The sequence below is a fragment of the Paraburkholderia sediminicola genome, assembly GCF_046027825.1.
GTDB classification, from domain to species: domain Bacteria; phylum Pseudomonadota; class Gammaproteobacteria; order Burkholderiales; family Burkholderiaceae; genus Paraburkholderia; species Paraburkholderia sediminicola_D.
In genome coordinates this window covers 1-57671 of record NZ_JAQQDU010000030.1, presented here as the reverse complement: position 1 = coordinate 57671, position 57671 = coordinate 1, and the positions used below count along the sequence as shown (strand labels likewise).

The 57671-nt window shown below is 62.7% G+C and carries 48 protein-coding genes and 1 pseudogene; 31 read left to right on the top strand and 18 right to left on the bottom strand.

Translation table 11 applies throughout. The annotated features are described in order from the left end of the window. Positions 1-34 precede the first annotated feature (34 nt). Positions 35-373 carry a BON domain-containing protein gene (locus PQQ96_RS18100; RefSeq protein ID WP_408294457.1) on the bottom strand — a complete coding sequence of 113 codons (339 nt, stop codon included), beginning with the start codon at positions 371-373 and terminating at the stop codon, positions 35-37. A gap of 389 nt (positions 374-762) precedes the next feature. Here PQQ96_RS18100 and PQQ96_RS18095 point away from each other — a divergent pair, with 389 nt between their 5' ends. From PQQ96_RS18095 to PQQ96_RS18040, 12 genes are all read left to right on the top strand, one after another. Continuing rightward, positions 763-2241: an RNA polymerase factor sigma-54 gene (locus PQQ96_RS18095; protein ID WP_408294456.1), complete on the top strand. Its 1479-nt coding sequence runs from the start codon at positions 763-765 to the stop codon at positions 2239-2241. Positions 2242-2379: 138 nt separating this feature from the next. Continuing rightward, a complete protein-coding gene (locus PQQ96_RS18090; protein WP_408294454.1) occupies positions 2380-3567 on the top strand; it encodes a pyridoxal phosphate-dependent aminotransferase in 1188 nt (395 codons plus the stop codon). A gap of 258 nt (positions 3568-3825) precedes the next feature. Then, entirely contained in the window at positions 3826-5622 is a 1797-nt protein-coding gene (locus PQQ96_RS18085; RefSeq protein WP_408294451.1) for a S10 family peptidase, read from the top strand. A gap of 171 nt (positions 5623-5793) precedes the next feature. Beyond that, positions 5794-6540 carry a FadR/GntR family transcriptional regulator gene (locus PQQ96_RS18080; protein WP_408294450.1) on the top strand — a complete coding sequence of 249 codons (747 nt, stop codon included), beginning with the start codon at positions 5794-5796 and terminating at the stop codon, positions 6538-6540. A 324-nt stretch (positions 6541-6864) separates the two neighbouring features. Continuing rightward, positions 6865-7608, top strand: a complete 744-nt coding sequence (locus PQQ96_RS18075; RefSeq protein WP_408294448.1) for a (Fe-S)-binding protein — start codon at positions 6865-6867, stop codon at positions 7606-7608. Then, on the top strand, positions 7605-8996 hold the full coding sequence (locus PQQ96_RS18070; RefSeq protein WP_408294445.1) for a lactate utilization protein B: 1392 nt from the start codon (positions 7605-7607) through the stop codon (positions 8994-8996). Before PQQ96_RS18075 ends, PQQ96_RS18070 begins: the two co-directional genes overlap by 4 nt. Beyond that, on the top strand, positions 8983-9579 hold the full coding sequence (locus tag PQQ96_RS18065; RefSeq protein WP_408294443.1) for a LutC/YkgG family protein: 597 nt from the start codon (positions 8983-8985) through the stop codon (positions 9577-9579). Before PQQ96_RS18070 ends, PQQ96_RS18065 begins: the two co-directional genes overlap by 14 nt. A gap of 145 nt (positions 9580-9724) precedes the next feature. Continuing rightward, positions 9725-10150 carry a type IV toxin-antitoxin system AbiEi family antitoxin domain-containing protein gene (locus PQQ96_RS18060; RefSeq protein WP_074287349.1) on the top strand — a complete coding sequence of 142 codons (426 nt, stop codon included), beginning with the start codon at positions 9725-9727 and terminating at the stop codon, positions 10148-10150. Next, a complete protein-coding gene (locus PQQ96_RS18055) occupies positions 10113-11069 on the top strand; it encodes a nucleotidyl transferase AbiEii/AbiGii toxin family protein (RefSeq protein WP_408294440.1) in 957 nt (318 codons plus the stop codon). Before PQQ96_RS18060 ends, PQQ96_RS18055 begins: the two co-directional genes overlap by 38 nt. A gap of 105 nt (positions 11070-11174) precedes the next feature. Further along, positions 11175-13052, top strand: coding sequence for a VRR-NUC domain-containing protein (locus PQQ96_RS18050; RefSeq protein ID WP_408294437.1), 1878 nt, complete (start codon positions 11175-11177; stop codon positions 13050-13052). Further along, the gene (locus PQQ96_RS18045) at positions 13049-15325 is read left to right on the top strand and encodes an ATP-dependent DNA helicase (protein ID WP_408294435.1); all 2277 of its coding nucleotides are present in this window, start codon (positions 13049-13051) and stop codon (positions 15323-15325) included. The genes PQQ96_RS18050 and PQQ96_RS18045 overlap by 4 nt, the downstream gene beginning before the upstream one ends. A 171-nt stretch (positions 15326-15496) precedes the next feature. Then, positions 15497-16348, top strand: a complete 852-nt coding sequence (locus PQQ96_RS18040; RefSeq protein WP_408294432.1) for an alpha/beta fold hydrolase — start codon at positions 15497-15499, stop codon at positions 16346-16348. Here PQQ96_RS18040 and PQQ96_RS18035 read toward each other — a convergent pair. The 4 genes from PQQ96_RS18035 to PQQ96_RS18020 form a co-directional block, all read right to left on the bottom strand. After that, a complete protein-coding gene (locus PQQ96_RS18035; protein WP_408294430.1) occupies positions 16287-18842 on the bottom strand; it encodes a mechanosensitive ion channel family protein in 2556 nt (851 codons plus the stop codon). The two genes, PQQ96_RS18040 and PQQ96_RS18035, sit on opposite strands and share 62 nt — an antisense overlap. Before the next feature lie 217 nt (positions 18843-19059). Then, a complete protein-coding gene (locus PQQ96_RS18030) occupies positions 19060-19410 on the bottom strand; it encodes an NIPSNAP family protein (RefSeq protein WP_408294427.1) in 351 nt (116 codons plus the stop codon). Positions 19411-19524: 114 nt separating this feature from the next. Next, complete coding sequence (locus tag PQQ96_RS18025; protein ID WP_408294425.1) at positions 19525-21186, bottom strand: MFS transporter; 1662 nt, start codon at positions 21184-21186, stop codon at positions 19525-19527. 144 nt (positions 21187-21330) lie between these two features. Then, positions 21331-22764, bottom strand: coding sequence for a sigma 54-interacting transcriptional regulator (locus PQQ96_RS18020; protein WP_408294422.1), 1434 nt, complete (start codon positions 22762-22764; stop codon positions 21331-21333). 1240 nt (positions 22765-24004) lie between these two features. Between PQQ96_RS18020 and PQQ96_RS18015 the strand changes: the two genes are divergently transcribed. The 4 genes from PQQ96_RS18015 (at position 24005) to PQQ96_RS18000 (ending at position 27996) form a co-directional block, all read left to right on the top strand. After that, positions 24005-24292 (top strand): hypothetical protein, encoded by a 288-nt coding sequence (locus tag PQQ96_RS18015; protein ID WP_408294419.1) that lies wholly within the window; start codon positions 24005-24007, stop codon positions 24290-24292. A gap of 66 nt (positions 24293-24358) precedes the next feature. Then, positions 24359-25561, top strand: coding sequence for a CpaE/TadZ family protein (locus tag PQQ96_RS18010; protein WP_408294417.1), 1203 nt, complete (start codon positions 24359-24361; stop codon positions 25559-25561). Positions 25562-25832: 271 nt separating this feature from the next. Beyond that, positions 25833-26459: a methyltransferase family protein gene (locus PQQ96_RS18005; protein WP_408294532.1), complete on the top strand. Its 627-nt coding sequence runs from the start codon at positions 25833-25835 to the stop codon at positions 26457-26459. 94 nt (positions 26460-26553) lie between these two features. Then, positions 26554-27996 carry a nicotinate phosphoribosyltransferase gene (locus tag PQQ96_RS18000; RefSeq protein ID WP_408294415.1) on the top strand — a complete coding sequence of 481 codons (1443 nt, stop codon included), beginning with the start codon at positions 26554-26556 and terminating at the stop codon, positions 27994-27996. Positions 27997-28065: 69 nt separating this feature from the next. On the opposite strand, the gene PQQ96_RS17995 is transcribed toward PQQ96_RS18000, so the two are convergent. The 3 genes from PQQ96_RS17995 to PQQ96_RS17985 form a co-directional block, all read right to left on the bottom strand. Next, complete coding sequence (locus PQQ96_RS17995) at positions 28066-29919, bottom strand: ABC transporter ATP-binding protein/permease (protein WP_408294412.1); 1854 nt, start codon at positions 29917-29919, stop codon at positions 28066-28068. Position 29920: 1 nt separating this feature from the next. Further along, positions 29921-30796, bottom strand: coding sequence for an extracellular solute-binding protein (locus PQQ96_RS17990; RefSeq protein WP_408294409.1), 876 nt, complete (start codon positions 30794-30796; stop codon positions 29921-29923). Positions 30797-30879: 83 nt separating this feature from the next. Continuing rightward, the gene (locus PQQ96_RS17985) at positions 30880-31842 is read right to left on the bottom strand and encodes a hypothetical protein (RefSeq protein ID WP_408294406.1); all 963 of its coding nucleotides are present in this window, start codon (positions 31840-31842) and stop codon (positions 30880-30882) included. A gap of 226 nt (positions 31843-32068) precedes the next feature. On the opposite strand from PQQ96_RS17985, the gene PQQ96_RS17980 reads away from it, so the two are divergent. The 3 genes from PQQ96_RS17980 (at position 32069) to PQQ96_RS17970 (ending at position 33732) form a co-directional block, all read left to right on the top strand. Continuing rightward, the gene (locus PQQ96_RS17980) at positions 32069-32557 is read left to right on the top strand and encodes a molybdopterin-dependent oxidoreductase (protein WP_408294403.1); all 489 of its coding nucleotides are present in this window, start codon (positions 32069-32071) and stop codon (positions 32555-32557) included. A 63-nt stretch (positions 32558-32620) separates the two neighbouring features. Further along, positions 32621-33268, top strand: a complete 648-nt coding sequence (locus PQQ96_RS17975; RefSeq protein ID WP_408294400.1) for a nitrogen fixation protein NifQ — start codon at positions 32621-32623, stop codon at positions 33266-33268. Between the two features lie 53 nt (positions 33269-33321). Next, positions 33322-33732: a winged helix-turn-helix domain-containing protein gene (locus PQQ96_RS17970; RefSeq protein WP_408294397.1), complete on the top strand. Its 411-nt coding sequence runs from the start codon at positions 33322-33324 to the stop codon at positions 33730-33732. 140 nt (positions 33733-33872) lie between these two features. Here PQQ96_RS17970 and PQQ96_RS17965 read toward each other — a convergent pair whose 3' ends face one another. The 3 genes from PQQ96_RS17965 to PQQ96_RS17955 all read right to left on the bottom strand — a co-directional run bounded on the left by PQQ96_RS17965 (position 33873) and on the right by PQQ96_RS17955 (position 36844). Next, positions 33873-35222, bottom strand: coding sequence for a DUF2325 domain-containing protein (locus PQQ96_RS17965; protein WP_408294394.1), 1350 nt, complete (start codon positions 35220-35222; stop codon positions 33873-33875). A 120-nt stretch (positions 35223-35342) separates the two neighbouring features. After that, complete coding sequence (locus PQQ96_RS17960) at positions 35343-35795, bottom strand: hypothetical protein (protein ID WP_408294392.1); 453 nt, start codon at positions 35793-35795, stop codon at positions 35343-35345. A 173-nt stretch (positions 35796-35968) separates the two neighbouring features. Continuing rightward, a complete protein-coding gene (locus tag PQQ96_RS17955; RefSeq protein WP_408294389.1) occupies positions 35969-36844 on the bottom strand; it encodes a LysR family transcriptional regulator in 876 nt (291 codons plus the stop codon). Positions 36845-36953: 109 nt separating this feature from the next. On the opposite strand from PQQ96_RS17955, the gene PQQ96_RS17950 reads away from it, so the two are divergent. From PQQ96_RS17950 to PQQ96_RS17940, 3 genes are all read left to right on the top strand, one after another. Then, positions 36954-38549 (top strand): MFS transporter, encoded by a 1596-nt coding sequence (locus tag PQQ96_RS17950; protein WP_408294387.1) that lies wholly within the window; start codon positions 36954-36956, stop codon positions 38547-38549. A gap of 243 nt (positions 38550-38792) precedes the next feature. Beyond that, positions 38793-39272 (top strand): nuclear transport factor 2 family protein, encoded by a 480-nt coding sequence (locus PQQ96_RS17945; protein WP_408294384.1) that lies wholly within the window; start codon positions 38793-38795, stop codon positions 39270-39272. A gap of 87 nt (positions 39273-39359) precedes the next feature. Continuing rightward, a complete protein-coding gene (locus PQQ96_RS17940; RefSeq protein WP_408294530.1) occupies positions 39360-40238 on the top strand; it encodes a 2OG-Fe(II) oxygenase in 879 nt (292 codons plus the stop codon). A gap of 8 nt (positions 40239-40246) precedes the next feature. Here the strand turns inward: PQQ96_RS17940 and PQQ96_RS17935 are convergent, their stop codons facing one another. Continuing rightward, the gene (locus tag PQQ96_RS17935; RefSeq protein WP_408294382.1) at positions 40247-40891 is read right to left on the bottom strand and encodes a cation diffusion facilitator family transporter; all 645 of its coding nucleotides are present in this window, start codon (positions 40889-40891) and stop codon (positions 40247-40249) included. 368 nt (positions 40892-41259) lie between these two features. Here PQQ96_RS17935 and PQQ96_RS17930 point away from each other — a divergent pair, with 368 nt between their 5' ends. After that, positions 41260-42129, top strand: coding sequence for a 2OG-Fe(II) oxygenase (locus PQQ96_RS17930; protein WP_408294379.1), 870 nt, complete (start codon positions 41260-41262; stop codon positions 42127-42129). A 64-nt stretch (positions 42130-42193) separates the two neighbouring features. On the opposite strand, the pseudogene PQQ96_RS17925 reads toward PQQ96_RS17930, so the two are convergent. The 3 genes and pseudogenes from PQQ96_RS17925 to PQQ96_RS17915 form a co-directional block, all read right to left on the bottom strand. Beyond that, positions 42194-42675 (bottom strand): annotated as a pseudogene (locus tag PQQ96_RS17925) (GNAT family N-acetyltransferase). A gap of 94 nt (positions 42676-42769) precedes the next feature. Then, positions 42770-44206, bottom strand: a complete 1437-nt coding sequence (locus PQQ96_RS17920) for an MFS transporter (RefSeq protein ID WP_408294376.1) — start codon at positions 44204-44206, stop codon at positions 42770-42772. A gap of 269 nt (positions 44207-44475) precedes the next feature. Then, positions 44476-45357 carry an isocitrate lyase/PEP mutase family protein gene (locus PQQ96_RS17915; RefSeq protein ID WP_408294373.1) on the bottom strand — a complete coding sequence of 294 codons (882 nt, stop codon included), beginning with the start codon at positions 45355-45357 and terminating at the stop codon, positions 44476-44478. A 209-nt stretch (positions 45358-45566) separates the two neighbouring features. Between PQQ96_RS17915 and prpR the strand changes: the two genes are divergently transcribed. From prpR to PQQ96_RS17895, 4 genes are all read left to right on the top strand, one after another. Continuing rightward, entirely contained in the window at positions 45567-47531 is a 1965-nt protein-coding gene (prpR, locus tag PQQ96_RS17910) for a propionate catabolism operon regulatory protein PrpR (protein ID WP_408294370.1), read from the top strand. Positions 47532-47679: 148 nt separating this feature from the next. Beyond that, positions 47680-48243 (top strand): alkyl hydroperoxide reductase subunit C, encoded by a 564-nt coding sequence (ahpC, locus tag PQQ96_RS17905; protein ID WP_063499251.1) that lies wholly within the window; start codon positions 47680-47682, stop codon positions 48241-48243. Between the two features lie 151 nt (positions 48244-48394). Then, the gene (ahpF, locus tag PQQ96_RS17900; protein ID WP_408294367.1) at positions 48395-49987 is read left to right on the top strand and encodes an alkyl hydroperoxide reductase subunit F; all 1593 of its coding nucleotides are present in this window, start codon (positions 48395-48397) and stop codon (positions 49985-49987) included. Between the two features lie 536 nt (positions 49988-50523). Next, positions 50524-51678: an alkane 1-monooxygenase gene (locus PQQ96_RS17895; RefSeq protein ID WP_408294364.1), complete on the top strand. Its 1155-nt coding sequence runs from the start codon at positions 50524-50526 to the stop codon at positions 51676-51678. 87 nt (positions 51679-51765) lie between these two features. Here the strand turns inward: PQQ96_RS17895 and PQQ96_RS17890 are convergent, their stop codons facing one another. Then, positions 51766-52179 (bottom strand): DoxX family protein, encoded by a 414-nt coding sequence (locus tag PQQ96_RS17890; protein ID WP_408294361.1) that lies wholly within the window; start codon positions 52177-52179, stop codon positions 51766-51768. A gap of 96 nt (positions 52180-52275) precedes the next feature. Further along, on the bottom strand, positions 52276-53001 hold the full coding sequence (locus tag PQQ96_RS17885) for a pirin family protein (protein ID WP_408294358.1): 726 nt from the start codon (positions 52999-53001) through the stop codon (positions 52276-52278). A 140-nt stretch (positions 53002-53141) separates the two neighbouring features. Here PQQ96_RS17885 and PQQ96_RS17880 point away from each other — a divergent pair, with 140 nt between their 5' ends. Further along, on the top strand, positions 53142-54032 hold the full coding sequence (locus tag PQQ96_RS17880; protein WP_408294355.1) for a LysR family transcriptional regulator: 891 nt from the start codon (positions 53142-53144) through the stop codon (positions 54030-54032). A gap of 501 nt (positions 54033-54533) precedes the next feature. Here PQQ96_RS17880 and PQQ96_RS17875 read toward each other — a convergent pair. Then, complete coding sequence (locus tag PQQ96_RS17875) at positions 54534-55550, bottom strand: 1-aminocyclopropane-1-carboxylate deaminase (RefSeq protein ID WP_408294352.1); 1017 nt, start codon at positions 55548-55550, stop codon at positions 54534-54536. A 160-nt stretch (positions 55551-55710) separates the two neighbouring features. Between PQQ96_RS17875 and PQQ96_RS17870 the strand changes: the two genes are divergently transcribed. The 3 genes from PQQ96_RS17870 to msrA all read left to right on the top strand — a co-directional run bounded on the left by PQQ96_RS17870 (position 55711) and on the right by msrA (position 57664). Beyond that, positions 55711-56253, top strand: a complete 543-nt coding sequence (locus PQQ96_RS17870) for an Lrp/AsnC family transcriptional regulator (protein ID WP_408294349.1) — start codon at positions 55711-55713, stop codon at positions 56251-56253. A gap of 135 nt (positions 56254-56388) precedes the next feature. Further along, a complete protein-coding gene (gene msrB / locus PQQ96_RS17865) occupies positions 56389-56901 on the top strand; it encodes a peptide-methionine (R)-S-oxide reductase MsrB (protein ID WP_408294346.1) in 513 nt (170 codons plus the stop codon). 19 nt (positions 56902-56920) lie between these two features. Continuing rightward, entirely contained in the window at positions 56921-57664 is a 744-nt protein-coding gene (msrA, locus tag PQQ96_RS17860; protein ID WP_408294343.1) for a peptide-methionine (S)-S-oxide reductase MsrA, read from the top strand. Positions 57665-57671 lie beyond the last annotated feature (7 nt).

Here is a 57671-nt window from a genome sequence, read left to right as displayed (position 1 = left end):
GGAAGCCGGCTCCCCTCTGTTGGATCGCCCGAACTTATTCGGCCACGATCTTCAAATGGTTTCTCACGCTCGAGACGCCATCGATGCCTTTCACGACTTCTCCCGCTGCAGCCTTGTCGTCAGCCGACGGCACCGAACCCGTGAGCCACACCACACCCTTGCGGGTCTTCACGTGAATGTGGGTCGACTTGACGTTCTTCGCGCTAAGCAGTTCGGCCTTGGCCTTGGTGGTGATGGTGCCGTCGTCGACGTGCTGGCCCATGCTTTCGGATGCCGCCGGCGGAGCAGAAGCGCTGGTCTGCGCCGTAGCGTTCAATGCGAATGCGACACAAGCGATGCCGCCTGCGGTCTTCAAAAGTTGGATGGTCTTCATAGTTTCTCCTTCGGATGTTGATGAAGATGCGGTCTTGTTGTCTGCGACCAATTCGCGTGAAAAGACCCACGTCAGTCCACATCGTGTTCATCCGCAAGGTATGTGCCCGGCCCCGGCACAGGTACTCGGTGCCGGAGAATGCCCGTACGGCACAGGCATTCAGGCTGAGGAGTGGCGGGAAAGGCATGTTCGGCGCGCTTGTCCGGCAACCCGAAAGGCCCGCGACCGGAAATTGCCGGGTTCTTGTAAAAATGGCGCTCACCTGCTGCGCAATCGGCGGACCTGAAAAGGCGAAACTGAGAAAAAACAGTATGTTGGGCGAACTGGTATGACAGTTGCTCTATTGAGGCCACGTACCATTTTTCTGCGACTAACGGGACCTCACTACAATGCCTTCTATCGAACTACGCACAAGGCAGTCTCTCGCACTCACGCCGCGTCTCCAGCAGTCCGTGCGGCTGTTGCAGTTGTCGTCGCTGGAGTTCCAGCAGGAGTTGCGCACCGCGCTCGACACCAATCCGTTCCTCGAGTACGACGCGACAGACACGGAAGACGTCGCGCTCGCCGCTGCAACGCCAGGCGATGACGACGGCGCGCCCACCACGGAGCCCGTCACCGCTGCCGAACCTGAATCGTTGCCGGCTGAACCCAACGGCAGCGACTCGATGGAGAGCGCGGGGCCGGATGACGTGCCCGGCGACTTTTCAGGCGACTACAGTAGCCGCAGTTCGACGCGCCAGAACGGCGACGCCGAGCGTAGCGATCCCGCCGAATGGGCGCGTTCCCAACCCACCTTGCGCGAGCAGTTGCACGACTCGCTGCGCCTCTTTCGACTCGATGACCGCGACCGCGCGGTGGCGCGCTTCATCATCGAGGCGCTCGACGATGACGGCTATCTGCGTCAGTCGCTCGCCGATCTTGCGGCTAGTGTCGACCTCCAGCCTGAACTGACCGAAGAAGAATTGCTGGTGGCGTTGCGCCTCGTGCAATCGCTCGATCGTCCCGGTCTCGGCGCGCGCTCGCTGTCCGAATGCCTGTCGCTGCAATTGAACGCGTTGCCCGCGGATACCCCGGGACGCGATGTCGCGTGCCTGGTCGTCGAACAGCATCTTGAACGCCTCGCGCGCCGCGAACAGGCGGAACTGCAAAAGCAGATCGGCTGCAGCGCCGAGGAACTGCGGGTGGCCTGCGCGCTGGTGCGTAAGCTTGACCCGAAGCCGGGCAATTGCTACGGCTGCACCGAAGACAACTACGTGGTGCCGGACGTGATCGTGCGTCAGGTGCGCAATAAATGGGTCGTGTCGATCAATCCGGCCGTGCAGCCGCGAGCACGCATTCATCGCATGTATGCCGAGTTGTTCGCGCAGTCGGCCGGTGCAAGCCGCTCGCCGCTCGCGCAGCAATTGCAGGAAGCACGCTGGCTGATCCGCAATGCGCAGCAACGCTTCGATACGATTCAGCGCGTGGCCGAATGCATCGTCGCGTATCAGAAGGCGTTCTTCCAATACGGGGAAATCGCGCTCAAGCCGATGGTGCTGCGCGATGTGGCTGAAGAACTCGGTCTGCATGAGTCCACCATTTCGCGTGCGACCGGCAACAAATATATGGCGACGCCACGCGGCATTTTCGAGTTCAAGCACTTCTTCCCGCGTGAACTCGGTACGGAAAGCGGTGGCACCTGTTCGGCCGCGGCGGTGCGCGCGTTGCTCAAGGAAATGATCGCCGCGGAGAACACGCACGATCCGCTGTCGGATGTGACGCTCGCGAGGATGCTGGCCGATCAGGGGGTGCTGGTGGCACGGCGCACAGTGGCGAAGTATCGCCATATGATGAAAGTGCCGCCGGCGGAACTGCGCCGGCAGGTTTAAGCGTACTTCGCCTCCGTTAAAGCGGGGCTTCATTGAACGGTCACGCGAGACAGAGTGCTCGCGTGACTCTTTTTCGTATCTGGACGTTTCGCACGCGCCCCATTACATTGGCGGCTCAAGTCGAAACGGGGTGAGTCAATGAAGTACTCGAATCTGGTCGAGCGATTGCAGGGCCGGCGCACGTCGGCGTGGGAGATCCACCGCGTCGCCCAACAGGCGCTGGCCAATGGCGAAGACGTCATCGTGCTGAGTGTTGGCGACCCTGACTTCGCGACACCCGCGCCGATCGTCGAGCGTGCAATCGAGGCATTGCGCGACGGCGATACGCACTACAGCGCCGTGTCCGGGCGTGAGCCGCTGCGTGCGGTGATTGCCGAAGAACACGCGCGCACCACTGGTTGCGCCGTGAGCGCGGCCAACGTGATCCTGACCGCAGGTGCGCAGAACGGTGTGTTCGCTGCCTCACTGTGCCTGCTGGAAGCGGGCGACGAAGTGATCGTTCCCGAGCCGATGTATCTCACGTACGAGGCCTGCGTGCGCGCCGCGGGCGCCACGCTCGTGCCGGTGCCGGTCGATGCCGCGCGGGCATTTCACCTTGACTGTGACGCGCTCGAAGCGGCTATCACGCCGCGCACTCAGGCCATTTTCTTTGCCACCCCGTGCAACCCGACGGGCGTGGTGATGCCGCGTGCCGATCTCGAGCGCATTGCGCGGCTCGCCAGCGAGCATGACCTATGGGTGCTGTCCGACGAGGTCTACGCGGATCTCACCTTCGAGCGGGAGCATGTGAGCATTGCTGCATTGCCCGGCATGGCGGAACGTACGGTGACGCTCGGCAGTCTGTCGAAATCGCATGCCATGGCGGGTTGGCGTGTGGGCTGGGCGATCGGGCCTGCCACGCTGATCGAGCATATGGGGCGGCTCGCGCTGGCTATGCTCTATGGTTTGCCTGGCTTCATCCAGCAGGCCGCGTTGACGGCCCTGCGGAACAAGGCGTCGATCGTCGCCAAAATGCGCGAGGTTTACCGGCGCCGCCGCGATGTCGTCTTCGAGCGCCTGCATCGCGTGGCGGGCTTGCGTTGCCTGCTGCCCGAAGCCGGTATGTTCATGATGGTCGACGTCAGCGGCACGGGCCTCGACACGGTTGATTTCACCTGGCAGCTGTTTCGCGCACAAGGCGTGTCTCTGCTCGACGCCAGCGCCTTTGGCGAAACCGCGAACGGCTTCGTGCGGTTGGGTTTCGTGGTCGACGAAGCGAGTCTGATCGACGCGTGCGAACGGATTGCGGCGTTCGTCGGCGGATTGCCGGTACGCGCTCGGGCGTAGGCCGGGGTACAGGAAGGCTGCCTCAACCTTGAATGCCAGGCGATGTTCTGGCGGCGTCGCGATAGGGGGCGCAGCTTTCTTAAGTATTTCGAATTGCTTTCGTTTCCCCCGGTGAAACGATGCGGCTTGGGAGACGCGCGTGTTAGAGCGAGTTTTCGATTGACGTCTTTATTGCTTGCGTCAAGAATCGTTCGCCCAGTTCGTCTTAACCTAGACAACCGGGACATCGACGCATATCGACTCGCAGCCGGAAACCCCATGGCCCTTCGCTTCTATCTCTCGTTGCGCCGCTCACTGCTGGCAGGGTCCGTGGCGGCCGCTCTGGTGGCGATGGCGCTGGTTCTCGCCATCCTCGCCGTGTTTAGTCAGATGTGCGTGGCGGCCGAACTGGATGACTCATCCGCTGCCACTGCCAGCCCTGAAACAGCCACGTCGCCGGCCAGCTCAGCGGGCGTGCCCAGCGTGCCCAGCGCTCAGGCAGAGACGTCGGGGCAAACCGTCGATGCGAACGGGCAGCTAGTCAAGGCGCCACGCGCCAATCCATCGCGTACCGGCCGTCCACCGCAGGCGTCCGCGGCCACCCGGAACGATACGCAAGACAACTCGCAGCACAACGCCAAACCCGAGGCCACGGCGATTCCCGTCCCGCCGGAGAGCACCACGGTGACGCAGCATTCGATCCGGCTCGACGGCCGCAAGATCGACTACACGGCGACCGCAGGCAACCTGCTGCTGCGCGACAAAACCGGGCAGGCCAATGCGAGCATTTTCTATGTCGCGTACACGGTCGGCACCAAAGCGCCCTCGACGCGCCCCGTCACGTTCCTCTTCAACGGTGGACCGGGGGCGGGCAGTGTGTTCCTGATGATCGGCTCGTTCGGGCCGAAGCGGGTGCGCACGGCGAGTCCCGCGATCACGCCGCCCGCGCCGTATGTGCTGGATGACAACCCCGATAGCCTGCTCGACAGCACGGATCTGGTCTTTATCGATGCCGTGGGCGCGGGCTTGTCGAGGACCGTTGGGCATGGCACCGGGAAGGATTTCTGGGGCGTCGATCAGGACCTCGACGCGTTTTCGCAGTTCATCGACCGCTATCTGACGGTGAACCAGCGCTGGAATTCGCCGAAGTACCTGCTTGGCGAATCGTACGGTACCGCGCGTGCCGCGATGCTCGCGTATCAGCTGGGGCAAAACAATATCGCGCTCAACGGCGTGATCCTGATGTCTTCGGTGCTCGATTCCGCGGCGTTTTCACCCGGCTCCGATTTCCAGAGCGAAAGCTATTTGCCGAGCTTCGCGGCGATCGCCTGGTACCACAACAAGATCGTGCCGAAACCGGCCAGTTTGCCGGCCTTTCTCGATGAGGCCCGCGCGTTCGCGCGTGGACCCTATGCACAAGCGCTCGCGCAGGGCGACGCGTTGCCTGATGCGCAGCGCGACGAGATTGCCGCGCGCGTCGCGCAGTTCACCGGGCTCGATGTCGATTACGTGAAGCGAAGCCGCCTGCGTCTCTATCCGTCGCGCTTTCGCAATCAATTGCTGCGCGATCAGTCGCGCAGCGTCGGCCGTTACGACGGACGTTTCGAAGGGCTCGAATATGACGGCGTGTCCGAGCGTCCCGATTTCGACGCCTCGGTGAGCAGCGTGTCGAGCGCGTTCGACGCCGCGCTGCATCAGCATCTTGCGCAGGACCTGCACTTCACGCCCACCGACCGCTATCGCGTCTTCAATGACGATGCGTTGAAGCAGTGGGACTGGAAACATCGTGAGTGGTGGGGCGAACGCTTGAACGAGCCGTATGCGGCGGGCGATCTCGCCGAAGCGATGCGCCAGAATCCGCAATTGCGCGTGATGTCGCTGAACGGTTATTTCGACCTCGCCACGCCGTTCTATGCGACCGAATATGCGCTCGCGCATCTGGGTATCGATGCGCCGCTGCGCGCCAACGTGCGTATCACCTACTATCCAACCGGCCACATGATCTATCTCGACGACGCCGCGTTGCATGCACTCAAGCGGGATCTGGCGAGTTTCTATGCGGCGGGCGCGAGCTAGTTTTGTCGGCGGCGGTGCCCTACGCCGCTGCGTCCCGTGCGCAAGTCCGCGGCAAGTCGTGGAACGGTATAATTTGCACACTTTGCCGCGCCCGTTTGAAGGTGCGTCCATGCCGTTGTCCACGGCTTCGCCGACCAGGCTTCATTAACCCGGCTTCATCCACCGCTGCCCATGCCATTTCTCCCGATCCAGTCCTTCACGCGCAAACGACTCTCCGACGTGGTGTCCGACCAGATCAAGCAACTGATCTCGGACGGCTCGCTGATGCCCGGCGACCGGTTGCCGGCCGAACGCGATCTGGCCACGCAGCTCGGTGTGTCGCGGCCGTCGTTGCGGGAAGCGCTGATCCGGCTGGAAGCGGACGGTTATATCGAAACGTCGGGGCGGGGCGGCTTCACGGTCGTCGACGTCACCGCGCCAATCATCTCCAAGCCGCTCGCTGAGCTGCTGCTGCAAAATCCGCGCACCAGTGCCGATATTCTCGAACTGCGCCAGGGTCTCGAATCGATTTCGACGGTGTACGCGGCGGAGCGTGCCACGGCAGCGGATCTGCAGAAGATCACCGAAGCGTTTGAAGCATTGAAGGCCGGCTCCCAGTCGCAAGACCGCGTGAACCTCGCGGAACTGGACGCTGCGTTTCACCTCGCCATCGCCGACTCCACGCATAACATCGCGCTCGCTCATGTGATGCACGGAATCCATACGCTGATTCGCGAAGGCATGCGCCAATACCATCGCCTGATCGACTACGACGACGCGATGGAAAAACAGTTGATGAACCAGCATCAGGCGATCTACGACGCGGTCATCGCGCGCGACGCACAAAAGGCGCGCAAGGCCGCCGAGCGTCATTTGACCTATGTGCGCGAAATGTACAAGGAAGACGCGGCGAAACCTTCGCCGAGCGTGATTTCCTGAGTTTGCCGGGCTGCTGATCTTCTGGTTTATCTGACCTTTTAAGCCCCGTTCGCGCTCGCCTCGCGAGCGGCGGATCGCACACCTGCGCTGCCGCGTAGCGACCCTCACAGCCCGTTCCACCAGCGATTTCCGGTTGACACCGTCCGGCATCTTTCCTTTATAATTCGTGGTCAGACCAACATGACCAGTCTGACTGAGTGGTCACAATGAGCGGCCATGCTGACCGGCCAGACGCATGGCGTCGGCGGGAAACGCCTGCGCCGCCGCGATTCCCGAGCTAGAGTTAGTGAATCACCGGCTACCGCCTTTCTTTTCAACGAGCCTATGAAAGTCGCCCTGTTTATCCCGTGCTTCATCGACGCGTTCTATCCCGAAGTGGGGATCGCCACACTCGAATTGCTGGAACGCTTCGGCATCGAGGTCGACTATCCGCAGGAGCAAACCTGCTGCGGCCAGCCGATGGCCAACAGCGGTGCGCAAGCCGAAGCAGCCGGTGCCGAGCGCGTGTTCGCGCGCAACTTCGCCGGCTATGACTACATCGTCGGGCCGTCGGCAAGTTGCATCCACCACGTGCGCGAGCATTTGATCGCGCTCGAGCAGACCGATGAGGTCAGGAAGGTTCGCGCCAATGCCTATGAACTCGTCGAATTCCTGCACGACGTGGTCGGCGCGCGCGAATTTCCATGGGCCGAGTTTCCGCATCGCGTTGGCCTGCATAACAGTTGCAGCGCGTTGCGGCATCTGAAGGAGGCGTCGGTTTCGGAGATTGCCGGGCCACCGTTTTCGAAGCCACGCACTTTGCTCGAAGGCGTTAAAGGCATCGAATTCGTCAAACCGTCGCGGCCGGATGAATGCTGCGGTTTCGGCGGCACCTTCTCTGTAACCGAAGAACCGGTGTCCGTGCGAATGGGGCAAGACAAGGTTCGCGATCACCTCAACGCCGGCGCGGAATACATCGTATCGGGCGATATGTCGTGCCTGATGCACCAGCAAGGCTGCGCGGAACGGATGAAAGCCGACGCCCGCTTCATCCATATCGCGCAGGTCCTTAACGGAGCACGCGCATGAGCCGGATCGATCACGCGAAAGCCGCGGGCGCTTTCATCAGGAAGACGGAGCACGTTGCGTTTCACGACAAGCGTCTGTGGGATCTGCGTGAGAAGCGCGATGCGCAGGCACACGGCATCCCGGAGTGGGAGACGCTGCGTGAACTGGCATCGGGCATCAAGGAACACACGCTGTCGCATCTGTCCGACTACCTCGAACAGTTCGCCGCTGCGGCTAAAGCCAATGGCGTCGTGGTGCATTGGGCCGCGACGGCTGAAGAGCACAATGCGCTGGTCCACAAGATCATGTCCGAGCGTGGCATGACCGCACTCGTCAAAAGCAAGTCGATGCTCACCGACGAATGCAAGATGCGCGAGTATCTCGAACCGCGCGGCATCACGGTCATGGAGACCGATCTCGGCGAACGTATTCAGCAGCTCGATCATCAGGACCCGAGCCATATGGTGGTGCCCGCGGTCCATAAACTGCGTGGCGATGTAGCCGAACTATTCGGCCGAACCATCGGCACCGATCCGCAAAACAGCGATATTCACTACCTCGCGGAAAGCCAGCGAATGAACACACGGCCGTACTTCGTGCGCGAGAAAACGGCCGGCATGACGGGCTGCAATTTCGCGGTGGCGGAGACGGGCGCAGTCGTGGTGTGTACTAACGAGGGCAATGCCGACCTGTCGGCGAATGTGCCGCCGTTGCATATCGCGTCGATCGGTATCGAGAAGCTGATTCCAAAAGTGTCGGACCTCGGCGTGTTCATCCGCATGTTGTCGCGCAGCGCGCTCGGCTCGCCGATTACACAGTACACCTCGCATTTTCGCGCGCCGCGTCCGGGCACCGAGATGCATTTCATCCTCGTCGATCATGGCCGCTCGGAGCGGCTCGCGATGGAGGACTTCTGGTATTCGCTCAAATGTATTCGCTGCGGCGCGTGTATGAACACGTGTCCCGTGTACCGGCGCAGTGGCGGCTTGTCGTATGGCGGCACGTATTCGGGACCGATCGGCGCGATCATCAATCCGACCTTCGATCTGAAGCGTTATAGCGCGTTGCCGTTTGCGTCGACGCTCAACGGCAGTTGCACGAATGTGTGTCCGGTGAAGATCAATATTCATGAGCAGATCTACAAATGGCGCACGGTGATCGCCGAACGTCACGAGGTGCCGTTCGTGAAGCAGGAGGTGTTGAAGATGGCGGGGCGCTTGCTCGCGAGTCCGACACTGTATCGGGCGACGGTGTCGTCGATGGGTGGTGCGCTGCGGCGTTTGCCGAATTTCGTGTTGTATAACCCGCTCAATATCTGGGGGCGGCAGCGTGAGTTGCCGGAGGCGCCGAAGCTGACCTTCCACGCCTGGTACAAGAAAAATCATGGAGGTGGCGATGGCAACGCGTGAAGCTTTTCTGGCCAAAGTGCGCGAGGCGCAGCCGCCGGCGCGGCCACGGCCTGATGTGCCGTTGTTCGCTTCGGCGGGCGGGGATTTACGGGCGCGCTTCACGACGGCATTGCAGGCGATGGGCGGCGCGTGTGCCGGGGTGCCGGCTGCGGGTGACGTGCTTGCACTGATTCGCGAGCGCTTCGGTGATGCGGCCTCGGTGGCGTCGGCGACGCCCGAAGTGCCCGGTACCCGCGTGATCACGGCCGAAACCGAACCGGCTTCGCTGCAGGATATCGATGTGGGTGTGGTGCGGGCGCGCTTCGGCGTGGCTGAAACGGGCTCGGTGTGGTTCAGCGAGCGCGAGTATGTGGTCAACGCGCTGGGGTACATCGTGCAGCATCTGGTGGTGCTGCTCGATCCGGCGCAATTGCTCGATGGCTTGCAGGACGTGTACCGTCGCGACGACTTCCGCGATGCGCGCTACGCGGCGCTGGTCACCGGCCCTTCGGCCACGGCGGATATCGAAGGCGTACTGATTCGGGGCGCGCAGGGGGTAAGGTCGTTGACGGTGGTGTGGGTGGCTGAACCGCAAGGAATCTAGTGGGCGCCTTGGCTTCGGGGCGCATGGCGCTCCCTCTTTCGGGTGCATGTTATACTAACCCGGTGATCGATGTTTGTTTAAATTTATTGAGTGTAATCATTAGTTTGTGCCTAATTTTAGGCGGACTTGATGATCGGAGTTTGTGATGGTCCTCGAAGATCGGCTGAAAATAGCAATTGCCAAGCGGGCGTCCGACGTGTTCCTGCGGACCGAGCTCGCTCGTCTTGGCAGTGAAGCCCAGATTGGGCGTGCGCTCCGCAAGCTGCTCGAGAGTGGGGTTATCGTCAAACTCGGCGTCGGCGTGTATGCAAAAGCCAAGCGCAGCGTCCTGTCAGGCGCGCCGATCCCTGTTCAGCCAGTTGAAATCCTGGCCGAGGAAGCCCTGACCAGAATGGGTGTCGAGGTCTACCCAAGCAGGCAAGTCGAGTTATACAACGCCGGTAAAACAACTCAATTGCCGGCCGGAACCGTGATCAATACCGGCAATCGCCGCATTGTGCGGAAATTGGGTTTCGGCAACAAAACTGTTCAATATGAAAATAATCTCGGAAGAACAGAAAGAGCTTATTGATTCGATCACGGCGGAGGGGCTGGCCGGAAACCTCTCTGCCTTTATCCTCGAGAAAGATGTTCACGTCACTGACGCCTTACACGCGTTGGCGAAACTGCAGCATCAGCACATTCAGTTCGTGTTTTGTGGCGGCACGAGTCTGTCCAAAGCGCATGGCTTGATCGAGCGGATGTCCGAGGACGTCGATCTGAAGGTGGTGCTGAATGCGGACCATGGGCTCTCGCAAAGCGGTGTGAAGACCCATCTCAGCAAGCTAAAAAACGCTGCTATAGACGCGATGAAAGCATTGGGCTTCCACATCATCGAAGCGGAAAAGCTGGCGCTCAACGCGAACCGTTACTTCGCGTCCGGTTGGAATTACAAAACGCGCTATACCGCTCACAACAGTTTGCGACCTCACTTAAGTCTCGAATTTACGGTGCGCACGCCGAGCTTTGCCGTTGTGCAAAAGCCTATCGGGTATCTGATCGACCGTTTGGCGAGTCGCGACGGGGTGCCGGTCCGTATGCCGTGCGTCGCTGTGGAAGAAACGCTCGCGGAAAAGGTTCTGTCATTTTTGCGCCGTCATGCGGAACACCGGGCCGGTGTGCGGGAAAACTCGGACCAGGCGTTGGTGCGCCACATCTACGACACCTACTGCATCGTCGGCTCGAACCCGGCATTCGTCGATCGAGCTGCAGCGCACTTCAAGAACTGCGTCGAATACGATCGCGAAGAGTTTCGCCATCACGCTGCGTTTGTCGAAGATCCGAAGCAATCCATGGCTGCGGCCTTGGCGACCGCGGAAACAGAAGAGCAGACGAAACGTGAATATGAGCAGGTGCTACTGCCACTTGTCTACGGCGCGGTGAGGCCGACCTTCGCAGAGGCCTTCGCGGTATTCAAGTCGACTGCGTTGAAGCTTTTGGCGACACTTTGACTATCGCGGAGTCTCGCGCCACTTTCGGCAAAGCGGTTGTCAGCCGGCCCTCCCACGGATTTTGATATCATCACTGTATAAACATACAGGTTTCATGAAAACCCCGTGGCGACAAGTGCTCCGTCAGACCTCCGCGCTGATGCTTCTTATTACCTGCTGAACTTCGAGCGTGCGCTGGCGTGGCTCGCCGAGCGTTACGACGATCTGCTGGACGCGCACGAACATGGCTTCCTGCGCGATTTCGCCGCTTTGCCTCAGCCGTCGCGCGCGTTGCTGGTTCGCATGCTGATGCGCAAGGGCACGCTGTTCCGCGCCAGCCGTCTTTCTTATGACGAGATCGGTTGCCCTTTGCAGGCCGTTGCGCCTCTGGCTGCGCTCGGTTGGGTCGACATTGAACCGGGCCTGACGCTTGACGATCTGTTCGCGCTCACCACGCGTCCCGAGTTGCTGCTGATCTTCGCGGACGCCATCGCGTTGATTCCCGGCGCGAAGGGCTTGCGCAAACCCGATCTGCTGGAAACGCTGCGGCCGTTTTACGACGGTGAAGGTGACGAACGAGGCGCCACGGCGCATCCGTTGTCCACATGGCATAGCCAAACCGCCGACTGCGTCTTCCACGTCGCCATCGCACCGCTTTGCGAGCGTCTGCGCCTGATGTTCTTCGGCAATCTGCAGCAGGACTGGTCGGAGTTCGTTTTGGCCGATCTCGGCGTGTTCCAGTACGAGAAGGTTGCCTTCGCGCCGTCGTCGCGCGCATTCCAGCAGCGCGGGGACGTCGACGTCTACCTTGCATTGCATGCGTGCCGCGAAGCGCTGGAATGGCTGCCCACGGGGGACTCTGAAGCCGACGCGATCGACGAACTCGTCGCCGTGATCGTTGCGATCGAAACCGCCAACCCCTGGCTCGAAACGCGTCGCGCGAAACTGCTGTTTCGTATCGGCCAGCATTGCGAGCGTCAACAGAACTGGCCCGCTGCACTTGCCGTCTATGCGCGTTGCGCGTGGCCCGGCGCGCGCCATCGGCGCTTGCGGGTGCTGGAACGCAGCGAGCAATTCGACGAAGCCTTCGCCCTCGCTTCAGAAGCCGCTGCCACGCCTGAAAGCGAAGAGGAAGCACAACGCGTCGCACGCATGCTGCCGCGTTTGCAGCGCAAGCGCGGCGAGCGGGTGGGGCGTGTGCCTGCCGCACGGCCGGTCGAGCGCAGCACACTGGTGCTGCCGAAGCCTGAGGCGCCGCAAGCAGTCGAATACGTCGCACGCGATCATTTGACTTGCGACTCAGCGCCGGTTCATTACGTCGAAAACGCGCTGATCAACTCGCTGTTTGGCTTGCTGTGCTGGGAGCCGGTGTTCGCGGCGCTGCCCGGCGCGTTTTTCCATCCGTTCCAGCGCGGGCCGGCCGATCTGCACGCGCCGGATTTTCATGCGCGCCGCGCCGAGCAATTCGCCGCGTGTCTCGCGCAACTCGACAGCGGTGCCTATCGCGAGACGATTCTGCGGCATCTGCAAAGCAAGGCAGGTCTGCAATCGCCGTTCGTCTTCTGGGGCTTGCTGACGCCGGAACTGGTTGCTTTGGCACTCGAGTGCCTGCCTGCCGTGCATCTGAAACTGTGGTTCGAGCGTCTGCTGCGCGACATCCGCGGCAACCGCTCAGGCCTGCCGGATCTGATTCGTTTCTGGCCGGCCGAGCGCCGTTACGAGTTGCTCGAAGTAAAGGGTCCCGGCGACCGCTTGCAGGACAACCAGATCCGCTGGCTTGCCTACTGCGCGCAGCACGGTATGCCGGTGCGCGTGCTCGATGTGCGATGGGCCGATGAAGACGTGGCCGTGTCCGAAGACATGATGACGGTGACAGCAGCAGAGATGGCGGCAAAGGTTACAACAGCAGTCACGACAGATGTTACGGCCGCGGCTCCGCAGGATGCCACCGCAGAGGTCACCACAGCAACCACAAAAGAAGCCCCCACCGAGGCTCGCACATGACCTACATCGTCGCCGTGCGGGCGATGTGCGAATTCACCGCGCGGCGCGGCGATCTGGATCTGCGCTTCACGCCCGCGCCCACTTCGCTCGAAGGCATGGCTGGCCACGTGACCGTCGCCGGCCGTCGCGCAGGCGGCTATGAAACCGAGGTCACACTGACCGGCACGCATCGCGGTTTGACCGTGCGTGGCCGCGCCGACGGCTACGACCGGGTGGCAAACCGGCTGGAAGAGATCAAGACCCATCGTGGCGCACTCGAACGGATGCCCGCCAATCACCGTACGCTGCATTGGGCGCAAGCGCTGGTGTACGGCCATCTGCTATGCCGCGCCCGCGGGCTCGCCGAATTGACGGTCGCGCTGGTCTACTTCGATATCGGCAGTCAGAAAGAAACGTTGCTGACTGAAACGCACACCGCACGTGAACTGGAGATTTTCTTCGTCGAGCAATGCGAACGTTTTCTCGATTGGGCCGTGCAGGAAGAGGCCCATCGCAGCGCGCGCAATGCCGCGCTCAGCGCCTTGCAGTTTCCGCATGGCCAGTTCCGCAGTGGGCAGCGCGAGTTGGCGGTGTCGGTGTATCGTGCGGCGCGTGACGGCAAGCCGTTGATGGTGCAGGCGCCTACCGGCATCGGCAAGACGCTGGCGACGATTTTTCCGCTGCTCAAGGCGTGTGCGTCGGATCAGATCGACCGCGTGTTCTTCCTCACTGCGAAGACGCCGGGCCGCGCGCTTGCGCTCGATGCGATCGAAACGCTCCATCACAGCGCTGAGCCGTCTTCTGCGCGCTTGCCGCTGAGAACCCTGGAACTGGTCGCACGCGACAAGGCCTGCGAGCATCCCGACAAGGCCTGCAACGGCGAGTCCTGTCCGCTTGCACGCGGCTTCTACGACCGCCTCGACGCGGCCCGCAGCGCGGCGTTGGCAGGGCCGAGGCTCGACCGGGCGTCGGTACGCGAAGCGGCGCACGAGCACGACGTCTGCCCGTACTATCTCGCGCAGGAACTGGCGCGCTGGTCCGACGTGGTGGTCGGCGATTACAACTACTACTACGACAGCAGCGCGATGCTGTACGCGCTCACGCAGATCAATCAGTGGCGCGTCGGCGTGCTGGTCGACGAGGCGCACAACCTGCTCGACCGGGCACGGCGTATGTACAGCGCGTCGCTCGATCAGGTTGCGTTCCGGCTCGCACGCAAAACCGCGCCCGCGACGTTGAAGAAGCCGCTTGAACGGCTGCAGCGCGAGTGGAACGCCGTCAAGCGCGCGCAGACCGACACCTATCAGGTCTACGACGATGTCCCTGGCAAACTGCTTTCGGCCGCACAGAATCTGATCGGCGCGGTCACGGATCAACTCGCCGAAGCACCGCTTTCAATCGACGATGCGTCGCTGCGGTTTTTCTTCGACGCCATGCATTTCGTTGCGCTGGCGGAGCAATTCGGCGAGCATTCGATTTTCGATATCACGCTCACCACGGATCGCTACGCGCCACGTGACAAAGCCAGCGCCACGCTGTGCGTGCGCAACGTGATTCCGGCGCCGTTCCTTGCGGGGCGCTACGCTGCCGCGCGCACCACGGTGATGTTCTCCGGCACGCTCAATCCGCATCATTTCTATCGCGACACGCTGGGTCTGCCGGAGCAGACGAGCTGGCTGGACGTCGATGGGCCGTTTCGCGCCGAGCAATTGCAGGTGCGGGTGGCTGGCAATGTATCGACGCGCTGGCGTGACCGCGAACGTTCGCTCGTCCCCATCGTCGATCTGATTGCAAAGCAGTACGCAGCGCAACCGGGCAACTATCTTGGGTTCCTGAGCAGCTTCGAATATTTGCAGCGGGTGGTGGCGTTGATGCGCGAGCGTCATCCGGAACTGCCGGTATGGGCGCAGGAACAGGGCATGGACGAAGCGGCGCGCGACGCGTTCCTGGCGCGCTTTCGCACCACGAACCAGGGCGTGGGCTTCGCGGTGTTAGGCGGCGCGTTCTCCGAGGGCGTCGATCTGGTCGGTCAGCAGTTGATTGGCGCCTTCATCGCAACGCTTGGTCTGCCGCAGATGAACGACGTCAACGAACAGATGCGCCGGACGATGGACGCGAAGTTCGGCAACGGCTACGACTACATGTATCTGTATCCGGGCTTGCAGAAGGTCGTGCAGGCCGCCGGCCGCGTCATCCGCACGGAGCACGACCTCGGGGTGGTGCATCTGATCGACGACCGCTACCGGCGGCCGGAAGTGCAGCGGTTGTTGCCCCGCTGGTGGCAGGTGCAATAAGCGGGCGCAACGAGCAGGCGCAATAAGTGGGTGCAGCACCGGGTGCAATAAGCGACTTACCGACGGCTCGCAAGCCGTTCTCTTTACCTGTCAGGTAATCGACCTGCGTACCACCACCCGGCAAAGTGGCGTCACGGCACAACAATTCCAACCCAAGGTAAAGAGGCTTCCATGAACGCGACCGCACCGCATCTCACCGACGACCCCAACATCATCCGCACCGCCGACCACGCGCGCCTTTTCTACCGCGACTGGGGACACGGCAAGCCGCTCGTGTTCCTGTCCGGCTGGACGCTGAATTCCGACATGTGGGCCTATCAGATGGAACCGCTGTCGCGCCTCGGCTGCCGCTGCATCGCTTATGACCGCCGCGGCCACGGCCGTTCGAGCGATCCGGGGCGGGGCTACGACTTCGACACGCTTGCCGACGATCTCGATAGCGTGCTGAGCACGCTCGATCTAAGCAACGTGACACTGGTCGCGCATTCGATCGCAAGCGGCGAAGCGGTGCGCTATCTGACGCGGCATGGTTCAGCGCGCGTGGCCCGGATTGCGTTCATCGCGCCCGCCGCCACGCCGTATCTGCTGAAAACGGAAGACAACCCGAACGGGATCGACGGCGCCCTGTTCGAGCAAGGCCGCGTCGCACTGAGCCGTTCCTTCCCCGACTGGATCGAGGCCAATGCCGCGCCGTACTTCGGCCCGGGCGTGTCGCGCGCGCCGCTCGACTGGACGGTCCGCATGATGCTGCAAACCTCGCATCAGGCCATGCTTGAACTCGCCCGCGTTCAGACCATCACGGATTTCCGCGCGGAACTGGCCCGCATCCGGGTGCCGTCGCTGGTCGTGCATGGCGACCGCGACGCCTCTGCGCCGCTCGAGCTGACCGGGCGGCCGACCGCGGCGCTAATCGAAGGCGCGTCACTGAACGTCTACGAAGGCGCGGGCCACGGCCTGTATTTCACGCATGCGGAGAAGTTGAACCAGGATTTGCTGGCGTTCCTGGGCCACCGGCCGGCGTAGGGTCGACGGGCAGTTGATCCTTCACCGGTGCGTCGGCTTTCCCGGCCGCTGCCTTCAACGAAGCGTCGGCCGGTGCCGTTGAAGGCGGTTGGTCCTTCGCAGCAGCCTTGGGGCCGTCATCCGGCGCGCCGTTCGATTCGACTTTGGCCGGTACGCTCTCCGGATCCCACGTCAGCAGATGCCGCTGCGGGTTGGCGATTTCGATGCCGCGCACGCTGAACTGGTCGAGAATGCGCCGGTTGAATTCACGCTGCACGCCCCAGCGCGCGGTGTCGCGGCATTGGATCTGTCCAGCCAGTGTCACCGCCGAGCCATCCACGCCATCCACGCCCCAGAAGCTGAAGTCGGACAGGATGCCGTCCTTGAACTTCTCGTCCTCGCGCAAGGCGGCACCGATTTCCTTCAACGTGGCGATCGCCAGGTCGACATCCTCGCCGAATACGATATTCACCTTTACCGCCGCATTGCCGAGTCCGCGATTGGTGTTGTTCACCGTCGTGACCGAACTGAACGGCACGGTGTATAGCGAACCGTCGCTGCCGCGCAACCGTACGGTGCGGATCGACAGATATTCAACCGTACCGGACACGCTCGCGAGCGTGACCCAGTCGCCGACCTGCATGGCGTTTTCCATCAGCAGGAACATGCCGGTGATGAAATCCTGCACCAGCTTTTGCGAGCCGAAGCCGAGCGCCACGCCGAAAATACTTGCGCCCGCCAGCAACGGCGCGATGTTCACACCGAGTTCGCTCAGGCCGGTGAGCACCACCACCAGCGCGATCACGCAAAAGAGCGCGCTGCGCAGCATCGGCAGCAGGGTACGCAGACGTGCGGCACGCACGAGGTCGCCGCTGGTGGTCCAGCGGTCGAGCCGCCGCTCGATCGCCACGTTGGCGCCTTCCCACACCACCAGCGCGATCACCGCGGCGACACCGATCGTGACCATCGCCGATGCCAGCCGATGGCCGATCGAACCGGCCTGGAACAGTTCGCCCACGTCGACGCCCCATACCTGCAGCAGCGCGAGCGCGGTGACGATGCAAATGAGCCACGAAACCACTCGCCGCAGCAGCGGGTAATAGCGGTAGGCATGCTGCTGCACGAGCGACTTTTCCGCGTCGCCCTGGACATGGAAGAGCCGTGCCATGGCGCCGAAGATCACGATCGCGATGACCCGCGCGCCCACCAGGATCGCCAGCGTAATGCCGCCGAGATGCAGCAGGGTGCGATAACCGTTCTGCACGTCGAGCGCCCAGATGAACCACAGCGCCATCACGACGAACGCCGCAAACCATGCCCACGCATCGGCGAGCGCGTTGCCGAACATTTCCAGCGATTTGCTCGCGGCAAAGCGGTTGCGGATCAATTCGCCGACCGGCTTCGCGCATTTCAGGATCAGAATCGAGATCATGATGTGGCCGGCGAGCGCGACGACCTTCATCAGCGCGAGATGCGCCGCGTCGTTCAACCCGAGCGACTGCGCGATTTCGGCGATTGCCGAACCGGCGCCGACCACAGCGACGATCCGCACGATCCAGCGCTGCACGAAAACGGCCCACGCATCGCTCATGCGCAACAGACGCAGGCGCGGGGCAGCCGGTTGCAGGAAGAAGCCGCTGGCGATCACGATCAGGCGGCACAGCACGTAGATGTCGATCAGCGAATTGAGCGCGCGGTCCTGCGGCGTGCCGTCGTCGGTGACGATCGACATCAGCGCGCTCGCCGCACCGATGAATACCGCCAATGGCAGCAGGCGCAGCACCATCGTCAGCAGCGCGCGCGGCAGGCGCTGCAGGAGCGTCAGGTGATGGACGGCGCTCTGCTTGACTTTGGCTTCGGGCGCTTTGTCCGTTGCGATTAGCGTGGACGAGGACGTTCCGGGCGTCGCCGCCTGCGCCGCGCCGTCTTCATCGCCCCGTTCGCGGCGCGCGGCGAGGGCCGCGTACGCGCGGCGCAACAGGCGGCGAGCAAGCCATTCGAGCACGAGCGCGGGCAGCAGCGCCGCCAGCAGCGACCATGCGACCTGACCCAGCACGCTACGCGCTTGCGGATTGGTCGATTGCCAATGCCACCACGCACGCACCGACGCTACGTCGAGCAGGGCAGCGACCGAACCGCGCAATGACGTGCCGAGGTGCGCGGCCCAATGCGCGCCTTGACGCGCCAGTTGCGAGGCGAGGCCATTGGACTGGAACGTGGCGGGAACGAGCGCCGCGGCGCCGCTGGCGGCTTTTGCCGGCGTGGCCGCAGCCGCGGAGGCAGGCGGTGCGCTGAGGGCGCCCGCTGCGGCGATCGCCTGGAGCGTGTCGCTGACTTGCGCGCGGCGGGTGGGATCATTGAGGACGCTGAGGGCCTGGCGGGCCTGTTCGGGCGTCAGGGTGAGCGCGGCGCCGGATGCCGCGGAGGCGGCGGCGGGTTGCGCCGCGGCGGCAAAGGCCGGCGACGCGCCCAGAAAGAGAAAAACGAGAAACCAGGCGTGAAGTATTTTTCGCATAGGGTGTAAGGCGGGGTACCAGGTGCGTACGGCGGTGCCGGGACCCGTGGATCGGTTCGGCGGCGTGACACTGAACCGACACGGGCTGAGTCGTACAAGTTCCATCCGCGGCGGCTTTCGGTGCTTTCGGTGCTTTCAGTGGTCACGCGAAAGTTCGGCCAGTCGGATCGAATTGTAGCGTCAGGTAGCAGAAAGCTTGCCTGCCCGGCGACGCCGCTTATTCCGTTGCTTCCACCGAGTCCGTCGCCGCCACCCCAAGCGTGCCTTCGACCACCTCGGTGAAGGTGCGCTCCTCGCGCAGAATGAAGCGCTTCGTTTGCGCAAGGCTGAAATTTTCCCGCGCCTCGGCGTCGCCTCTTAGCCTTGCCCGATAGGCCTCATACGCGGCGAGGCTGTCGAATGCGATCAACCCCCACGCGATGTCGTTGGTGCCTTCATGGGGCAGAAAGTAGCCGATCAGATGACCGCCACAGCGGGGAATAATGCGGCCCCAGTTGCGTGCGTATTCGTTGAAGGCATCGTGTTGGAATGGGTCGATCTGGTAGCGGATGAAGCAGGTAATCGTCATGTGCAAGCTCCGGTTGGGTAAGGGTGATAGTAAGCACCTGAGCACCAGTATGCTGACTGGCTGACCGCGACGTTTCACTGCATTCTGAACTGTCGATGGGATGGCACGAACACGCTACGGCTCGCTTCGCGAGCGGATCGTCACAGCCGCCAGCGCCGCGCCGGCCAGCGCACAAAGCGCCGACACCAGCGCCACCGCCCGCAGCGCCGCACCCAAAGCATCGGCTTGGGCCTGCGTCACTTTGGTCTGCGAAGCGCTTGGCGTGGTGGCGGGTGACGCTGAGCCTGCATCCATGCCGGTTTGTGCCAGCCGCGCTGCCTGACGCGCCGCTTGCGGCATATTCAACGCAGCGAGCCGGGTGTCGAGCGCTGCGTCGTGCGACCACACGAACACAATCCCGAGTACCGCAATCGCCAACAGACTGGCCACCCTGGCGACGGCGTTATTGATGCCCGAGGCGACGCCCGTACGCGCGGCGGACACCGACGTCATCACGGTCGTCGTCAGCGGTGCGACGGTAATCGTCATGCCAAGCCCGAGCACGACAAGCGCTGGAAAGAAGCCGCGCCAATATTCACCGCGTACCCAGGGCAGCGCGAGCATCGCAAAGCCGATCGCGGCGATTGCCGGCCCGATGCCCAGCAGGGCCCGCGCGCCATAACGGCCCGCCAGGCCACCGGTGAAACGCGACAGCACGCCGATCGTGACCGGCACCGGCAGCAGCGCGGCGCCTGCCTCGGTCGCGCTATAGCCATACGCGCGGATCAGCGTGAACGGCAGGAAAAACAGTGCGCCGCCCAGCCCAAAGTAGACCAGCAGCGTGACGAGGTTGGCGCCGACGAAGTCGCGCGAACGGAACACGTCGAGCGGCATCATCGGATTGCGGGTCTTCGCTTCGAGCACGACGAATCCGCTCAGCACGAGCAGGCCGCCGAGGATCGACGCCAGCACCCAACGGTCGCCGAAGCCGTGCGCCGACGCGCGGGTCAGGCCGTAGGTCAACGCAGCGAGCCCCGCGGCGGCCGCGACGGCGCCCGGCCAGTCGAGCCTGGGCGGCGCGTGCTCCGCGAGCGCGGGGTCCGGGTGGGATGAATTGTCTTGCTGACGGCTATCCGGCACGGCGATGACCGCCAGCGCGATGGTTGCGCACGCAATCGGTACGTTCAGGAAGAAGATCGCCCGCCACGAAAACGCATCGACGAGCCAGCCGCCCGCCACCGGTCCGACCGCCGACGTAATCGCACCAACGCCGGCCCAGGTGCCGATTGCCTGGCCACGCTCCTTGTCGTCGAACACCGCGCCGATGATCGCGAGGCTGCTCGGGACCAGAAGCGCCGCGCCGATCCCTTGCACGGCGCGCGCCGCGATCAGGGCGCCGACGCCGGGCGCGAGGCCGCAGGCGATCGAGGCCAGCGTGAACAAGGCAATTCCCGCGATAAACACGGTGCGCCGGCCGAGCTTGTCGCCGAGCGAGCCGCCCACCAGCACCAGCGATCCGAGAAACAGCAGATATGCGTTGACCACCCACTGGATAGCCGCGACGCTCGCGCCCAGTTCGTTCTGGATCGACGGCAGCGCGACGTTGACCACGGAGCCGTCGATAAACGCCATGCTCGAGCCGAGGATGGTCGCGGCGAGCGCGAGCTTTTTGCGCCGACAGGGGGGATCGAAGCCACGAGGCTGCGCGTGGATGGCGAGCGCGTCGCACGGGCTCGCCTGGGCGGGGAGGACGGAGGAGGGGCGGCGCACTAGCGCCGGAGCGTGCTGATCGGCCAAGTCCACTCCCGCGTGGATGAACGGCTTTCAGCATAGCAACGCCAGGCGGGATCCGATAGGCGGTTGCGATGTCCGGTGCTGCGGGCCGCGGCAATCGTCGCGGCAATGTCCGCGGCGGTCCGCGCGCTCAGGCAGCCGGTCAGATCAAGCCAGCGACTGCGCGTGCCGCTCCGCCTCGTCGTCGGCGTCCGCGCCGTTGACGTTCGACGCGCGCCCGGCCGCCGGTTCCTGATGCAGCCGGTTCGCATGGATCAGGCGATACAGCGTGGCCCGCGAAATGCCGAGCTCGGCCGCGGCCTCGGACAATCGGTAGCCGTGCCGCTGCAACGCGTGCTCGATGGCGTCCTTTTCGGCCTTGCTGCGGATTTCCGCGAGCGTCACGGCCGGCCCGTTGTCCGCTTCCGGCAAGCCGAGGTCGCTTGCCGTGATAAAGCGTCCCTCACTCATCACCACGGCGCGGCGCACGCAATTGATCAGCTCGCGCACGTTGCCCGGCCACGGATAGTTCGACATGGCGACGATCGCATCGCTCGACAGCCCACGCAATTTGCGCGCGCCATCCTGCCGGTACATGCTGAGCGCATAGTTGGCGAGCAGCTTGATGTCGCCGCCGCGTTCGCGCAGCGGCGGCTCGATAAGCCGTAGCACGCACAGGCGGTGATACAGGTCAGAGCGGAAGCGGCCGTCTTCGACGGCGCGGTCCAGATCGACGTGCGTCGCCGAAATCACCCGTACGTCGACCTTGATCGGCCCATTGCCGCCCAACCGTTCGATGGTGCCTTCCTGCAGGAAGCGCAGCAGCACGGCCTGGCACTCGTGCGGCATGTCGCCGATTTCATCCAGAAACAGCGTGCCTTCGTTAGCGCTTTCGATCCGGCCGATCTTGCGCTGTAACGCACCGGTAAAGGCGCCGCGCTCGTGGCCGAACAATTCGGCTTGCAGCAGGCTTGGCGGAATGGCCGCGCAATTGATGGCGACAAACGCCTGGCCGGCGCGCGGCGAGCGATCATGAATCGCACGGGCGGTCAGTTCCTTGCCGGTGCCCGATTCGCCGGCGATGAACACCGGCGCTTCGGTCGCGCTGCATTTGTCGATGCGCCGGTATAGCTGCTGCATCGCCTCGCATTGCCCAACCATGCCGTGCCGGCCGAGCGACGGCTCCGGCGCGACGGGCGCGTGCCGCAGGCTCGACAGTCCGTGCGCGTGGCCGAGCGCGAACACGAGCCGCTCGTTCAGCCACGGCCGGGTAACAAAATCAAAGCAATAGTCGAGGATGAAGCGGCTGACCAGTTCGTTTTCCGCCTGGCCCGGCGCGATCTGCGCGACCCAATTGGTTTCGACGCGCCGCATGCAGGAGGCCAGCACGGACAAATGCTGGGACGTGCAATTGCTGGGCAATTCGACGAGGCCGACCTTGATGTTGCCGCGCTCGATCAGGCGTTCGGCAGTCGTCGTGCTCCTCGCGTGCACCACTTGCCAGCCCGATGCGGCCAGGAAGCTGGCGAGATCCTGATCGGGCGAGTTCGACACGTACAAAACGGTGCGTTCGGTGTCGACAGGCGTGCAAGTCGTATTCATGTTACCCCCGGAACGTTGCTACTCTCATAACGGCTCTTTGACGTACTGGACAGACCGGCAATGACAATTTCGCGGTGGCGGCAATAGCGGGGGGCATGGTGCGGCAGTGCAAGCCGCGAGGTGTTACACATCGGACAGGCAGTAGAACGGCGTTCAACGCTGAACCCGCCTGACTATTTCATCCCCGAATCACAAATGCCGTTTTCTTAGATCGGTGGCCAGACATAGGCGCTCTACGTGGCGCATGGCTTAACCATAAGCGAAAGCGCATTCGAACGCTATACAAACAAATCTGGATTCGGAAACGATTTTCTCGCGGCAACGTGTGCGCTTCCCGTTCAAAAATAGCCCGTCAACCCCGGCTATGCGTGGTGCGCCACAGAGCACGGCAAGCCGCATTGCCGAAACCACGCGATGGATGCCGTGCCTTTGGCTCACGGTGTCTCAAGCTTGCGACATCTTGGGCAACGGCTGCGCGAGCTGTTTCGGGCCCCGAAGCATCGGCATATTTGACCGGGTCACGCCGCAAAGCGCGGCCGGATGGGGGCGATGAGGATCGCGTCCGTTCATGCAAACCGGCCGTTCCCGCTGCCACGCGCAAACCGGTGAATCCGTCGCGTGTCGAATCCGAATCAACCTGTGACATAAGGCGTGGTCCGGCACGGTGCGGTGCAGCAACAATCGCCGTGCGGCAAGGGATTGAAGGTGCATGGCACAGCCATTGCATTAGGAGGTTCACAAGCGAATGCATTGCCACCGGTTCCTGAAGCACGGGGAAAGCAGCCGGAGCCGGGCGGCAAACATAAGCTTCGTAGGCACGGTCGGGGTAGCCAATGTGTCTTACGGAGGTGCGGCGGGGCCACTGAAAAACGGATGTCAAAAAAAACGGGGCGAATGATCGATACGAAGTATCGGCCATTCGTCACCGGACGACGTGAAGCACGAACCCCGCCACTTTTTCCGTCAAGCTGGACGGATTCGAGGTTGATGGGCGAAGTTGGTTGCTATAACGACAGACATCGTGCCCGTGCAACTCGCGAGCGCACGACAGGCAGAAAGAACAGGGACGGGGCTGCGCACGGTCACGATCGGCCGGCGCGAAAAAAGCGGGGAGGAATGGTCAGAGCCTCCATAGAGGGGCACATGTTACGGGGTTAACCGGGGTGCCGCGTCCGCGCATTGGCGCGGGCACGGCTTACCGGGATGCGGCCTTGAAATGGCTCACCATTCGGGGGTTGTCATGAAAACAATCAGCAAGCCGGCCGCAGCGCGGCCGGCCCACCACACCGAGGCGCACGGCGCCGGTCTCTCATATCGCCGTTACTTTGCACGGCAGCAGCCATTGTTCGCCGCGCCGTCGGCGGATCTGCTCACGCTGGTGATCGCCGAGGCGATGAAGCGCAAAGCGCAGCCTGAGATTCAGCGCGAGGTGCTGCGCGACGCGATCTACGAGATCCCTGTTTCGCCCGAACGACACCAGGATCGCGGTGCGGACACGTATCAATCCGACCCCGACGACTACGTCTGAATGTCGACGCTCATTGACTCACGCGGCCTTTCCAATTGAAAGGTTTCGGGCCGGTGGAGCCCTGACATGATCGACATCTTCCTGATTTCGTCCAGCGCGGAGCGTGCGGCGCAGATCGTCGCGCACCTCGCGGTAAGCGGTGTGGTGTATCGGTTGCGCACCGCTTACTGCGGGGTCCGGCAGCTGCGCCTGTATGGGCGCGCAATCACGAGTGCCGATCTGCTGATCGTCGACGATGTCGATCTGAGCGCGCGTGAACTGGACGGCGTCGAGGAAGCGCTCGCCTGTTCGCCCGCCCTGAGTTGCATACTGGTCACGCCAGCGCCGTCCACCGCGTTGCTGACCGCGGCGATGCGCGTCGGCGTGCGGCATGTGTTGCCATGGCCGCTCGACGCCTACGAGATCGCCGGCGCGCTCACGCAGATCGCCGCGAAAAAAAGTGCAGGCGTGCGCCGTGCCGGGCGGGTCGTCTCGCTTGCCTCGTGCAAGGGCGGCAGCGGCACGACGCTGATCGCCGTGAATCTCGCCTGGTCGCTTGCCGCATTGCGCCACCGGCGCGTCTTGCTGATCGATCTCAGCCAGCAGTTCGCCGACGCCAGCCTGCTCATGGCCGACAAGCCGCCGCCCGTGACGCTTGCCGATCTGTGTTCACAGATCGACCGCCTCGACGCCGCTTTGCTGGACGCATGTGTGATGCATGTCCACTCGAACCTCGATGTACTGGCGGGCGCCGGCGACCCGCTCAAGGCAGCCGGGTTGCTGCCGACGCAACTGGAGCAAATCCTCGTGCTGGTGCGCGAGCGGTACGACGCGGTGCTGATCGACATCGGCCAAAGCCTCAATCCGCTGACGATCCATGCACTCGATTACAGCGATGCAATCTGCATGGTGGTGCGGCAAAACCTGCTTTACCTGCACGGCGGCCGCCGGATGCTCGATATTTTCAAGGAACTGGGTTATCCGCCTGACAAGGTGCGGGTCGTGGTGAATCAATACGATAAGAACGCGGGCATCAACCTGGCGACGCTCGAACAGACCCTCGGCGCGAAGGTCGCGCACCAGCTTCCGCGTGACGAAAAACAGGCCAACGACGCGCTCAACCGCGGCGTGCCGCTCGTCACCTCCGCCCATGACAGCGCGCTGGCGCAAGGCATCTGCCTGCTCGCCGACATGCTGTGGCCGGCCATCGCCGAGCCCCGCAAGGGCATGCTCGGCCGCCTGTTCGCGACGCGGCCGGACGTGCCGCCCCGGCTAAAACCCGGGCACTGAGCCAATCCGGACGCCAAGCCGCGCGCCATAATCAAATCTGGGCGGGCATGGCATGATATGGACATCCGGTCGACGCGACTGCTACGCTTCGGCACTAACGGACCGTAGGCCTTCACGCAGCAGGCTTGAAAAATAATTCGCATATCGAAATGAGTATGTCATGACAAAGACCACACCCTCGCGGGAATGCAATACTGAGGGCTGTCTTCAGAATGACACGGTTGGCGACCCTGCGAGCTCAGACCCTCGCACAGACGGTAGAGACGGCGCGATGCTGGCGGGCGGCATGCGCGAGGCGTCGGTCGAAATCCTCGCACGCTGCGCTGCGGCGCTCATGTTGAGCATCTTTACTTACGCGGCGGTCAGGCAATGGCTCGCGGCGCCCACCCGCATCACCTTGTTGCTGCTCGTGGTGAGCGCGTTCATGACCCTCGGCTTGTCGCTATTTGCGCGGGTACCCATCAAACGTGACTGGACCCCCTTCGCTTTTATCTGCTCAGTAGGCGGGACATTCTATTTTCTTGCCGTGCGGCTTTCGCCCGGCGTCCAGCTCGTTCCGGAGATGGCCGGCGCGGCGTTGCAACTGCTGGGGATTTTCTGGCAACTGTTTGCGAAGGTGTCGTTGCGCGGGTCCTTTGGCATTTTGCCCGCCAACCGTGGGGTGGTGTCCCGCGGGGCCTACCGGTTCGTGCGCCACCCCATGTACCTGGGCTATTTCCTTACGGATATCGGTTTTTTGCTGGCGAACTTCGGGATCCAGAACGTGATCGTCTATGGCTGCCAGTTTGCGCTGCAGGTTGGGCGCATTGTGCGGGAGGAGCGGCTCCTGTCCGACGACGAGCAGTATCGGGCGTACAGGAGTAAGGTGCGGCGCCGGGTGATTCCCGGCGTGTTTTGACGAGTTATGGTGTAGTTTGGCCTACGGCGTAAGGGGCAAGACCCTCAGCCGGCCCGATTACCCTTGAGAGAGCCGCACGAGCGCAGCACCATCCATGCCAAACGATATCAGCCCGTTCAACGACATGGCGTCGATCCTGTCCAATCCGATCCTCAACACGGATTCATACAAGGCGTCGCACTACCTGCAATATCCGCCGGAAGCGTCGGCGATGTTTTCATACATCGAGTCGCGCGGCGGGCGCTATGACCGCACGCTGTTCTTCGGCCTTCAGATGCTGATCAAGGAATATCTGTGCCGCCCCATTACGCCGGCCATGATCGACCAGGCGAAGGCGTTTTTCACGGCGCATGGCGAGCCGTTCAACGAAGCAGGCTGGCGCTACATCGTCGAGCACTATGAGGGCTATCTGCCGGTGCGGATTCGCGCGGTGCCGGAAGGCTCGGTGGTGCCCACGCACAACGTTCTGGTCACGGTCGAATGCGACGATCCCAAGGTGTTCTGGCTGACCTCGTATCTGGAAACGATGCTGATGCGCGTGTGGTACCCGATTACGGTCGCGACGCAAAGTTGGCATCTGCGCAAGACGATCCGCGCTTATCTGGAGAAGAGTAGCGACGACCTCACGCAATTGCCGTTCAAGCTGCACGATTTCGGTGCGCGTGGCGTGTCGAGCGCGGAGTCGGCGGCGATTGGCGGCGCGGCGCACCTTGTCAGTTTCATGGGCTCGGACACGGTGCTGGGCGTGGTTGCGGCGAACCACTATTACAACGAACCCATGGCGGCGTTTTCGGTGCCGGCCGCGGAGCACAGCACGATCACGTCATGGGGGCGCGAGCGTGAAACCGACGCATTCCGCAACATGATCGCGACGTTCGGCAAGCCGGGGGCGATCGTTTCGGTGGTGTCCGATTCCTACGACCTGTTCGCCGCACTCGAGGTATGGGGCACGGAGTTGAAGCAGGCGGTGCTCGATTCCGGCGGCACCCTGGTGATCCGCCCTGATTCCGGCGATCCGCAAACGATTGTCCTGCAGACCATGCGGGCGCTCGAGACGTCGTTCGGTTCGACGGTGAATAGCAAGGGGCGGCGCGTGCTTAACAACGTGCGCGTGATTCAGGGCGACGGCGTGAATCCCGAGTCAATTGAGGCGATCCTGGCGGGCATGGATGAGGCCGGCTTCGCCGCAGACAACATCGTCTTCGGCATGGGTGGTGCGTTGTTGCAGCAGATCAATCGCGATACACAGCGGTTCGCCATGAAGTGTTCGGCCATCCGGCTCGGGGATGAATGGCACGACGTACACAAGGATCCGGTCACGGATGCCGGCAAGCGCTCGATGAAAGGGCGGCTGACGTTGCTGGTGAATCGTCACACAGGCGAGTATCGGACCGCGACGCTGCCGCTCGCTCAGGATGACCGCAACGTTGAAGGCGACTGGGACGAAGCGCTCGTCACTGTTTTTGATTCTGGAAAATTGCTGCTGGATGTCGCGTTTTCTGAAGTCAGAGAGCGGGCTCACGCAGGCGAGGGTTAGCCGGGGGTTGGGTTCTGGCAGCGGGGCTGGCCCGATCGCCATACCGCTGTCAGAGCCAGAACGAACGTGTCAGCTGATATGCCAGACCGAGACGCCGGAACCATCCACATCAATCCGGCACGGGCTTCCTTCCCGCAGCAGGGCATCTTCGTTCGCGATATCGAACCGCACCCCTGCGATATTCAAGCGGACATAACGCTCACCGCGCCGTAACTCGACAGCGTCGACCACGCCGGCGTAAGCGCCATTGGGCGAAATCGCCACGGCGTGGGAAGAGATGCGCCACATCACCCGTTGCCCGGCCGGCATGACAGCACCGCAATCGCCCGTCGCGATCGCCAATCCATTGCCAATCTCGACTTGCCCTGGTGCCGTCATCAAACCTTCGCCGACGTTGTGCAAGCCGAGCAGTTCGGCAACGCGCATCGAAGCCGGTCGTTCGAACACCGCATCGATGGAACCCGCCTGCAGCACGCGCCCTTGTTCGACCACCAGCACCTCGTCGGCAAGCAGCGCCGCTTCGTCGGGATCGTGCGTGACGATAATCGTCACCGCCGCAATCTCGCGCTGCAACGCCCGCAGCGATTGCTGCAAACGGCGCCGCCGTGGCGTATCGAGCGCTGCAAACGGCTCATCGAACAGCAACAATTCGCTATGACGTGTGAGCGCCCGTGCCAGCGCTACGCGTTGCCGCTGCCCGAACGACAATTGATGCGGCAAGCGCGCCACCAGTTGCGCGAGGCCCAGATGATCGAGCCAGTAACGCGCGCTGGCTGCGTCGGCGTCGACGGGAAACGCAAGTTGCTGCGCCACCGTCATGTGCGGGAACAGACCGTAGTCTTGCGGCATATAGCCGATCTGGCGGCGTTCGGGCGGCAGCGTACTCAAGTCAGTTGCGCCGAGCCGGACGGAACAGGACGCGTTGGATTCGAGCCCCGCAATCAGGCGCAGTGCGAGCGATTTGCCGGAGCCCGACGGCCCGATGATCGCAAGCCGCCGTGTCGCGGGCGTCCACGCGATGTCGAGCTCGAACGCGCCCAGGCGGCGCTGCAAATGAAAGGCGAGGCGAAGGTCGGCCGTCTCGCCACGGCTCGCCGTGAGATCCGCGCCGGGTTCCAGCGCATCGTCGCCGTTTTCGGTCTGTTCGAGCGCGGCTTTTTGCCGAAGGCTATAAATCGATAGTGCCGCGCAGACAATCGCAATTGCGAGCGTCGGCAGCAGCAGCGGCATCATCGCCGGCAGACCCTGGCCACCGAATACGACGTACGTGTATACCGGCAGCGAATATGGGTGATAGGCCACCATCACGGTCGCGCCGAATTCGCCGAACGCTCGCAACCACGCGAGCGCAAGTCCCGCGCGAATCGCTGGCCATGCAACCGGCAACATCACGCGGAAGAAGCGGCTGCCCGCGTGATGGCCGAGCGTCGCGGCCACGTCGTCGAGCACGGGGTCCACGGCGGCGAAGGCCGATTTCGCGGCGATGATCAGGAAGGGGGCGGCCACGAAGGTTTCCGCAAGGACAATGCCGGCAAACGAATCCGTCAGCGCGCCGCCGGTGAGTTGGCCGACCCAGCTATACGGACCGAGCAGAAACAGCAGCAATACGCCGCTGGTGAGCGGCGGCAAAGCGAGCGGCAACTGCACGACGAAGCCGAGCAGCGCCATCTTGCGCGAACTCGAGCGCGCCAGAAAGTAGCCGAGCGGCACGCCGCCCAGCAGAATCACGAACGAGGCCACACTGGCGCTTGCCGCCGAGACGCCGACCGCCGACCACACCGCCCGCCAGTCGACATTCGGCCAATCGGCTGCGCCGAGTTGCGGCACGCTCGCGATAAACGGCGCGCACAGATAGACGGCAAGCAGCGCCGCCAGCCACAGCAGCGGCCGCGCGGTGGACCGTTTTACCGCCTGTTTTACCACCTTACTGCGCGGCGTCGATCACGGCTTGCACCGAAGGCGGCATCGCTTGCACGTTGCCGGTCACGGTGGGTTTGATCACATCCACGCCGTGCTGCTTGAGCAACGCGCGCCCTTGCGCGCTCAGCAGGAAGTCGACGAAGCTGCTCGCGCCCGCACGGTTCGGTGCATCGTTGAGAATCGTCAGCGTGTAGCTCGCTTTGGCCTGCAATTCAGGTGCCGGATGGATCGCCGGGATTTTCAGGTCGGACGTTTCGGTCGAGTAGAAGAAGCCGGCGTCGAGCTGGCCGGATTGCAGGCGGCCCACCAGGGTTTCCTCAGGCAAAACCTGGGCGGGATTTTCCGCGGCGCCCAGCGTCTTCTCGACGAGGTCCGGCTGATGGTAAAGATCCGCGGCCTTTGTCATCATCTCGACGGTGAACGCGCCCTTCGGATCGAGCTTCGGATCGGTACGGCCGATGCGGATACCCGGCTCCTGCAATACCTGATCCCAGCGCTTGCTCTTGAAGTCCGCGGCGAACTTGCTTTGTGGGTTGTAGCCGATCATCAAGGGCGATTCGGCGAAGTTCACATACCACGAGACGTGATCGCCGTTCGCCTCACCCATCAGGCTGCTGTTCACCTTCGGGCTCGCGCTGATGAACACATCGCCGCGGCGCAGCTTGCCCTTGATCTCGTTAGCGATCTTGTTCGAACCCGCCGCATAGCCGCGGAAGTGCTGGCCGGTGGCTTTTTCGAAGGCCGGGCCCACGCTGCGCTCCATCAGATTGACGAGCGAACCGGCGTACAGCACGTTGACCGTGTCGTCCTGCGCGAAGGCGGGCGCGGCCGCCGCTACCCCGGCGACAACCACGAAAGATGCGAGCAGCTTGCGAATCATGTGACTAACCCCGATACGTTATTAAGAGCGTTATATTACGACGTCGTCGCGCTGCGTTGTGCGTCGCTGCGCGCTTCGTGTGATCAATTGAGCGGGAAAATCCGTACGTAGCTGGTGCCTCCCGTGCTGCCGGCGCGGTCGATCGCGTACAGCAAGTGCCGGGGTGCGTCCACGGCCACGCCGCGAGCGTCCTGAAAGTCATTTGCAAGCAGGCTGATGGTGCCGTCCGGCGCAATCCGGCAGAGGCCGCTGGTGTTGCACTTGGTGTAAAGGGTGCCGCTCGCGTCGACGGTCATCAGGTCGGGGCTGCTGATCTGTGCGAGCGTTGCGCTCGGCGTCACCGTCTGCGATCCGCCGAGCAGCGCGCTCAGGCTCGATTTGACGATATTGTTGTTCGCCTGATCGGAGACGTACACGGTGTCGCCCGATACGACGACGCCGACCGGCTTGCCGAGACCCGTCAGCAGATCGCGTTCGACAGCCGTATGGGCGTTCGGATCGTAGGTGATGAGGCTCAGGCCGCCTTGTGGCGGCGTGCTGCCGCTTTTGATAAACCACGTAGACAGCAAGCGATTCGAGCCGATCGAGATGAGCCCGAGGCGGCGTCGCGTCGGATCGGGGCCGTTCAGCGGCGCAATCGTGTCCACACCCGTGATGCTGAATACCGCGCTCGCGGTGCCGAAGCCGAAGCGTTCGATCATCAGCGTACCGCCGTCCGCGAAGCTCAACTGGCTCAGGCTGTTCGCCTGGCCGGCCACGGCCGGCACGGCGGCGTAGTGCGAGAAGGTGTGGCCGTCGGGGGCGGAGAGCACGCCGTTGGTTTGATCGTCGGTGATGAAGACGGCGCCGTCTGCCGCACGCACCGCGATGCCGTTCGGCGAAGCGCTGACGGCGACACGTTGCGGGACAGCGGCGACGTCATCGCCGCCGCAACCCGCCAACGAAGCGATCAGGCCACAACTGACGAGAGCGAGGCGGGTGGTGCGTAGCAAAGCGGGCGAGAAGCAGGGCGAGAGGCAGGACGACAAGTAGGACGAGAAGCGCATGTGATCTCCTGAGCGGCCGGGTTGAAGGCCCGCCGTGAAGCCGGCTTGTCAATGCGAGCCGCGAATTTTTATCGATGTGGATGACGCCAGCGGCGTGGCCGATATGCCTGGCGATATATTGCGTATCGATGCAATTTTGCGCCGCGGCGGCCATCGCAGCGTAATATACACACCGACATAACGAGTGAACAAGCCGCTCAGGCATCAATGCTGGAGATAAGCGCAGATGGATAGTGTGAATGAGATTGCCGCGCCTGCGGTCGTTGGCGCGCTCGTCCTGAGCGGACGGTTCCAGCGTTCGCTGTCTTTTGACCTCGAGCGGCTCAAGGGTTACGAAAGCGTGCTGGCCACGCCGTTCGATCTGCGCTGCTACACGACGAACCGTTTCATCCGCAGCGTCGATTCATACCGCGGCGTACGTTTGACGACCTTGATTTCGGAAGCGGGCCTGCCGAACGAGGTGCCGGGCGAGTTCAAACGTACGGTGTTTGTAGCGGTGGGCCACGACGGCTACGTTGTGACATTCTCGTGGCATGAACTGTTCAACACGCCGGTCGGCGAGAACGTGCTGGTTGCGTACGAATGCGGTGGCCACGCGCTCGATGCTGAAGACGGCGCGCCGATCCTGTTTTCCGGTTCAGACATTCTGCCCGCGCCACGCCACGTCAAACGCCTCGCGCGTATCGAGGCGCATGTTTTGAAGCCTTTGGCATAGAGGTCATCGAGGATTCGAGCGACTGGCGTAATATGGTTCGCTGTTCTTTATCGCGTTGCCGCCATGTCTGACGAACCGCTTTCGCCTGTTGTTGGCGTTGCTGCGTCCCGCCCCGCGCCGCTGCGTGCGCCACTCGATGCGCAGGTCGCCGAGTGCACGACAAAGTGGCTGGCCGTGGCCACGGACGCCGCGTCACCCGATACGCAATTGTTCGCCAGGCTGATTGCCGAGCGCGACGTGCGCCACGAACTCGTCCTGCTTGGGTTGTCGCAGCAGGCCTGGCGCGCGCTACTGGAACAGCACTTCGTGCACGCCGCCGAGCTCGCCGTCGTGCCACCGCCTTTGTCTGCATTGCCGCCCGTCGACACCAGCGAACACGCGGAATTCGTCGACACGTTACGCACGCTGTTGCTCACCTATTCCAGTCCCACTGTCGACGCGAACGACACCCACTGTCTCGCCTCGATCATCGCTCACGCGTGCTTGCGGCCGGATCACCTGTGGCGCGACCTCGGCGTTGCGGGCCGTGAAGAAGTCACATGGATGCTGACGCGTTATTTCCCGACGCTCGTCGTGCTGAACGTCGACAATCTGCGCTGGAAGAAATTCCTCGCCCAGCAACGCGCGCTGTCCTTAGGGCTTCAGCCCGGCCCGGCTCCCGGTTGCCCTGGCTGCGAAGACTACGGGCATTGCTTCCCGGACCACGCCTGAAGACCCATTCAGCCAGGGTGGCAGGGCGAGGCGGTTCGTGTATCCTTTCGCGCATGGCCGATACCGCGAAAACCAAACCAAGACCCGCGACACAATCTGCGACAAAGTCTGCGAAGCCACGCCCCGAAGTGCGCTTCAGAATGCGCATCCGCAGCGGCGATGCCGTCGCCCTCGGGCCGGGCAAAGTCGAACTGCTTGAAGCTGTGCGCGAATACGGCTCGATCTCGGCTGCGGCGCGCAGCCTCGGCATGTCGTACCGGCGCGCCTGGCTGCTGATCGACGAGCTGAACCGCTCGCTCAAAGCGCCCGCCACCCACTCGGAGCAGGGTGGTCAAAGCGGTGGCGGCTGTACGCTGACACCGGTGGGCGAACGGATTGTTCATCTGTACCGCGAGGTCGAAGTCGAGGCGCAACGAAGCTGCGCGAAACAGATCGCCGAGTTGACCAGACTGATTCGCTCCTGAGTGGTGGTGGGCCGCTGGGTTTAAGGTTCAGGGCTCACGCGGTTCACGCATCAGGACTCAGAGATCACGGCTCCCGGTTCGTCGTTCACCGATAAGAACCTGACGCTCACAACTCTCGCCCCACAGTCACAACTCAAAACTTAGCCGTGGCGTAGGCAAAACGCCGACGGCGGCGGATTGCCCAACTGGGCACGATGCTCGGGGTGCAGGCGGCCCACCAGTTCGACGAAGCTCGCCACGCTCGCCGTGCGCAGCGGGTGATAGTCGATCTGATGGCGTTCGCAAACCCGTTTAAGCGTATTCATTGAATCGTGATCGACGCAGTCGACCGGAAACACGACGATATCCGCACCCGGCAGCGCAGCGGCAAGCAGACCTTTGCGATCTTCCACGCCGCCGTCGTGCACCACGAAATCACCGCCGGCCGCTTCCACCAGCCGCTTGAGCGCGGCATTCGAACCGGGCCGGCCGCCCACATACACAATCCGTTTGCCGCGCACGTTGTCGAGGCTGGCTTGCCGCGTCCCCGCGCCATGGCTGTCCGTTGCATCCACGGTCGCGCGTTCCAGTGCGTCGCACTCGCTTTGCACCAGCTTGAGAAGCGCCAACGCCTGATCGAGGCTCTTGCGTAAGGCGAGCGCCGCGCCTTGTTCCTGGAGCGCGCGCTGTTCAGCGGCCTCACGGCGGCTCGTGTGCAGTGCCACCCGCTGGTCGACGTCGGCCAGCTTGTCGCGCAGCCTTGATATCTCGGTGTCGGGATCGGTGGGATCCGTCGGTGTCTGGCGCGTGGCCAAGGCGGTGAGCTGCGCGATCTGCGCATTGAGCGCGGCGATCGAGGCGTCGCGCTGTGTGCTGATCTCCTGCAAGCGGCTTTGCTGCCGCTCGACTTTCTCTTTCAACTCGGCGTTTTCGGCCTCGAGCGCAACCAGCCTGCGGATGTCCGCGCGATTTGCTGCGCCGAGCAGATGCGACAGCATGTGCAATTCGCCGAACGCTTTCTGGCGCACGTGCAAGGTCGCGTGCGGATGCGTCATCAAGGCCCAGTAAGCAGGCGGGATGTCACCGCTTTTCAGGGCTTCGTCCCAGAGCTTGAGCAATTCGACGCCGTCGGCGGCTTTTTCGAAGCGGCGGATCGCCGTCGCATAGTGCTCATCGAGCAACTTGTGCAGGGCTTTGGCGCCCGCGCCGCCGTCGATCGCGAGTTCGACAGCCGAGTGATGAATCTCCAGATCGCTCGCATCCCGGCGATCGAGACCGGTGAATTTAGGCACCAGTTTGCGCAGTTCGTGCGTGCTGAGACAGGTGCCGATGATCGAACAATGCAGTTGGCCGTCGAGTTCCGCGAGGCGCGCGCGCCGTTTAGCGTTCGAAAGCAATACCTTGGCGGGCGTGCAGCACGGGTCGGCCGCGCGCAAGCCGGTGCCGGCGAGCTCGTCACTGGACAGTCTGAGGCGCGATGGCTGGGCGAGACGAAACGGGGGCGTGTGCATGAGGACCTCGAATCCGGTTCTGGCGTCAGGCTGACTGAAGGTGCGTGCTGGACACGCTCGCCACGCAAGCATTGCTGGCGATATATATGGAAATATATAACGATGGGCGCAAGAAAACGTTCATATGGTGCAATGACGATCCAGAACATGTCCAACGCACAGGCCGATAAAGGCAGCGTCGAGTCGTTCCAGTTCCGCTACCACCTTGCGTAACGCGACCAGGTCGTTGCTGAACGCATCGGAGAAGATCGCGTCACGAAGCTGCTCGGCCGAGCGCGCTTCTTCGATCGAAGCTTTCAGATCGCGAAGGCGAGTGAAAGCCGCCGCCTTGGCCTGTTCGGCGAGGATCGACAGCAACTGGTTCAATGAGTGCGAGCCCGAGGTACCCACCGATGCGAAGTTCAGCTGGTCGTCCGTGAGCATCAGCACGAAGCGCTGCACGCTGCCGTAAAGACGTCGGTAAGCATCGACGACATCGCGGATCAGCTCGGCGCGGCCACGTTCGGACGCCGACTTCACCGCGACGATGGTCGACGAAAGCCCTTTCGGGAAGCGTCCCACCGGGGCGGACAAGGTGGATCGCGATGGGGACCGCGCTGTGGATCGACTAGGCACCGCTGCTGGCTCCTGCTTGCTAGTTTCGCTTCGTCGTGCGCGGCGACGGCCGGGCCGCCACGCTCCATGAAGCATACCGTGATATTCGACAGGATATAACGAAAGGCAGCGTGAGTGTAGCGGAAGCGGCTTTAGCGGGTTCGCGCGAACTCGAGAAACGCCCGCACGGCGGGCGCCCGTTCGAACTTTCGATAGGCAATGGCGATTTCCGAGGCGATGGGTTTGCCGGCGATGCTGCGGTAGACGACGCCCGGCAATGCGATGCAATCAGCCAGCGTATGCGGCACAACCGCCACATTGCCACCGAGCGATACGCAGGCCAGAACCGCCGCGAGCGTGCCGGGACGCGATCCGAGCCGCGGTGAAAAGCGCCCACGCCGGGCGACTTCGAAGGTGCCGGATTCCTGTTCCGGCAACACGAAACACTGGTCGCGCAGTTGCGAAGGCTTGATGTCCGGCAAGCGAGCCAGCGCACAGGCTTCCGGCAGGGCGAGGACGAAGGTATCGCGGTGGACGTTGCTTGCCTGGATGCCGTCGACCAGCGGCATCGGCGGGCGCACATAGGCGGCGTCGAGCAGGCCGTCGCGCAGCATCTCGGCCGCGCTGTCCATCGGCACCTCACGAATCGAAATGTCGACGCCCGGATATTGGGTGCGGAAACCGCCGACTGCCCGTTGCAATACACCGGCATAGGCGGCCGAAGCCACGTAGCCGACTTCGATCTTTCCCAACTCGCCGCGCTCGGCGAGAATCGCGCGCTCTTCGCCGCGCGCGAGGTGGTCGAGTGCGCTGAGCGCTTCGGCGAGATAGGCACTGCCTGCCGCACTCAATGCGACCGACCGCTTGGTGCGATGAAAGAGCCGCACGCCGAGCAGCCGTTCCGCTTCCTGGATCAGCTTGGTTAGCGTGGGTGCCGCGATGCCTAATTCATCCGCCGCGTGGGAGAAGTGCAGATGCTTCGCGACGCAAACGAATGCGTGGATATGGCGGAGTTCGAGTTTTCGCATGGTTTTCAGTATTGCCGCTGGCGCTAATTATTATGTGATTCTATGGCAATGACAGGTAATAGACGCCTCGTTACTATCGAGTGACTTCGATTCGACTCCGCCTGTCCGTATGTCATCCACTTCCGCCCATCCCACACTGCCTGTGCAGCCGTCTGGCTCCAACGGCGCAACAGCCGTCAATCCCGCGTTCGTGCTGGCCACCGCATCGGCAACCTGTGCGCTGATCGTGCTCGATACCAATGTCGTGGCCGTCTCCTTGCCGTCGATTGCGCGTTCGTTTCACGCGAGTTTCGCCGACGTGGAATGGGTCGTCAGCGCGTATATGGTCGCTTTCGCATCGTGTCTGCTGCCCGCGGGCGGTCTCGCCGATCGCGTCGGCCGTAAGCGAATGCTGCTGCTCGGGCTCGCTGTGTTCTTTCTGGCGTCGCTGGGTTGCGGGGCGGCGTCATCGGCGGCGATGCTGAACGTGGCGCGCGCGGTCAAGGGTGTCGGCGCCGCGATGTTGCTTACCGCGGCGCTCGCCGTGATCGCGAATACCTTTCACAAAGGTCCCGCGCGCGTGCGCGCATGGGCTGTGTGGGGCACCTGCATGGGGCTCGCGACGACGGTGGCGCCGCTCGTCGGCGGCGTGATTACCCAATGGCTCGGCTGGCGCTGGATCTTCCTGCTCAATCTCCCCGTGTGCGCTGTGCTGGCGTGGTGTGCGTCGCGCTCGATTCGCGAGTCGCGCAATCCCGAACCCGGCCCGCTCGATGCTGCCGGCAGCATGCTGTTTGGCCTTGCGCTCGCGCTCGGCATCTGGGCGCTGATCGAGGTGCCGACCGACGGACTCGCGAGCTGGACAACGGGTGCGAGGCTCGCGGCATGCGCGCTGCTGTTTGGCGCATTCGTCCACGTGCAACGCTCGCGGGCGCATGCGATGGTCGATCTTGCGCTGTTCCGCCAGCCGCGCTTTGTTGCCGCCGTGCTCGCGATGTTCGGGTACGCCGCCTGCGCGCAGGTGATGATGACGTTTTTGCCGCTCTACCTGCAGAACGCGTTCGGTCTTTCGGCGGTGATGGCGGGCGTCGGCATGCTGCCGTTCGCGCTGGCGATGGTGCTCGGGCCATACATCGGCGCGAGGCTCGCGAGGCACTTGCCGGGCATGGCGTTGCTGTCGACCGGGCTGTTGCTGATCGGGGCCGGCAATCTGTTGACGGCGCTGGTCGCCGGCGACGGACGCTATGCGCTGGTGGCGCTCGGCATGGTCGTGACCGGGCTGGGGGCAGGGATGATGAATGGCGATACGCAGAAGGCCATCATGGCGTGCGTGCCGCCTGACCGAACCGGCATGGCGTCCGGCATCAGCACGACGACGCGCTTTACGGCCATCGTCACCTCGATCGGGGTGCTGGGCGCGGTACTCGCGGCCCGCGCCCACGCTGCGTTCCTGGCCGGTACGTCAATAACGCCCGATGTCCGGGCCGCGCTCGATGAGGGCTTTATGACGCGTGTGCTGGCCGGCGATATTGCCCAGGCCACCGCGCATCTGCCGCCTGCGCTGCGGGCCACGCTGGTGTCGGCCGCGCATGCGAGCTTCGCCGGCGGTTTCGCTGCGGCGCTTTATCTGGCTGGCGCGGCGGCGGTGTCGATTGCGGCGGGAATCTGGCTGCTGGGTCGAAAGAGCGACGCTGTGCAGGTGCGTCGGGTAGCGTCGAACGGGTAGCCGCGCCGCCGCCAGCCGCTCCGGCTGCCTCATCCCCCAACGCCGCAGCACCCGAGCACCCGAGCACCCGAGCACCCGAGCACCCGAGCATCCCGGCACCCGGCACCCGGCACCCCGGCACTCCGGCACCCCCGCACCCTATGGCCCCGTTTTCCGATATTGTGTGCTGCTCGGGCGCGCTCAAACCTTGGCGCGCGCTCTTCCGGGCCGTTTCCGCAACAGGACGACGCACAGCACAAGACAATGAGCCATTCCAACACCGAACTGATCGAGCGCTTTTACACCGCGTTCCAGCAGCGTGACGCCGAAACAATGGCCGCCTGCTACGCTGACGATGTGGTTTTCAGCGATCCAGCCTTTGGCGAGCTGCGCGGCGACGAGGCGCGCGACATGTGGCGCATGCTGGTGGCACGCGCACAGGACTTCTCGCTGACGTTTGACAGCGTCGAAGCGGACGAGCTCAACGGCCGCGCCCACTGGGTGGCCCGTTACACATTCAGTCAGACGGGCCGCACGGTGATCAACCGCATCGACGCCCGCTTCGTGTTTCGCGACGGCCGTATCGCCGAACATCGCGATACCTTCGACCTTTGGCGTTGGGCCCGTCAGGCTTTGGGGATCAAGGGCGCGCTGCTCGGCTGGACGCCTTTCGTGCAGCGTGCAATCAGGGCACAAGCGAGGAAAGGCCTCGATCTCTATCGACGCAGGCAGCGCGGCGCATAACAGGTCAGCCGGGTGCAATCCCCCAGCCTTGCTATGAGCCGGCCAGTTGATGCAGTATTTCGTGATATGGACAAGCGGGGGCGTTTTATGCCGGTAGTGGATGCGTCATGGGAAGGCTGGCTGAGCAGCAACGTAGCGCGCGGTTGCAGCATCGACTCGATGGTCGACGCGATGGTGCAAGCCGGCTTCTCCACGGAAGCCGCGCGCGCGGAGGTGCACAAGGCGTTCGGCAGGGACCCGGCCGACGCAGCGGTCCTGGTGTCGGCGGCGTCCGAGGCCGCGCTGGAAAAAGCCGCACCGCAAACGTACCAGTACGACGAGTCGCCCGTTGCGCGTGGCAATGTGATCCGCGCGCACGATCGCGACGTCCGCGTGTTGATGCGCTGCGAGCGCCCGCAAGTGATCGTGTTCGCGGATGTGCTGTCGCCTGACGAGTGCAAGGAGATGATCGAACGCTCGCGTCATCGGCTGAAACGCTCGACCACGGTCAATCCCGCCACTGGCAAGGAAGATGTGATTCGCAACCGCACCAGCGAAGGCATCTGGTACCAGCGCGGCGAAGACCCGTTCATCGAACAGATGGACCGCCGCATCTCGAGTCTGATGAACTGGCCGGTTGAAAACGGCGAAGGGCTGCAGATTCTGCATTACGGCACGACCGGCGAGTATCGCCCGCACTTCGATTATTTCCCGCCCGATCAGCCCGGCAGCGCGGTGCATACCGCCCAGGGCGGCCAGCGGGTGGCGACCCTGGTGATCTATCTGAACGACGTGCCCGACGGCGGCGAAACGATTTTCCCGGAAGCGGGCATGTCAGTCGCGGCGACACAAGGTGGCGCGGTGTATTTCCGCTATATGAACGGCCAGCGTCAACTCGATCCCTTGACCTTGCACGGCGGCGCACCGGTGCTGGGCGGGGACAAATGGATCATGACGAAGTGGATGCGCGAGCGGGCCTACGGCTGATGCACGCGTTATTCGGCCGCGTGACCTGCGGCGGTTTTTTCTGCTGCGCCGGCTGACAGTTGCGCCAATGCGTTGCGTGCGCTGACGCACCCCATGCGCATGATCATCAGGCCGATCGCCGCGCCTGCCACGTGGTCGAGCATCGGCATACCCGCCATGCTGCCGGCCACACCCAGGGTGGCGACCAGCGCCGATACCGCATCCATTCGCGCATGCCATGCACTGGCCAGCAGAATCGCCGAGCCGGTGCGCTGGCCTTCGGCGCGCATGTAGCGGAACAGCGTTTCCTTGGCGATCGTGACGAATCCGCTGACGGCGAGCGCGCTGACCAGCATCGTCGTGTTGCCGCTCAACGTGGCGGTTTGCCCGATGCTGTGCCAGAGCATTTCGGCTGCTGTGACAATCAGCAGCACGGCGATCAGGAGGGACGCCACGGCTTGCGAGGCGCTGCCGTCCCCTTCACGCGGCGTTCCGTTCAGTTGCTTCGTGCTGAGGTACAGCACGACAAGCACGACGCTGTCGGCGGCCAGGTCGCTCAAGGTGTGAATACCATCAGCGAACAGCCCGTCCGAATGCGCTGTTAAGCCGATGGCGATCTGCAGGGCCATGAGAAAGGCGTTGAGCAGCGCGCTGGCGGAGGCGGCCTTAAGCAAAGCGGCCGCCTTTCAGGAGCCGGCTGCGGTTGTCGCGCACGGAAGGCTGTGGCATGGGGTCGGGACGGGTTATGTTGTCGCAGGAAAGTACCTGCCGAACATGGCGCGCCGATGACAGCGCCACAACAGTTGCAGGCGTTCAGGTACGCCTCGTTCGCCCACGCGTAGGCGAGCAGGAAATTTCTCGGATAGTGCTGCGTCGGATCCGACGCTCAATGCGTTTCAGCCAAAGCCCGTTTCCGAATCGTCGCGTGAAATGCGACGGGATGGCCACCTATCATCTTTTGCTTTAGTCAGCCTCGCCAGACTGGCCGCGCGCCGGGTCTGTGTGTGCTGAGCGAGCGAACTCTGGATGTGGGATGAGACGTATGCCGGTCGTAAATGATGCCGTGAAAGCCTGGTTGAGCAGTCATGTCGAGCGCGGCTTTAGCCCTGCGGCGTTGGTGGAGGCCATGGTCGGCGCCGGCTTCGAGTCGGAACTCGCGCAAGCTACCGTGAACGCTTCATTCGATGCTGCCGAAACGGCTCGCGCGCCCCTTGCTGCCACCCCAAGCGGTATCGAGGCGGCCGCGGGTGAGTACCGCTACGATCCGGCGCCGGTCGCTGCGGGCAACGTCATTCGTGCCTACGATCGCGACGTCAGAGTGCTGATGCGCTGCGAGCGCCCGCAGATCATCGCATTCGCCGACGTGATGTCGGACGAAGAGTGCGATGAGATGATCGAACGGTCACGTCCGTTGCTCAAGCGGTCCACTACCGTCAATCCTGAGAACGGGGCGAATGACGTGATCCCCAATCGCACGAGTGAAGGTGCCTGGTATCACCGCGGCGCGGACCCTTTCCTCGAACGGTTGGAAAAGCGCTTTGCCAGCTTGATGAACTGGCCTGTCGACAATGGTGAGGGGTTCCAGGTGCTGAGGTATGGGGTTGGCGCCGAATATCGCGCGCACTTCGATTATTTTCCGCCGTCGCAGACGGGCAGTGGCGTGCATATGGCGCGCGGCGGCCAGCGGGTTGCAACGCTGGTTTTGTATCTCAACGATGTGGCCGCCGGCGGGGAGACTTTTTTCCCCGATGCTGGCGTGTCGGTTGCCCCGAAGCGGGGGGGCGCTGTTTACTTTCGCTATATGAATGGGGCGCGGCAACTCGATCCTTTGAGCTTACATGGGGGCGCGCCCGTTCTGGAAGGCGAGAAATGGATTATGACCAAGTGGGTCAGGGAAGGGGTGTTTGCATAGTGCGCCAGGCATTCCGGAACCATATGGATCTGGAGCGGCGGCGGCCGTTCATCAATCCGGCGTCTCATCTGCCGCCAACCGGCACGCCAGCCATCAGCCGCTCAAGCTTCGCTCGAGCCGTCTTGTAAACGTCCGGGTTATGCAGTTCCATATAGCGCTCCGGCGTCACCAGTTCCTTGAAGCCGTGCGGCTTGTAGACGTGGTGGGCGTCTGTCGTTACCAGCACGATTCTGCGCAAACCGGTCAGCGATGGGCTGGCGAATACCTCTTCATCAACGCTGACGCGTATCCGTTGCCCCGGTACGCGGGCAGCACGAAGACATCGCACAGATAGGCGAATGTCGCCTGGTCCGTTATCAGGCGAGCAAACGCGATCTGCTTGCCTTCGATGTAGGCGCCGAAACATAGCGACCCCTCGATCGCCCGGTCGAAGGTCTCGCGTGGCATGCCCTTCGCCCATGCTGTCTCCTGCGACAGGAACGCGTAGATCATCTCTATGTCGAGGTCGGCCTTGTTGTTCGAAATCGTCAGATCGTCTGCTTGCACCGCGTGTCTCCGCTTGTTTTGATCAAGCAATCAAAGGAGGCGGTGCCCGTTGACCGCTGCCGCTTCAAGCCCTTCCATCCAGCCAGCATCGCGCTCAGCTTTTTGCCGGGTCTTCGGTGCCGCGCGAACCGCCGCCGATGCTCTGTCCTGCGTTGCGCGCGAGACCCACGTAGCCGGTCACGGACGCCAGCGTCAGCACACCGGCAAACAGAAACGCGAGGCGGAAATCGTCAAGGGTGAATACGCGACCGCTTGTCTCGCCGTTGAAGAACGCTGCCGCGCGCAGCGAGACGGCGCCAAAGGCGATGCCCAAGCCGATCGTCATCTGCGCGGCGGCGCTCCATAGCGTGCTCGCCGCGCTCATCTGCGGCTGTGCGACATCCGCGTAGGCGAGCGTGGCAAGCGTCGAGAATTGCATCGAGCGTGCTACGCCGTAAATGAACACGACGAACAACACCAGTACAAGCGGCACGTTCGGCGTCAACAGCCCGCAGGCAATGATGAAAACACCGGCCACCATCACGTCGATAATCGACACCATGCGGAAACCGTAGCGTTGCAGGATGCGCGTGGTCAGCGCCTTCATGCCGAGGTTGCCGAGCGCGCTCGCCAATAACAGCAGCCCTGACTTGAACGCCGACAACCCGAAGCCGATCTGGAACAGCAGCGGCATCAGATACGGCACCGCGCCAATACCGATACGCGTGAACGATCCCGTCACCACCGTCACGGAAAAAGTCGGGATTTTCAGCGTGGAGACATCGATCAGCGGATGCGGGTGACGCTTCGCGTGCTGGAACGCCACCACGCCCATCAGCAATCCGCCGAGAATGATCGCGCCTGCCACCCACGGATTTTCGCTGGGCTGGCTCGCCAGTTCAGCGCCATACAGAATCGCCGTCAGTGTCGTGGCGCTCAGCACGAGCCCGACGACGTCGAGCGGCTTGCGTTCGGTGCCGCGCAGGTTCGGCACCAGCGCGAGTGCAACCGCCATCGCTGCCAGACCGAACGGTACGTTTAGCAGAAAGATCCAGCGCCATGACGCATAGGTGGTGATGAAGCCGCCCACCGGCGGTCCGACCACCGGCGCGGCAATGGCCGGCCAGGTGATGGTCGAGATCGCCTGCATCATCCGGCTCTTCTCCGTGCTGCGCACCACGATCAAACGGCCCACCGGCACCATCATCGCGCCGCCCATGCCTTGCAGCAGCCGGGCGGCCGTAAATTCGGTCACGTTTTGCGATAAGCCGCACAACACCGAAGCGACCGTGAACACGCCAATCGCGCTGAAGAACACCGTGCGCGAGCCGCAGCGGTCGGCGACCCAGCCACTTACGGGGATGAAGATCGCCAGCGCCAGCATGTAAGCCGTCATGCCGAGGCTCAGGCTGTTCGGCCCGACGCCGAACGAGTGCGCCATTTGCGGCAACGCCGTGGCGATCACCGTGGTGTCGAGATACTCCATGAAGAAGGTGGCCGCGACGATATACGGCAGCCAGCCGACATGTGAATTACGTGCGCCGCCGGTCATTGCACCGTCCTCGGCGCCTGGCCATTGCGTGTGAATTCGATGACGCCTCTAGCGTGCCGGCATGTCCCGCGTGTTTGTGTTGACTTCATGTTCTTGCGACTACCTTTCGAAAGCGTGTTTCCGGCACCCCGCAGTAGAGACGAGCAACGAGGTCGCGGCCTGTCTGGTGTCAGCCAGCCCTGCATCGTAACGCAACAATCCGCAGCAGACAGCGGCGCGCCACGCCAACATCGCGAGGCGCGCGCCGGAAACACGGCCTTTCCCGCCGCTCAGTCTTTTGCCGCGTATTCGCGATCGAGCTTGTCGTACAGCGGCTTGTTGACCAGGCGCTGGCGTTCGCTGAACGGCGCGACGAGCGTGGCGTCTTCATCGAGGCGGCCATTGCTCTGCAACGTGCCGAGCGCGCGTTGCATGCCGAGCACTGCGCCTTGCAGCGCCGCGTTCGCGTACAGGACGATGCCGTAGCCGAGCTTGGCGAGCGCTTCACGCGATTGCACCGGCGTCTTGCCGCCAATCACGATGTTAATCAGTTGCGGCTTGTCGAACAGCGACGGCAACCGTTCGATGTCGGCGAGCGATTCGGTCGCCTCGATAAACAGAATATCGGCGCCGGCCTCGATGAAGCGATGGCCGCGCTCGATCGCGTCTTCGATGCCGTGCACGGCGGCCGAATCGGTGCGCGCCATGATCTGCAGGTTGCCGTCTTCGCGGGCATCGACGGCCGCACGGATCTTGCCGACCATCTCACTCGTGCTGACGACTTCCTTGCCGGCGAAGTGGCCGCATTTCTTCGGCATGATCTGGTCTTCGAACTGGATCACGTCGGCGCCGCTGCGTTCGAGCACGCGCACGGTCTGGCGCACGTTCAACGCGTTACCGAAGCCCGTGTCGGCGTCGACGATCAGGGGCAGCGCGACCGCGTCGCGAATCCGCGCGCAATGCTCGGCGACTTCGGCAAGGCCGATGAAGCCGAGATCCGGCAGTCCGAGCGACATGTTGGTGACGCCTGCACCCGTGATGTAGATCGCCTCGAAGCCGGCGTCTTCAATCACGCGCGCGCTCATCGCGTTAAAGGCGCCCGGGACGAGCAGGCCCTGGCGTTGGTTGACCTTGGCGCGGAACGCGGCGCGACGATTAGCGGAAGTGCTCATGACGGTGTGTCTCCAGATGGGAAAGTGGGTGATAGAACGCGGAAATGAGTTGATCTCCGCAGGAAGCATGCCATTTGCCAGCCCTCAGAATTTGTGCCGAACAATCAGCAAGTTAGATGAAACGGGAGCGCCGCCGCGGTTCATGGCAGAATGTCGATATGTTCCATGAAACGTTTCATGGAACGTTCCAGCTACGAGCGGAGCGTCGCATGTCCACTTTCACGTCGTCCCTTGCCCAGCCCCATTCCGGCCGCCCAGGCGTTGCCTTGGTCAGTATCAGCCGGTTGCAATCGCTTTGCGAGACAGTCGCGCCTCGTTACACCGGTCAGGCCCGGTTCTTTTCGGTCCGGGAAGGCTACGGCGCGGCCGTCACGGCCTTGCAGGCCTATGTGGACGCCGGCTCGGTCGATGTCGTGCTGGCAGCCGGATCGAACGGCGCCTACCTGCGCGACAACCTGAGTGTGCCGGTGGTCATGGTCAAGGTGAACGGCTTCGACGTGCTGAGCGCCATCACCCGCGCCACGACGACCTGGCCCGGCGCAAAAATCGGCCTTGTCCAGCACGAAACCATCTCACACGAACTTGCGGATCTGAGCGCGTGGCTGACCGTCGGCCTGAAACAGCGCGCCTATCGCTCGATCGACGAAGTGCGGCTCGCGGTCGCGGGCCTCGCGGCAGAGGGTTGCAGCGTCATCATCGGCCCCGGTATGGCCTGCGATTTCGCGCAGCAAGCGGGTCTGGAGAGTGTCTTTCTGTACTCGCTGGGCGCTGTCGAAGAAGCGTTTGAGCGCTCGGTCGAACTGGCGCGCGTGAGCCGCCAGAAGGAATCGAAGCGGGTGCGCCTGAATACGATCGTCGCCCATCTGCGTGACGGCGTGGCTGCGTTCGACGACGCCGGTCAGGTCGAAGCCGTCAATCCGGCGATGCTCGATCTGCTCGGCCTCGACCGCGAACAGGACGTCCCGGCGCAATTGATGTGCGCCGTCGGCCCGTTACTGCGCGAGACGCTCGAGCACGACATGCCGGTCGAGGAACGAATCGAGCAGATCGGCGGGCGCGCGCTGATCGTCAACTGCGTGCCGATCGTGGAGCAGGGCGTGCGATCCGGCTCGGTGGTCACGGTGCAGGACGCGCTGGTCGCGCAGCGGATCGACCGCTCGCTGCGTACCAGCCAGCGGCCGAAGCATCTGGTCGCGCGGCACCAACTGGACGATCTGGTCGGCAACTCCGTGGCGCTCGAGCGGGTGCGGCGGCTCGCACGCGCGGGCGCCGCTCACGATGCCACCGTGCTGTTGAGCGGCGAAAGCGGCACCGGCAAGGAACTGGTCGCACAGGGCATTCACAATGCCAGCCGGCGGCGCGGCAATCCGTTTGTCGCCTTTAATTGCGCGGCGCTGCCCGAAGGCCTGATCGAGAGCGAATTGTTCGGTCATGAGGAAGGCGCGTTCACCGGCGCGCGGCGGGGCGGCAAGCCGGGCCTCTTCGAAATCGCCCACACGGGAACGATCTTCCTCGACGAAATCGGCGAGATGCCGGCGGCGCTGCAAAGCCGGCTGCTGCGGGTCTTGCAGGAACGCGAAGTCATGAAGCTCGGCTCCGGACGCGCGACCCCCGTCGACGTGCGGGTGATCGCCGCCACGCATCGCGATCTGCATGCGCTGGTCGAGCAGGGCGTGTTTCGCGCGGATCTGTATTTTCGGCTGAATCTGCTTCAGATAGAATTGCCGCCGCTGCGCGACAGGCGCAGCGATGTCGCGCAACTGGCAGGGCACCTGTTGAACCGCAGTGCGCTCCAATACGGGCTGTCGGATGCCGCGCTCGAGCGGGTGCTGGCGTTCCTCACGCCTTTGTTCGAGCACTATGCGTGGCCCGGCAATGTGCGGGAGCTGGAAAATCTGCTGGCGCGCGCCGCGATTTATCTGAGCGAATCGGCCGGCGAGGGCTGGCAGGACCTGCAGGCGGTGTTTCCGGAGTTCGGGCGGATGCGGCAGACCGTCGCGGACGGGCATGGCGCCATGGTTCACGCCCACGCTGACGGCGATGCCTCAGCCCGTCGCCCACCCACCCGTGACGATGCCATGCGCGCGCTCGAACAGGCTGGCGGCAATCGCGCTGCGGCAAGCCGGGCGTTGGGAATCGGCCGCACAACCCTTTGGCGGCTTATGAGGGACTGACCCGAGGAATGGTGCGATGCAATAGTCGCCGGAGGCTATTCAAATAGCAATAAACTATCGCCATAATTAAAACGCACCACTTTACCTATTAAGTAACGTCTGACATACTGACTCCACTTTCCAACCACCCCGAAAGAGGACTCAGTAAATGCCGATCATCAACAGTCAAGTCAAACCGTTCAAGGCACAGGCCTACCACAATGGCGATTTCCAGACCGTCACTGAAGAGAGCCTGAAGGGCAAGTGGTCGGTTTTCGTTTTCTACCCGGCTGACTTCACGTTTGTCTGCCCGACTGAACTGGGCGATCTGGCCGATCGTTACGCCGAATTCAAGAAGCTCGGCGTCGAAATCTACAGCGTGTCGACCGATACGCACTTCACGCACAAGGCATGGCACGACACGTCGGACACGATCCAGAAGATCAAGTACCCGATGCTCGCTGACCCGACGCTGGCAATCTCGCGCAACTTCGACGTGCTGATCGAAGAAGAAGGTCTGGCACTGCGCGGCACGTTCGTGATCAACCCGGAAGGCGAGATCAAGCTGGCCGAAATTCACGACAACGGCATCGGCCGTGACGCCGGCGAACTGCTGCGCAAGGTTCAAGCTGCGCAATACATCGCGGCTCACCCGGGTGAAGTTTGCCCCGCCAAGTGGACGCCGGGCGCTGAAACGCTGACCCCGTCGCTCGACCTGATCGGCAAGATCTAAGGTCTGAAAAGCCTCCCGCAGTAAGCGCCTCACGGCGCACCGCCGTGCGGACTGCTTCTTACAGCGGTTCGCACGCCCCCGGGCTGCGCGCCTCCTATTCGGATGCGTGCGGCGCCGGGATCAAACACCCCTCGTCACGGAATCGAAAGCCATGCTGGACGCCAATCTCAAGACTCAGTTGAAATCCTACCTCGAAAAGGTTAGCAGGCCTATCGAGATCGTCGCCTCGCTTGACGACGGCGCGAAATCGCAAGAGCTGCTGGCATTGCTGAACGATATCGCGACGTTGTCGGAACGCGTCACCGTGATCGAACGTCGCGGCGACGCCGAGCGCAAGCCGTCGTTTTCGATCGGCGAGCCGGGCAAGGAGACGGGCATCCGTTTCGCCGGCATTCCGATGGGGCATGAATTCACGTCGCTCGTCCTCGCGCTTTTGCAGGTCGGCGGCCATCCGGTCAAACTCGACGACGCGGTGATCGAACAGATCCGCAGTCTCGACGGCGACTATCAATTCGAAACGTATTTTTCGCTGTCATGCCAGAACTGCCCGGAAGTCGTGCAGGCGTTGAACGTGATGGCGCTGCTCAACCCGCGCATCCGCCACGTGGCGATCGACGGTGCGCTGTTCCAGAACGAAGTCGAAGCGCGCCAGATCATGGCGGTACCGACCATGTTCATGAACGGCGAAGTGTTCGGCCAGGGCCGCAGCGGCGTGAAGGAAATTCTCGCAAAGCTCGACACCAATGCCGGCGCGCGTGCGGCTAAGGAACTGGAAAAGAAGCCGGTGTTCGACACGCTGATCGTCGGTGGCGGTCCTGCGGGTGCGGCGGCTGCGATTTACTCGGCGCGCAAGGGTATTGCGACGGGTGTCGTGGCGGAACGCTTCGGCGGCCAGGTGCTCGATACGCTGGCGATCGAAAACTTCGTCTCCGTGACGGAAACGGAAGGACCGAAGTTCGCCATGGCGCTCGAGCAGCACGTGAAGAGCTACGAAGTCGACATCATGGACGTGCAGCGCGCTGAAGCGCTGATCCCGGGCCGCATCAACGAAGTGCGTCTTGCGAATGGCGCGGTGCTGAAGGCAAAGACGATCATTCTGGCGACGGGTGCCCGCTGGCGCGAAATCAACGTGCCGGGTGAGCGTGAGTACCGTAACCACGGCGTGGCGTACTGCCCGCACTGCGATGGTCCGCTGTTCAAGGGCAAGCGCGTTGCGGTGATCGGCGGCGGCAATTCGGGCGTCGAAGCGGCAATCGACCTCGCGGGTATCGTGCGCGAAGTGACGCTGTTCGAATTCGGCGCGCAACTGCGTGCTGACGAAGTGCTGCAACGCAAGTTGCGCAGCCTCGCCAACGTGACGATCGTTACGCAGGCCCAGACCACGGAAGTCACCGGCGACGGCAAGAAGGTCAACGGTCTGGTCTACAAGGACCTGCGTTCGGGCGAAACGAAGAGCATCGAACTCGAAGGCGTGTTCGTGCAGATCGGTCTCGTGCCGAATACCGAATGGCTGAAGGGCACGGTCGAATTGTCGAAGCACGGCGAGATCGTGGTCGACGCACGTGGCGCGACGTCGGTGCCGGGCGTGTTCGCCGCCGGCGACGTGACCACGGTTCCGTTCAAGCAGATCGTGATTGCCGTGGGCGAGGGCGCGAAGGCATCGCTCTCCGCGTTCGACTACTTGATCCGCAATAGTGACGCAGACGAAGTGGTGAGCGAAGCAGAAGCTGAAGCGACAGTTTGATGTGCGTGTGTGAGTAGTGGACGGCGACCTTCGGCCCGCCGTTTTTTTTGGTGCGCCCATGCTGGGTGCCCCAAAAACCAACGGCTGCCTTTCGGCAGCCGTCGCATGCGGGACTCTCTTTTCACCTTGCGGTGAAATTTCCACTCCAGGTGGAACCCGGTGACCCGGGTGGCGCTACGTTTTTTACACCCGCTCGTACGTAGTTTTCAGCCTTAATTATGTGAATTTGGCTAGCTGCGGCCAAGCGGCCGTCGACGCGGCGCGCTGCGGCTAACGGAGCCCAAGGCCGGGCCGGTCCTCGCGGACAGCGTTTGCCATGCCACAAACACCCGTTTCATTCACCCGCTCGACGCCCACCCGCAATGCCGCACCAACGCCCCGTTTGTTTGGAGCCTCCCACCTAGGCCAATTCCTTGGCTATCCCGCCCGCCAGGCCATATAAATCTGGAAGTCGGGCAAGGTCCCGCCGACATGCGTACTGGCTAGCCCGCGCACAGCGTGCTGATACCAGGCGACATAAAACAAGGAGGGAGACAATGGCATCATCGCAAGCGGCCCCCGCTCGGTGGGTCGATGGCAAGCGCTATTTGTGGCTGCTCGGTGCACTCACCATCACCTTGCCGCTGCACGCCGCGAATCTGGCGTTGCAGACTGGCTGGCATATCTTCTGGTGGTTCGGTCCGATTTTCGTGTTCGGCATCATTCCGGTGCTCGACTATCTGATCGGTGACGATCCGAGCAATCCACCCGAGGAAGTCGTCCCCACGCTCGAACGGGAGCGCTATTACCGCCGGGTGGTCTACCTCGCCACCTTCATCGAATACGTGTCGTTCTTCGGCGCGCTGTGGATCGTCGGCACGCATTCTCTGACGTGGTACGACTATCTCGGCTTTGCGCTCTCGCTGGGCGCGGCGACCGGCGTGTCGATCAATACCGCGCACGAGCTTGGCCACAAGACCGATGGCTTCGAACGATGGCTCGCCAAAATTACGCTGGCGCCGGTCGCCTACGGCCATTTCTTCGTCGAACACAATCGTGGACACCATGTGCGCGTGGCGACGCCGCCCGATCCGGCGAGCGCGCGCTACGGCGAGTCGTTCTGGCGTTTTCTGCCGCGCACGGTGTTCGGCAGCATCGCGTCGGCGTGGCGCCTCGAGAAGCATCGGCTCGAGCGGCTCGGCAAATCGCCCTGGACGTGGCGCAATGAAGTCCTGCACTCGTGGGCTATGACGGTGGTGCTGTGGGGCGCGATGATCGCGCTGTTCGGCAAAACAGTGATTCCCTTTCTGCTGATTCAGGCGGCGTATGGCGCCTCGCTGCTCGAAGTGGTCAATTATCTGGAGCACTACGGGCTCGGCCGCATGCAACTCGCGAGCGGCCGTTATGAGCGCTGCCAGGCGCAGCACTCATGGAACAGCAATCGCATCGTGACGAATCTGTTTCTGTATCAGTTGCAGCGTCACGCCGATCATCATGCGAATCCGACGCGCTCTTACCAGGCCTTGCGTCATTTCGACGGCGCGCCGCAGTTGCCTTCCGGTTACGCGACCATGATCATGTTCGCGTATGTGCCGCCACTGTGGTTTCGCGTGATGAACCCGCGCGTGGTCGCGCATTATCAAGGCAATATGGCGCAGTCGAATATCCGGCCGGCAATTCGTGAGCGCGTGCTGGCGCAGTTTGCCGGCTAGTGTGGAGTGCTTCAAGCAAACAGAGAGCCGCCCGGGCATTGCCGGGCGGCTTTTTTATCGAGCTTATCGAATCCTGACAGCCTGACTTTATCGCCGGTCGATTGAATACTTACCGGCCCCGGTCACGCACAACAACAGCAGCCCACCCATGATGCTGACGTTCTTGTAGAAGTTGATCATGTTTTCATACTGCATCGCACCCGTCATGTTCCAGTAGTGGTGACCGATGATTGCCGTGCCGAGCGTATAGAGCGCCAGCAGCAACGCAAGCGGCCGCGTGTAGAAGCCCAGCACCAGTGCAATGCCCACAACAAACTCCATCACGACGGCGATAGCCGCCGACACCTCAGGCACCGGCGCGCCGGTCGACGTCATATAAGCGACGGTGCCGGAAAAACCGGTCAGCTTCGACCAGCCGAACATCACGAACAGCACCATCAACAGGATGCGGGCGACAAGAATGACTGTGTCTTTCTGGTTTTCAAATAGCGTATAGCGCATGATTTTTCTCAGTAGTTAAGGAAGGGTGCGGCTCGCCGCAAAGGTCGCGGCGAGCCACGCTCAAGCCGGCCATGTCTATCGACAGGGTTAAGCCGCTTAAGCCCACAACTCCGACATTTCAATGTTACGCAGATCGAACACCAACACTTCCGCGTCGTGGCCTTGCGTGAAGGTCAGGGCTTCTTCGCCGCGGACCCGCGCGCCGTCGCCTTCGCCAAGTTCGACGCCGTTCACCGTAACGCTGCCGCGCGCCACGTGAATATAAGCATAGCGATTACTGGCCAGTTCGAGGCGCGCAGTTTCGTCACCGTCGAAAAGACCGGCATAGACCCGCGCATCCTGTTGCAACTCCAGCGAACCGTCTGCACCGTCCGGTGACATTACGAGGCGCAATACGCCGCGCTTCTGGTCCGCGCCAAAGTGACGTTGCTGATAGCGCGGCGCGGTGCCTTTCTGCGCCGGTGCAATCCAGATTTGCATGAAGTGCACGGGCTCGCTCTTCGAATGGTTGTATTCGCTATGCGCGACGCCGGTTCCCGCGCTCATCAACTGGATGTCGCCGGGCACGATCACCGAGCCGGTGCCCATCGTGTCCTTATGTTCCAGCGCGCCTTCCAGCACGTACGAAAAGATTTCCATGTCACGGTGCGGGTGCTTGCCGAAGCCTTGCGCCGGTGCGACGCGGTCGTCGTTGATCACGAGCAGGTCGGAAAAACCGTTCTGCTTCGGGTCGTGGTAGCTCGCGAAGGAAAACGTATGACGCGAACTGAGCCAGCCGTGCTCCGCGCGGCCGCGTTGATTGGCGTGTCTGATTTCAAGCATCGTATTTCTCCTTGGTTCTGTTGTGCGATCCGGCCAGATGTTGGTCCGCGATCCATGAATGACAGTGTAGGTCAATCAGGATGGTTATAATCTGGTGTGAATAGGAAACACTGTCTCGATGAGGTAGACAATACAATACAATGCAACTTGATGACATGCGGATCTTCGTCGCCACGGTCGACGCCCATAACTTCACCGCGGCGGCCAAGCGGCTGGCGCTATCGAAGCAGTTCGTCAGCCGGCGCGTGATGGCGCTGGAGGAGACGCTTGGCGTGCAACTGCTGATCCGCAATACGCGCAAGCTGGCCGTGACCGAACTCGGCCAGGAGTTTTATGAGCGCGCGCGGCGCATTCTCGGCGAGGTGGAAGACGCCGAGCAGGCCATGTCGCTGCGCCGCGCCGGGCCGCGTGGACTGTTGCGGGTCAGCGCGCCGATGTCGTTCGGGATGATGCATCTATCGCCGTTGGTGGCGAGCTTCCTGCGCGAGCATGGCGATGTGCGTTTCGATATGGAGTTGAGTGATCGCACCGTCGATGTGGTGGGCGAGGGGTTTGATATGGCGATACGGATCGGGACGTTGCCGGATTCCACGTTGATCGCGCAGAAGCTTGTTGATGTCAGGATGGTGGCGTGTTGCAGTCCGGGGTATGTGCGGCGGCGTGGCGCGCCGGGTGTGCCTGCTGATCTGGCGCGGCATGCTTGCCTGTTGTATGGGCATGGTGGGGCTGTGAGTTGGGATTTTGTTGTTGATGGTGTTGTGAAAGGGGTTGAGGTGCATGGGCCGCTGCGGGCTAATAATGGGGAGTTGATTCGCGATGCGGCGGTTGCTGGGCTTGGGATTGTTCGGCTTCCTGATTTTATTGTTGCTGATGCACTTAATGGCGGTCAGTTGGTGACCGTGTTGGAGGAGTTTTTGCCTTCGGCGGCTACTGTTTATGCCGTTTATCCGCAGCATCGGCAGAGCTCTGTCACGATTCGGGTTTTTGTTGAGTTTTTGCGGGAGCAGTTGGGGAAACGGTTGATGCTTTGATTTTTTTGCCTGTGCGGCGCTTGTTTCTGTGTGCTTATGGTGTTGGCCTTTTCTTGAATTCTTATCGGTATATTAGCGTCGCCCCTGTGCGGGGCAGGCACCTACTTTTCTTTGCCTGCCGCAAAGAAAAGATAGGCAAAAGAAAGCGGCTCAAACCCCCTGCTAAGCGGGTCCCCCGCGCAGTCGCGGTAGTGGTGTATCTGGAATCCGTGTCCTCGCACACTCGGCGTGAGTGACAAAGCCGTCATACTTCCGGCGGCGCTGCGCGCGCCGAAGCGCACTTCAAAAAACGGCCGCCGTGTTTGCGTTTTCGGCCTCGTCCGTTCAACGCTATTTCGAGGAGCGGCGACCGACTTTTTTGCTGCGGGCTAATCGCCTTCCGCCTTCCGCCTTCCGCTTTCGCCGTGCACTACGAATCGTGCGCCGCGTACCGGACATCGGTCGCGGTCCGTAGGTCGATGCCTGTCGTCCGCCGCTCGCGCTCGGGCCTACTGCCGCGGCTTACTCGTTGCGGAAAATGAAGCTGTAGGCGTTCAGTGCCGGCACGCCACCCAAATGCGCGTACAACACCCGTGAGCCCTCCGGGAATTCGCCGTTTCTCACCATGTCGATCATGCCGTGCATCGATTTGCCCTCGTACACCGGGTCGGTCAGCACACCCTCGAGTCGCGCGCATAGGCGGATCGCCTCCAACGTCCCTTCGTTCGGCAAGCCGTATTCGGGGCCGTCGTAGCGCTCGTCCAGTACTACGTCCTTGTTGGTGATGTCGCGTCCGAGGTCGACTTTTTCTGCGGTCTGCTTCGCGATTCGCGTGATCTGCTCGCGGGTCTGCGCCGGTTTCGCCGATGCATCGATGCCGATTACCCGCTCGGCGCGGCCGTCGGCGGCGAAACCCACCAACATGCCGGCCTGGGTGCTGCCCGTCACTGAACACACCACGATGTAGTCGAATTTGAAGCCGAGTTCGGCCTCCTGCTGGCGTACCTCTTCGGCAAAGCCGACGAAACCAAGACCGCCCAGCGGATGGTCGGAGCAGCCGGCCGGGATCGCATACGGCTTGCCGCCCGCAGCGCGCACGCTCTCCAATGCGTCCTCCCAACTCTTGCGAAAACCAATGTCGAAGCCGTCGGCCACCAGCCGGACGTCAGCGCCCAGAATCCGTGACATCTGGATGTTGCCGACCCGGTCGTATACGGCGTCCGAATAGTTGACCCAGTTCTCCTGCACCAGCACGCACTTCATCCCCAAATGCGCCGCGACCGCCGCCACCTGGCGGGTCTGGTTCGACTGGATGCCGCCAATCGACACCAGCGTGTCGCAACCCTGCGCCAACGCATCCGGAATCAGGTACTCAAGCTTGCGCGTCTTGTTGCCGCCAAAGGCAAAGCCGCTGTTGCAGTCCTCGCGCTTCGCGTACAGATGGACCTTGCCGCCCAAGTGGTCGCTCAAACGCTTCAGCGGCTGGATCGGCGTGGGACCAAAAGTTAGCGGGTAGCGAGGGAATCGTTGCAGGTTCATGACAGCTCCGGAAGGGTAGGTTCGACGCGAGCAGCAAACCGTCGCGCTAAACAAATGGTAGGGAAAAGCCCACGAAATGAGCTTGCAAAGAAATTTCGTTAGGCATACTTTTAAAACTAAGAAGCATAAAATTGTTTAATAAAAAGCCGAATCAGAAGATATGAACACAACAAAAGTTCGTCGTATCTCAGCCACTGAGGCCGCAGAAGTCGCCACAACCGCATCCGCGGAGGCCGATCCGCTTCACGCGCTCGATCGCATCGATCGGGCGATCCTGCGTCAGTTGCAAACCGATGCGTCGATTTCGAATGTCGCGCTAGCCGCTAAAGTGAAACTGAGCGCGCCAGCCTGTCTGCGGCGTGTCGAGCGGCTCAAGGAATCGGGGCTGATTCGCGGCGTCGTCGCATTGATCGACCCGAAGGCGGCCGGGGCAGGCATGCTGGTCATCATCGGCGTGGTGCTGGACCGGTCCACGCCGGAGTCGTTTGCCGCGTTCGAGAAGGCAGCGCAGAAGGTGGCGGGGTGCATGGAATGTCATGTCGTGACCGGTGAGTTTGACTATTTCATGACGATCCGCACGCGCGATAGCGACAGCTTCAACCGTCTGCACGCGGAGCAGTTGCTCTATCTGCCCGGTGTCCGGCAAATCCGCTCGTTTATGGTGCTCAAAGAAATCCTGTCGACCACGAAATTTCCGCTGTAACCGCCGCCGTCACGGAAAAACACGCGCATGCTGTCATAAATCCCCTTGCTGGACGACTAAGTGTCGAGACCACTCGTGGGCGCCGCAATCAGCGCCTGAACGGGTGAACGGTGCGGACTTTCCGGGACGATCATCATGGCTTGCAGCAGACGGACATTCTTCAGGTTAATCGGTGCGGCGTCGCTCGCCGGCGGCACCGGGGCATGGCGCACAGCGAGCGCGGCCGACTTGGGCGCAGCAGCGGCCTATGAGGTCAAACACAGCGACGCCGAATGGCACAAGCTGCTGACGGACGCGCAGTACCGCGTCCTGCGCGAAGCGGGCACGGAACGTCCATTCAGCAGCCCGCTCAACGACGAGCACCGGGTCGGCACATTCGCGTGCGCCGGTTGTGCATTGCCGTTGTTTTCGTCGAAGACGAAATTCGATAGCGGTACCGGCTGGCCGAGTTTCTGGCAGCCGATGGACCACGCGGTCATCACACGGACCGACAAATCGTTCGGCATGACACGCGACGAAGTCCTGTGCCGGCGCTGTGGCGGCCATCTGGGGCACGTTTTCGACGACGGACCCAAACCGACCGGCCTGCGCTATTGCATGAACGGCCTTGCTTTAACTTTCACGCCCGCTTCGGGCGGCACGAGCTGATCGAATCAGGACAGACATCATGAACATCGAGAAACGCATCATCGGCAAACCGGCCCGCTCACGCGGCGCGGCCCTTGCGCTGTCGGTCGGGCTCGGCGCGCTGGCGCTGCTGTTGGCACAGCGCATGGCATTTTCGTCAGAAGCCGGGGTTGTCATTGCGCCCCCCGCACTCGACGAACCGATTTCCGCTGCGACCGCGCACGAAGAAACCGCCGTGTTCGCGGGTGGCTGCTTCTGGGGCGTGCAGGGCGTGTTCCAGCACGTGCGGGGCGTCACGAAGGCAGTGTCGGGTTATTCGGGTGGCCAGCGCGACACGGCGCAGTACGAAACCGTCAGCGGCGGCGACACCGGCCATGCGGAATCCGTGCAGGTCACGTTCGACCCCACCAAGGTCACCTATGGGCAGCTGCTGCAGGTCTACTTCTCGGTGATTCAGGATCCGACCGAATTGAACCGCCAGGGGCCGGACAGCGGCACACAATACCGTTCGGCGGTATTCCCGCTGAATGACACGCAGCGGCATATCGCGCAAAGTTACATCGCGCAACTCGATAAGGCGCACGCCTTTCCGGCGCCGATCGTCACGAAGACGGAGCCGTTCAAGGGCTTCTATCCTGCCGAGTCGTACCATCAGAACTACCTGACGTTGCATCCGAACTCCGCGTATATCGCCATCAACGATATGCCGAAGGTGGCCAACCTGAAGCGTCTGTTTCCGAATCTCTATCGCGACAAACCTGTGCTGGTCGAAGCGGCGCAGTAAGTCGGCG

Coding starts and splice junctions, on each gene's coding strand:
- PQQ96_RS17985 (WP_408294406.1), bottom strand. CDS start 31,842: ATGCGCTTCTCGTCCTACTTGTCGTCCTGCCTCTCGCCCTGCTTCTCG.
- PQQ96_RS18095 (WP_408294456.1), top strand. CDS start 763: ATGCCTTCTATCGAACTACGCACAAGGCAGTCTCTCGCACTCACGCCG.
- PQQ96_RS18030 (WP_408294427.1), bottom strand. CDS start 19,410: ATGACGATTACCTGCTTCATCCGCTACCAGATCGACCCATTCCAACAC.
- PQQ96_RS17940 (WP_408294530.1), top strand. CDS start 39,360: ATGCCGGTAGTGGATGCGTCATGGGAAGGCTGGCTGAGCAGCAACGTA.
- PQQ96_RS17875 (WP_408294352.1), bottom strand. CDS start 55,550: ATGAACCTGCAACGATTCCCTCGCTACCCGCTAACTTTTGGTCCCACG.
- PQQ96_RS18020 (WP_408294422.1), bottom strand. CDS start 22,764: ATGAATACGACTTGCACGCCTGTCGACACCGAACGCACCGTTTTGTAC.
- PQQ96_RS17885 (WP_408294358.1), bottom strand. CDS start 53,001: ATGCTTGAAATCAGACACGCCAATCAACGCGGCCGCGCGGAGCACGGC.
- PQQ96_RS18055 (WP_408294440.1), top strand. CDS start 10,113: ATGAAAATAATCTCGGAAGAACAGAAAGAGCTTATTGATTCGATCACG.
- PQQ96_RS17880 (WP_408294355.1), top strand. CDS start 53,142: ATGCAACTTGATGACATGCGGATCTTCGTCGCCACGGTCGACGCCCAT.
- PQQ96_RS18015 (WP_408294419.1), top strand. CDS start 24,005: ATGAAAACAATCAGCAAGCCGGCCGCAGCGCGGCCGGCCCACCACACC.
- PQQ96_RS18070 (WP_408294445.1), top strand. CDS start 7,605: ATGAGCCGGATCGATCACGCGAAAGCCGCGGGCGCTTTCATCAGGAAG.
- PQQ96_RS17870 (WP_408294349.1), top strand. CDS start 55,711: ATGAACACAACAAAAGTTCGTCGTATCTCAGCCACTGAGGCCGCAGAA.
- PQQ96_RS17920 (WP_408294376.1), bottom strand. CDS start 44,206: ATGACCGGCGGCGCACGTAATTCACATGTCGGCTGGCTGCCGTATATC.
- msrA (WP_408294343.1), top strand. CDS start 56,921: ATGAACATCGAGAAACGCATCATCGGCAAACCGGCCCGCTCACGCGGC.
- PQQ96_RS17915 (WP_408294373.1), bottom strand. CDS start 45,357: ATGAGCACTTCCGCTAATCGTCGCGCCGCGTTCCGCGCCAAGGTCAAC.
- PQQ96_RS17980 (WP_408294403.1), top strand. CDS start 32,069: ATGGATAGTGTGAATGAGATTGCCGCGCCTGCGGTCGTTGGCGCGCTC.
- PQQ96_RS17955 (WP_408294389.1), bottom strand. CDS start 36,844: ATGCGAAAACTCGAACTCCGCCATATCCACGCATTCGTTTGCGTCGCG.
- msrB (WP_408294346.1), top strand. CDS start 56,389: ATGGCTTGCAGCAGACGGACATTCTTCAGGTTAATCGGTGCGGCGTCG.
- PQQ96_RS17970 (WP_408294397.1), top strand. CDS start 33,322: ATGGCCGATACCGCGAAAACCAAACCAAGACCCGCGACACAATCTGCG.
- PQQ96_RS18080 (WP_408294450.1), top strand. CDS start 5,794: ATGCCATTTCTCCCGATCCAGTCCTTCACGCGCAAACGACTCTCCGAC.
- PQQ96_RS18035 (WP_408294430.1), bottom strand. CDS start 18,842: ATGCGAAAAATACTTCACGCCTGGTTTCTCGTTTTTCTCTTTCTGGGC.
- PQQ96_RS17890 (WP_408294361.1), bottom strand. CDS start 52,179: ATGCGCTATACGCTATTTGAAAACCAGAAAGACACAGTCATTCTTGTC.
- PQQ96_RS18060 (WP_074287349.1), top strand. CDS start 9,725: ATGGTCCTCGAAGATCGGCTGAAAATAGCAATTGCCAAGCGGGCGTCC.
- PQQ96_RS18090 (WP_408294454.1), top strand. CDS start 2,380: ATGAAGTACTCGAATCTGGTCGAGCGATTGCAGGGCCGGCGCACGTCG.
- PQQ96_RS17945 (WP_408294384.1), top strand. CDS start 38,793: ATGAGCCATTCCAACACCGAACTGATCGAGCGCTTTTACACCGCGTTC.
- PQQ96_RS17950 (WP_408294387.1), top strand. CDS start 36,954: ATGTCATCCACTTCCGCCCATCCCACACTGCCTGTGCAGCCGTCTGGC.
- PQQ96_RS18045 (WP_408294435.1), top strand. CDS start 13,049: ATGACCTACATCGTCGCCGTGCGGGCGATGTGCGAATTCACCGCGCGG.
- PQQ96_RS18075 (WP_408294448.1), top strand. CDS start 6,865: ATGAAAGTCGCCCTGTTTATCCCGTGCTTCATCGACGCGTTCTATCCC.
- PQQ96_RS18065 (WP_408294443.1), top strand. CDS start 8,983: ATGGCAACGCGTGAAGCTTTTCTGGCCAAAGTGCGCGAGGCGCAGCCG.
- PQQ96_RS18040 (WP_408294432.1), top strand. CDS start 15,497: ATGAACGCGACCGCACCGCATCTCACCGACGACCCCAACATCATCCGC.
- PQQ96_RS18100 (WP_408294457.1), bottom strand. CDS start 373: ATGAAGACCATCCAACTTTTGAAGACCGCAGGCGGCATCGCTTGTGTC.
- PQQ96_RS18010 (WP_408294417.1), top strand. CDS start 24,359: ATGATCGACATCTTCCTGATTTCGTCCAGCGCGGAGCGTGCGGCGCAG.
- PQQ96_RS17930 (WP_408294379.1), top strand. CDS start 41,260: ATGCCGGTCGTAAATGATGCCGTGAAAGCCTGGTTGAGCAGTCATGTC.
- prpR (WP_408294370.1), top strand. CDS start 45,567: ATGTCCACTTTCACGTCGTCCCTTGCCCAGCCCCATTCCGGCCGCCCA.
- PQQ96_RS18000 (WP_408294415.1), top strand. CDS start 26,554: ATGCCAAACGATATCAGCCCGTTCAACGACATGGCGTCGATCCTGTCC.
- PQQ96_RS17965 (WP_408294394.1), bottom strand. CDS start 35,222: ATGCACACGCCCCCGTTTCGTCTCGCCCAGCCATCGCGCCTCAGACTG.
- PQQ96_RS18005 (WP_408294532.1), top strand. CDS start 25,833: ATGCTGGCGGGCGGCATGCGCGAGGCGTCGGTCGAAATCCTCGCACGC.
- ahpC (WP_063499251.1), top strand. CDS start 47,680: ATGCCGATCATCAACAGTCAAGTCAAACCGTTCAAGGCACAGGCCTAC.
- PQQ96_RS17895 (WP_408294364.1), top strand. CDS start 50,524: ATGGCATCATCGCAAGCGGCCCCCGCTCGGTGGGTCGATGGCAAGCGC.
- PQQ96_RS17975 (WP_408294400.1), top strand. CDS start 32,621: ATGTCTGACGAACCGCTTTCGCCTGTTGTTGGCGTTGCTGCGTCCCGC.
- PQQ96_RS17990 (WP_408294409.1), bottom strand. CDS start 30,796: ATGATTCGCAAGCTGCTCGCATCTTTCGTGGTTGTCGCCGGGGTAGCG.
- ahpF (WP_408294367.1), top strand. CDS start 48,395: ATGCTGGACGCCAATCTCAAGACTCAGTTGAAATCCTACCTCGAAAAG.
- PQQ96_RS18085 (WP_408294451.1), top strand. CDS start 3,826: ATGGCCCTTCGCTTCTATCTCTCGTTGCGCCGCTCACTGCTGGCAGGG.